Origin of the sequence: Acinetobacter halobius (assembly GCF_044130335.1) — a bacterium.
Lineage (GTDB): Bacteria > Pseudomonadota > Gammaproteobacteria > Pseudomonadales > Moraxellaceae > Acinetobacter.
Genome location: NZ_JBIQOD010000006.1, coordinates 115344 through 173014 on the forward strand (window position 1 = coordinate 115344; position 57671 = coordinate 173014).

Below are 57671 nucleotides of genomic sequence, written 5' to 3' on the forward strand. Positions count from 1 at the left end.
TATAGCTGGAACTCCGCATTGCTCAGTCTAAACTATAATGGCCTACGTCAGTTCGGACAGTTTAATGATATTGCAAGCTTAAACGATGCAACATTTGCAAGCCAGTCCGATCAATTTTATATGGGACTAAATACTAAATTTGGACAATTTGGCAGTAGCTATATTCAGCAGGAATACATAGATCAAGCGAGTAATCGTTTTGTCTTGCTCAACTGGTCTTATATTTTACCGCGACGAATGAACTTGAGTTTGAGTTATAGCCGTGACTTGTTAAATAAAGAGAATAGTTATTATCTATCTTTAAATTTACCATGGGCAAAGCGTAATTCTGCGACACTTACCGCTCAGCGTAGCAATGACCAAAACCAAATGAGTCTGAATGTTTTACATTCTGTGGATCAAGACCAAGGTGGTTTAGGTTGGCAAGCTTTAGCCAACCATACTGAGCAATATTCACAATTTCAGGGGCAGTTGGATTATTTAGGACGTTATGGTTTGGCACAATTTAATGTGCAACATACCGAATCTGATCAACAAAATAATACCAGTGCTTATGCTTCTGTGAGTGGTGGGTTGGTGATTTTAAAAGATACAGTATTAGCTAAACGTCTGGGCAATGGTTCATTTGCAGTTGTTTCAACAGATCAAGTTGCAGATGTACCTGTACGTTTAGAAAATCGTTTAATTGGCAAAACAAATCGGAAAGGTTATTTACTGCTTGATTATTTAAATCCATATCAGCATAACAGTGTGGCTGTAGATACTTTGGATTTACCGATCAATTTAAAAATTGAAACGACCCAGCAGGATGCAGTTCCTCGGCAGTCGAGTGGGGTATTTATTCGGTTCCCGATGTATCAGGTCAAATCAGTACAACTTCAAGTGGTCGATTTGCAAGGAAATAACCTTTCGGTAGGAACTTCTGTCTGGCAAGAAAAACCAAATGAGCAACTTCAACCGACGACTATTGTGGCGCATGATGGTATGGTGTATTTGGATAATGTAAAAAATAATACCCTATATATAGGTGATCAGCTCAAGCAGTGCAGAGTAAAGTTGCCAGATCTTGAAACTTTAAATGGTTATAGTGATTTGGGGCAAATCGTATGTCAGTAAACTACAGTCACTGGTTTAAAATGAACTATTCTAGCCAGTATTTGGCTTGTATTGGCTTGTTGCTCCTTAGTTGTGGGCTGATCTATTCGCCTGCGTATGCAGAAAGCTGCTGGATTGGGGGGGCGACTCTCAGTTTAGGTACTGCAAATGCTCAAGGTTCTTCTACTGCCTCAACGGACGTCACGGTTAGCTGTAACTCTAATTGGAGTCAGCCAGTCACATATAAAATGTGTTTAGCAATTGATAGTACATCTCCTTCGGGGAATGATCCTCGTAGTATGATTAGCTATAATCCTGAAACACTGCTCAATTATCATTTGTACTATGATGCTGCGCGAACGTACAAAATTCCAGGTTCAGACCGTAAAAGTCAGGCGCAGTGCCAGACTTTTCAAGTCGAGGCTGGGCAGGCGAATGCAAGTACTCAAATTAAAATATATGGACAAGTGCTCGCTGGGCAAGTGGTTCCTGCGAGAAGTTACACCACAAATAGTGTAAATCTGAAACTTTATTCTGCTTTTCGTTATGGTTCTGCAATACCTAGCAATGAAGAGGTTTTTGCAAATTCAAATACAGGAAATAATAACCTCATCGTTAACTCCAATTATGAAAATAGTTGTTTAATCCAATCGGCTACGGATATTGACTTTGGAGCTGTTGAACAATTAAACACCCCATTATTTGGTTCAGGACTTATTCGTTTGGCTTGTCCAACAGGAACCAGTATGCAAGTTAGTTTGGATAATGGCGTAAATGCGCAAGGAAGCCAAAGACGAATGAGAAATGCAGTGGGAAGTTATATTCAGTACAATTTATATAAAGATGTTAGTCGTTCACAAATATGGCAGGCGAATGTTTTTTATCCTGTAGATAACCAGAGTGTTCCTGTGTATGCAGCTGTTCCAGCTCAAACAATCACAAGTATTGGACAATACTCCGACACAATCACAGTCACTTTAACTTACTAAGTTGCTCATTATTCCTTGTAAGCTTAATAGGTAATGGTTGCGGTCACTTTGTCACTATATTGTCCTGCAGGAACATTAGCATTGGGGACTTTTCCCCAAATGGTAATATTTTGCGTTTGCCCAGTACCTTGTTGAGACAAACGATTGTCTGCAATATTGCCCCATTCTTTACTCATGGCAGCATCTTGGTATAGCTGATAAGGAATTTGTATAGAAATATCATTACTATGTTTTAAACTGCCGTTGCTGTTTAACGCAATGTTATAGGGTGTTCCATTGGTACAATAAACATTTAAACTTCCTGTCGCTTGCACATTCTGTGCATTACGAGTCACTGTTCCAAAATCAATATCCGAAGTACTGCCTGTTCCAATATCGCAAATTTCTGTAACTTGCATTTTGACTTGAAATTGTGAGGATTGACGATCACTCATGGTATACGCCGAAACAGAAATGACGGCAAGAATTGCGAAAGAATATTTGAAAAGTTTCATGGTGTACTGTCTCCACGAGACTACAATGATTATCAATAGTTATGTGACTAATATAGGGAAATATAGCGTTGATTACTATAATTTATATTACATAATAATGCAGAAACTGAATTATATTTAATCGTTTGGTAAAACCATGTTGGTATAAGTTATAGAAAAACTGTTTAAATATCAAAGTAATGTAAATAATATTAAGAATATTTCACCAGTGTCACGAATTTTAAACGGTGCCCTTGCATGATGGTTGTTTAATAAATAAGCATTGGGGACAACCGTGATTCTTCGAAATAGAGCCATTAAGCTGTTAAGTTTGAGTGGTGGTTTTTTATTGTGTAGCAGCGTACTTGTTGGATGTAATGACGATGATAATAAAAACAATACTGCACCTGACGTGCAGAATAAAGCACTCGAAGTCAATCTTCTTCACATTAATGATAGCCACTCACACTTAGATGAGGAGACTCTCAAATTAATGTTAGAAACTTCGGCAGGAAAGCGAGAGGAAATCCAAGTCTCGAATGGTGGTTTTGCACGAGTCACAGCATTGATGAATGATTTGGCGAGTCGTGAGAAAAATGCAATCAAAATTCACGCAGGAGATGCCATAACGGGGGATCTCTATTTTACCTTGAAAGAAGGTGAGGCCGAGGCAGACCTTATGAATACGGTATGTTTCGATACGATGACCTTGGGCAACCATGAATTTGATAATACAGATGCTGGTCTACAAAAGTTTATGGGTTTTTTAAACGATAAAGGCAGTTGTAAGACTAAAACTCAGATACTCAGTGCCAATGTCGAGTTTGGGCCAAGTTCACCGTTGTATCGAACAGATTTGGTGAAGCCGTATACCATTATGGAAAAAGAAGGGCAAAAAATTGCATTGATTGGCCTTACCATTGCCAATAAGACCAAAAATGCATCACGCCCAAATACAGATACAGTATTTAAAGATGAAGTGACTACTGCACAGAAATATATTGATGAACTAAAACAGCAAGGCATCAATAAAATTATTGTACAGTCGCATTTGGGTTATGGGGCGGAAAAAGAACTGGCTACGCAGTTATCTGGAGTTGATGTGATTGTGGGCGGAGATTCGCATACTTTATTGGCCGATGCAAAGTTGAAGAACTATGGCATCACCCCTGAGGGTGATTATCCAACTTTATTGAAAAATAAAGAGGGTGATCAAGTTTGCGTAGTACAAGCATGGCAATATGCGTATGTGGTGGGGCAGTTAAAAGTCAACTTTGACGCCAATGGTAAAGTTGATGCTTGTACAGGTAAGGCCAATGTATTGATTGGTGATGACTTTAAACGTACCGCAAAAGATGCAGTCCTACTGAATACAACTGAAATCGCGCATATTAGGCAAGATGTTGAAAATAGCAATGCTTTACAAATTGTACAGCCTGATGCGACGGCTTTAAGTATTTTAGAACCGTATAAAGTGGCTAAAAATTTATTAGGCAAAGAAATTGTAGCAAGAGCTGAAAGCAATCTTTGCTTACGTCGTGTTCCAGGCACCACTAGAGATGCCTCACGTTCAAGTCTAGGAGATATTTGCAATAAAGCTGATTTCACCAATCAACATGGTGGAGATGTGCAACAATTGGTGGCAGAAGCCTTTTTACAACAAGGCAAAAAGTATTTTAATGCGGATATTTCGATTCAAAACGGTGGCGGGGTCAGAGTCGATGTACCAGAAGGCGATATCACGGTTGAGAAAATTTATACGGTCTTGCCTTTTAAAAATACATTGGTGCAATTACAAGCCACGGGGCAGGAAATTAAATCAACTTTAGAAGACGCGATTGATGCCGTGGTTTTGAACAACACTGGCAGTTATCCCTATACAGGGGGCTTAACGTGGGATGTCGATTTAACCCAAACCAAAGGCCAACGGGTATCGAATTTACAAGTACGAAATGCTGATGGACAGTATTTGCCTTTAAATGTAAACCAAACCTATCAAGTGATTACCATTAATTTCCTTGCCGATGGTCAAGACTTTTATACCAGTTTAAAAGGTATTACGGGTGATCGTCGGATTGATGTGGGTTTAGATTATGCTGAAGCTTTCTTACAGTATGTCGAAAGCATGCCAGGTGCGAAAGGGCAAAAGGTGTTAACACGCTTACCTGTTGAGCACTACAGTACACAACATTATAAAGAGTAAAGCTGGTTTAATGTCTCAAAGTCAGTCGGTATGTAACTGACTTTGAGGCCATTCAAACATCAGCTTAAATGAGCAATCATCCGTATTCGATTTCATTTAATTTTTGAGACTTCGCTACATAAAAATACGACTTATACGTGCTGATTTAGTGCATAGACATAGGCCTGTTGTATTTTTCCATTTTCTAAAATGACCTCAGTTAAAACACGCTGATATTCACTGCCTTCGAACTCATCCAAGCTGTTCCACAGGCTATCTAATTGTTCTGAACTAAAAATATATCCATCAATAGTTTGCCCATCTGGACTCAGCGTCAGGCCAGGAAAGCCAAGTTCTGCACCCCAACCAGCTTCTTTAAGCCATCCTTTCACAGAGCCTTTGCGCCATGTACCGCCAATCGCTTCTAAAATATGGGCATTGGGTTTATTGGGAGCTAAGGTACCGTAGACAAATAAGTGTTGTTGCATGAGGTCGAAATTCCTAAGGTGTTGGGGTGGATGAATGGAGTGGTTTTATTGAAAAAATAACGATGAGTGCAATTAGGATCAGAAAAATATTTAAGATAACGATGCCATTCCAGCCATAGCTTTGCCAAATATTTCCACCATAGGCGCCTATAATGCTTGAACCTAAATAATAAAAAAGCAGATACAAGGAGGTGGCGTGGCCTTTATTGGATGTTGCGAGTTCGCCTACGCGACTGCTGGCAATGGCATGGGCAATGAAAAAGCCAGTGGTCACACAGCCAATACCAAGAATAATCAGAAATAAAGATGCAGAAAGGGTGAGTAGCACGCCTAAAAGCATGCATGAAAAGCCCAAAATCATCACCTGCTTTTTGCCTACTCGGTCTGCGATATTGCCTGCGATAGATGAGGAGATAATACCCAAACTATAAGATAAAAAGATGAGGCTGATCTGTGTTTGGCTTAAATGATAGGGTGCTGCAAACAGTCTAAAGGTCACATAATTAAACAAAGTGACAAAGATACTGGTGAGCAAAAAACCGATGACATAAATTTTTAATAGCCGTGTATGACTTAAGTGTGCATACCATGCATGTAGATGGAACTTAAAAGAGAGACCTTGCTGGGCAGTGAAATTTCGCGAATTAGGTAAGAGTTTCAAAAAACCTAATGCACAGAACAGACAGATGCCACCGAGAATCGCCATGGAAATACGCCATGAGAAAAACTCGGTCAAAATACCCATGCCAACACGTCCCATCATGCCGCCAAATGCTGTGCCTGCAATATATAGCCCCATGGTTTTAGCTAAATCTTTCGGGCTAATTTCTTCTGCAATCCAAGCCATAGCAACAGCAGGAACTCCACCCAAAACAAAACCTTCTAAGCTTCTTGAAAGCATGAGTACATGCCAACTCGGTGAAACTGCGCACATGACATTAAGTATTGAAGCCAAAAGCATCGAGAAAAACATCAGCCCTTTTCTGCCCAATGTTTGTGAAAAAGCACTGGATAGCACGATCGACATGGCTAAAAAGCCTGTGGTTAAAGACAATGCAAGCGCACTTGCACTGGGCGCAATATGGAAACTTTGACTTAAATTGGGTAGCAAGGGCTGTACGCAATAGATTAGCGAAAAACTGGCAAAGCCTAATAGGAACAACGCCATACCCGCTTTTTTATATTCCCGTGTACCTTTGTTGATGGTTTGTGGAATGGGTTGCTGAAAGGTAGACCAGTCTGCTTCTATCGAAGAGCTCAGTTTCATGACTTAACTGACTTAATATGGAGAAGAGCTTTTATTTTAAGAAGTGCAGATGTATATGTATAATATATATAACTCAATAATGGTATAGCTTTTATATATGGAACTACGCAATATTCAGTACTTCATTGCTATCGCAGAAGAGCAAAGTTTCTCTAAAGCAGCCTTGCGTCTTGGCATAAGTCAGCCACCGTTGAGTATGCAAATTAAAAAGTTGGAAAATGAAATCGGCGTTGAACTTTTTTATCGTTATTCTCATGGTGTTGCACTGACACCAGCAGGGGAAACTTTTCTTAAAATGGTCTTGCCCGTTCAGAATCAACTGAAAAATGCAGTGAAATTGGCCCAAAGTACGGCAAATGGTGAATGGGGAGAACTAACGCTCGGCTTTACAGGCACCTCAATTTTAAATTCTTTAATTCCGACCGCCATCCAAGCATTCCAGCAGCGATATCCGCAGGTGAATTTGGTGTTAAAAGAAGCCAATTCTTTGATTTTAATTGAAAGTTTACTGAATAATGAATTAGACATTGCGATTGTACGGCCACCTGCACAGTACCCGAAAGCTATTACGATTCGTAACTTGATTGATGAAAAGTTGATTGCTGCTTTGCCTTTACATTATCCCGCAGATGAAGAGATGGTGGATTTTGCAGAATTTGCACATGAAAGTTTTATTGTTTCTCCTCCTGAGGTGAGTGCTGGGCTGTATGCTGCGATTCTAAATACTTGCCAACAGCATGGTTTTACCCCAAAAGTTGGACAGCAAGCGCCTCAGATTGTTTCAATTTTATCGTTGGTTGCGGCGAACTTAGGGATTTCTTTAGTGCCTGAGTCCACCCAACAGCTCAAAATTGAAGGGATTAAATATAAATATCTAAAAAATAAAACCGCAACCATTGGACTCGGTATTGCGTTTAAAGCAGATCTGCATAGCCAACCTGCAATCAATTTTTCCAGTTTATTGAATAGTATTGTGAGACAACATCACCTTTTAAATGCTTCAATGGAATAAATGATTTAGGCCATTAACTTACGGTTTCGTTTTAACTGCTGTAACCCTTCTAACATAAGCACACATACTGCGAGCCAAATGGCGATATAGGTTGGCCATTCTGCCAAAGTAATACTTTCTCCTAAGGCGATTGAAACGGCCACTAACAATACGGGTTCGACATAAACCAACAGTCCAAACAGACTTAAGTTTAAATGTGGGGCAGACAAGGACTGAAATGCCAAAGCCAGTGCACTGATTAATCCAAGTCCTGAAATAAGCAACAGTGTATGTGAACTTGCAGATAGGCTTTCTGTGACGATAGAACCGTGCATAATAAAGTATAGACAGACAGGAACACTCAGCATCATGTCAAACCAAAGTCCGCCTATATTATTCGTCTCCGTTTTTTGTCTGAGCCAAAAATAGATCGGATAACCCAAGCAAATCAGCAGAGTGGGCCAAGTCAGGGTTTGAGAAATGGCTAAGAGATTCAATATCCCCAGTACTGCAAAAACACAGGACAGTTGTTGAAAACGAGACATTCGCTCTTTAAACGCAATCCGACCCACAATCACCATGCTAATTGGCATCATAAAATAACCGAGTGAAACATCCAGTCCATAGCCATGACTGGGTGCCCACATAAACAGCCACAACTGAATCCCAATTAAAAACGAAGATAACACGCGTGTTAAAAAGAAAAAGCGCTCTTGGTAGAAACGGCGATAAATCACAATCACCTGAGACCAATTGCCTTTTAGCCATATAAAAAGTGTCAAACAGGGAATGCTCAATACAATGCGCCAGCCGTAAATTTCTGTGCCTGACAAAGAGCCCAATAGTGAAGTATAGGCAAACATTAATGCAAATAGCACTGAGGCCGTGACATTTAAACTAATGCCAAGTGTTGTATTGGGATGCTGAGGCATAAAACGGGTCTTAAAACGCATGAATAAGTGATATTTTATTGCAGTCTTATTGATAAATTGGCTTATATTGTTTAGCTTAAATGAGAAATTTTCTCGTGGAATGCGCTTGATGCAATTGGATAAATTTGACTTCGCTTTATTACAGCATCTGCAAAAAGATTGCCTCACGCCGCTACGCGAATTGGCAGACTTGGTGCATTTATCAACCGCCTCAGTACAGCGTCGCATTCAAAAATTAAGAGACAGTGGTTATATTATTGGTAATAACGCAGTACTGGATCCAGACAAACTGGGGCAGGTGGTTACGATTTTTGTCGAGGTTCGTGTTAACCAAACTCATGTGACAGATCTTGACGTGTTAAAAGCGAGTTTTTCAATACCAGAAGTGCAGCAGTGTTATTACGTAACAGGTGAGGCGGACTTTATGTTGGTACTTTTGGTGCCGAGTATGAGTCGCTTTCAAGCCTTATGTGATCAGCTTTTTCATCAAAATGCGAATGTACAGTGGTTTAAAACCACTGTTGTGTTAGAGCGTATCAAAACAACTTTAACTGTGCCTTTTCAGTATTAAATGAAGGACAACGCTGTATCACACAAAAGCGTCAGTTTTATCTGATTTAAATGTATAGCTTGATCTAGCATTCACCTAATAAAAGCTGATCGCAATTAATAACAAGCCGATTCCTACCCATAGACCTTCTGCTGAACGTTGGTAGGAAACGCAGATCAGACATAGAGTCAATACAATGGCCCCCCACAAATATGATTTGACGTTTGGTGTAAAAATGACAACAAAAACCAGCACGCTAATCAAGATGTTGGCAAGACGAATGAACCGAACTGGGTTCATGTCAAGCAAGCTCTAACTTCATCTCATACCATTGCATTCCTCCATGAGTCGAATCTGATTTTTGCAGGAGTTGAAAACCAAATTTCTCATACAGTTTGAGATACTGTTCTTTACACATCAAATAGATTGCAGCTTTGTTCAGGCTTTTTGCTTTCTCAATAAAAGCGGTCATGAGTTTTGCCGAATAACCTCGTCCTTGAAATACAGGGTCAACAACGACAGACATGATGACAAGGTTCGTGCCAGAGGGTGTATGGCCTTTTAATTCTTTAAAGTGTTCATCAGACATTACGACTTTATCGGCGCAGCCACTATTAATGAAACCGATAACATGATGTTCCACTTCTAGAACAATGAAACCTTGGGGATATTGTTCGGCTCGAATTTGAATTTTTGCTTGGCTTGCCGCCTCATCTGCTGAATATGCTGCAGACTCAATTTCGAAACAACGTGCAACATCAGTGAGTTGAACAGAACGAATAATTTCTTGCATAAGAGAAACTCGGATAATTTTGAAAATATTCTAAAGCATAAATTAAGTGTATATACTGCATTTTATTACATTGAAAAATGAATAATATGCACTCTATACCTCATGCTTTTGATCTCAATTTACTCTTGGTTTTTCGCGCTTTGTATCAGCATAAAAGTGTAGCTAAGGCCGCTGAGTCTATTTATATCAGTGCTTCTGCCTTTAGCCATGCACTGAATAGATTGCGAGATGTGATGGAGGATCCTTTGTTTGTACGCATGAAAGGGGAAATGTTGCCAACCAAAAAAGCAGAGGAAATAGCGCCCTCCATTTTTGAAAGCTTAGCGCTCATCTCTCAGCAATTATTTCAAGTCGAACCATTTGATCCCCTTTCAAGTACGATGGAATTTGTGATGGGCACAACAGACTATACGGCTTTTTGTGTTCTGCCTTCTCTCATGAAAAGACTGAGTGTGATTGCTCCCAATATCAAAATAAGAATTATGTTTGAACAGCAAGAGGCGCTGTTTCAAAGTTTAGTCTTAGGGCATGTGGATGCAGTTATTGGATATTCCGAGCAGGGTGAAATGAATCATTCGGCAATAGTAGAGCAGCTCTGTTTTTCAGATCGTTATGTTGTTGTTGCACCTAAGCAATTGTACAGCACGATGCGACTTGAGGACTATGTGGAGGCAAAGCATATTCGAGTGAGTGCATGGGGGGAACATCATGGAATTGTCGATCGGGTCTTAAAAACCATGGGTATTACACGACAAATTGCGCTGGAACTACCAAATATGATGGTTGCACCTTATATTTTGGAGTCTAGCAATCTCATCATGACCTTACCTAGTAAAGCTGTTGAACAATTCAGAACGATACATGAGATTGATGTTTTTGACTTGCCTATTAAGGTCCCCGATTATACTGTTAATCTTTATACTTTGGCCTCGCATCAAACGACTTCACCCCAAAGTTGGCTGAGTCAGATTTTATTGAATGTTTTTGAGCCTGCAAATATTTGATGCTGTCTCTAAAAAATAGACCACTGATCAAGACATTAATCAGATCAGTGTTTTATACATCCCGCATTTTAGTCAATAAAGAATCGGCGAGCCGATATAAAGCCATGATACTGACCCCATAAGCCGACATAATTAAAGGAATATTGGGCCTGACACCCGCAATGAAGCTATAACGAATGCAATCAACCAGATACGTTATTGGATTGAACGCATGGATCATCTGCCAATGGGGAGACAGCGCATCAATATCATAAAAAATCCCCGATGAGAAAAGTAAAGGTAAGAGGATAAAGTTGGGAATGACTGCCAGTTGGTCAAAGTCATCAATCAGAAAGGTACTGATTAAGCCACACAGTGAAAAGAATACTGCCGTAATGAAAAGGATCATAAATAGGAGTATGGGGTGCATTAGGCTTAGATCTGTAAGTGCCCATGCCATGAGACTACTTATAATTGCGACCATAAAAGCCCGCATTAAACTGCCCATCAAATAACCATGCACAATCAGATGATTAGACATGGGGCTAGTCAGTAGTTCTTCTAAGGTTTTCCTAAATTTAGCACTAAAGAAGCTAAGGCTAACATTGTCATAACTACTGGTGATGACCCCCATCAGGATTAACCCCGGCACAATAAAGTGCAGAGAGTTAGCTTGATCTGTGCTATTGGCGAGTGGTATGGCCAAATTATGAAAAATGAATAAATATAAAGTCAGCGTCAGTGCAGGAGCGAATAAGCTTTGCGGCCATATTCGCAGAAATCGACGAATTTCTTGAGTTGCCAAGGCATGCACGGCTACTAGGCGTTGATATCCATTCATTGTTTAACTCGAAATTGAGTGAAATCGTTTATTTCAAGACTTATCACATAAGCATTTACTCAAGCAGTCAGCAGGGTTGCCAACGACTTGGGTATAGAGCCGTCAGTGCTTATTCAAAATCTTTGTCTGTATAGAGCTTGGTTTTTTTCACCGCTTCAATGTCTTTGGCACCACCGAGCATCATGTTAATGCGGAGTTCTTTATTGAACTGTTCCATCACTGAGTTGACGCCTTCAGCACCTCCCAGTTGTAGACCGTAGAGAATTGGGCGACCAATGGCAACCACATCAGCACCGCTGGCTAAGGCTTTAAATACGTGTGAACCACGACGGACACCACTGTCAAAAACAATCGGTACACGCTTATTGACGACTTTGGCAATGCCCGGCAACACATCAAAAGAGGATGGACCACTATCTAACTGACGACCGCCGTGGTTAGATACCCAAATGGCATCGGCACCCGCACGAATGGCCATGTCAGCATCCTCAGGCGATTGAATCCCTTTGACAATCACAGGCAGACCAGTCAATTTTTTTACATATTGAATGTCCGACGGGGTGAAGGCTTGTTTGGCTTGGGCATAAATTTCGCTAATACCAGCCCCTTTACCTGTCTTCGAGCCATCTTTATTTTGTTGAGCAAACAGTTCTAAATTTGCAAAGCCCAAGGGAAACTGGAAGTTGTTTTTAATGTCATCCTCACGGTAGCCACCGACAGGTGAGTCCACTGTTAAAATGATGGCTTTAGCGCCATGCTCTTTGGCACGCTTCAAGGTAAACTCATTGAACTTGTCATTTTTACTCATGTAAAGCTGAAAGAAGAAAGGGTTTTTTCCTGAAACTTGAGCCACTTCTTCAATGGTTTTATTGCCATAGGTGCTGAGTGAAAAAATAGAACCTGCTTTTGCCATACCTTTGGCAGTTGAAAGCTCACCATCGACATTGGCTAAACCCTGAGCAGCCATAGGAGCTTGAATAATCGGGGTTTTTAAGTCAATGCCCAAGAACTTGGTATTGAGGTTAATATCTTTTAGTTCAATGCCTTGCATAATACGTGGCATGATATATTTTTTGTCAAAAGCAGAAGTGTTACTTCGTAAGTTATTTTCATCTTCTGCACCGCCACGAATATAACCAAAAGCACCTGATTGCATTTGCGCTTTGGCTTGTGCTTCTAAAGACGCGATATTCACGATTTTAATGGGCTGGTTCACGCTGCTGGCTTTATAGCTGGTCTCTGCTGCATTGCTGAAGCTGGTGGCAATGGCGATTGCCAATGTACTGATGGATAAGACAATTTTATGGTGTTTTGATTTCATTTCGATGTTCCTTCCTGATTCAAACATATAGATGATTGGACTAGAATGTGTTGGGAGATGACGTTATTTTTTATTTTTTAGGCGTTCAAAACAATAAGTAGGATAGGAAGAAGTGTCTCATCTATATGACGAATACAGCTTAAATGTACTTTACAGATGGGTATAGTAATCGGGTCGTGTCAGCTCATTTACCACATAGCAGCTTAATTTAAAAAATATATGCTATCTTCTAAATCGCAAATTGCGACGTGATCTAACATGAAATCAATTGTCTGCTATCAACGTTGTAGGGCTATTTAATTTGATGTGTCTGTCTAGATCATTCTTTTCTATTTTTTAGGTTCTAAAATGCAAAAAGTACGTTTCATGTGTGCATCAGTTATTGGTGCAGTATGTTTGCTGATATCCCTGTGTACGCAAGCAAAGCCCAATGCACCGCATATCACACTCATTTCTCAAGTGAATGGGCCTTCTTATAAAACCGATTTAGCAATTCAGTCGCACTTACAAGCAGAGGGTTATCAAGTACAGATTCTTGATCAGAGCCAAGATCCTAAACAAATTAAAAATACAGATTTAGTGATTTTATCTTCAACTGTAGGTTCAAAAAATTTAAAATCTGGCTGGCGGTATCTGTCTATACCCTTGATGACATGGGAAAGTGATTATGTTGATGACCTTGCAATGACTGGGAAGAGAACAGGAACGGATTTTGGTGAGGTAGAAAAAACACGCTATTTATGGTTGGTCAATGCACCACATGAGTTATCTGCTCAACTCCCCGCAGGTACAGCAAATGTATATAGCAAACAAGAAAGCATGAATTGGGGGAAACCTGGTTTAGGTGCAACGATTATTGCAACCGTTTATGGTGAACCTGAAAAAGTTGCTATTTGGGGCTATGAAAAAGGCGCAACCATGGATTATGAATCTTTAGCGCCAGCCAAAAGACTCATGTTTTTCCTGCATAATGATACATTTACTCTGTTGTCTAATGATGGTTTAAAGCTATTTGATCGTTCTGTTGAATGGCTACTCAAGCCTTAATCATCTGCAAGAGCAAGACACTGTAACAGTGTATAACTGCTAAATTTTGGATTCATACGACCAAGCGCCTTGATTTGGATATGCACACACTGTAGTAGACTATATTTAGATAAAAGAGTCGTTAAAATTAAACCGCATCATCAGAGGGATTCTAAACTGAATTGTTTTTATGGTGCGTTTGGAAACTGAAGAATAAAACCAGAAAAAGACATCAATAAAATTCTGTTATAGTTTTTTACCGCCTTACTGTAGCTACTTACTTCCATCAAATCGGATGAAAATTTGTTTCAAGAAAGAATCACAATCTTGATGGTGGCCTAATGTTTGTAACACAGCAACTGAATACAATGTCTGAACTGATTGAAGGACAGGGATTTTCAGAAAAACTACAGCATGTGCTGGCTCAGCAATATCTAAACTTAGAAGCAACATTGCTACGTGCCAAAGTTTTACGTGATTTTGCAAGTTCAAAAGTTCAGTATATTGTGCAGTCCGCTATTCAAGCAGAACAAGCTAGCGCAGCGTTTTTGTTTGCACCTTTTATCTTGGCGAATCTAAATCACCCTGTGATTTATAACAGCCCAGCCACACCATCTGTTCTTAATATCCTCAACCGTTACTATCAAGCTGAGCAAAGACAAAACTTAAAAATAGATGATGTGCTTGAGGCACTGAATCTTTATTTAGATTTAAGTGATACCAGTTTAGACGATGTCGATTTTTTCTATAGTTCATTGATCAAAGCACTCTGTCGAACCGATGTTTCACAGATTTTCTTGGTGACTGCACTGGCACTCAATACGCAAAAAATAGCGGAACTTGAGCAGTTTTTTAAAGTAAAAATTTACTATATTCGCATCCATCCGCAAGATAGTATTATCGACAGTCGTGACTGGAATATGCGTAAATTATTCTTTAAAAACAAAGATGAACAGTATGTTGCTTTATGTGAAAAATTTGCCACGCTGAATGCAGAATTATTGTTGAGCTACGGCAGTTATAGCCTACAGCAAGCGACTCAATTGATCGAAGATATGTTTTATGCCGAGCATATCTATGAAAAATTATCGGTCTATGCCGAGTATATGCAGACCTGTTTACAACATGGTGTGTCACGCAATCAGGCAACTTTTTTAGCCTAATTGATAGTTTTGATACGCCCTCGAACACTGCTCCTTTTCATCTTTATGCATAGACATAGGTCACTCAGATGTTTTTATATACAGACTTTGATCAAAATTTATTAAATGAACGTGTCGCGCAATTTCGTGATCAAACCCAGCGTTATTTAGCGGGGAAACTGACCGAAGAAGAATACCGCCCATTACGGTTACAAAATGGTTTATATGTTCAGCGTTATGCCCCCATGCTACGTTTGGCAGTGCCTTATGGCTTAATGAACTCCGCACAACTGCGGAAGGTGGCCGAGGTTGCACAGAAGTATGATCGTGGCTATGCACATATTTCAACGCGTCAAAATATTCAACTGAATTGGCCGCAGCTTGAAGATGTGCCTGATATTTTGCAGGAACTTGCTACGGTACACATGCATTCTATTCAGACCAGTGGCAACTGTATTCGAAACACCACCACAGACCAATATGCAGGTGTTGTTGATGGAGAGCTCACAGATCCGCGCCCGACCTGCGAATTGATTCGCCAGTGGAGTACTTTCCATCCTGAGTTTTCATTCCTTCCGCGCAAATTTAAAATTGCGGTTTGTGCACACCCTGAGCAAGACCGTGCTGCTACGACCTTTCATGATGTGGGAGTCTATGTGGTGGAAAATGAAGCAGGGGAGTTGGGCTATCAAATTAAAGTCGGTGGCGGGCTTGGGCGTACACCTTTAGCGGGACATGTGATTAAGCCATTTTTAGCCCGTGAAGATTTAATTGCTTATTTAGATGCCATCATGCGTGTCTATAACCTGCATGGCCGCCGTGATAATAAATACAAAGCACGTATTAAAATTTTAGTGAAAGCCCTGACCCCAGCAGGTTTTGCTGAAAAAGTTGAAGCCGAGTTTGCACATACTCAAACACTACTCAAGGTTCAGCCCAGTGTCTTGGCGAAAATGGATGCGGTGTTTCAGCCATTTACCTATGAACCTTTAGAACAATACGATTTTGAGGCTTTGTTCCAGCAGTATCCGAAGTTTAAACACTGGTTCAATATCAATACCCATGCACATAAAGTCGCGGGCTACCGCATTGTTACGATCAGCTTGAAACGGGCAGGTGTGGCGCCAGGGGATATGACTTCCGATGAAATGCGCTTAATTGCAGATTTGGCTGACCAATATACTTTTGGTGAGCTGCGAACCACGCATGAGCAAAATATTGCCTTAACTGACGTACGCCAAAAGGATCTGTTTGAACTGTGGCAAGTCTTGGATCGTGGCAATTTGGCTCGTGCACATATTGGCTTCCTGACCGACATGATTTGCTGTCCGGGTGGCGACTTTTGCTCTTTGGCAAATGCCAAATCTATTCCAGTGTATGAAGCGATTGCTCGCCGTTTTGATGATTTGGATGCTTTATATCATTTAGGTAAAGTTGATTTAAATATTTCAGGCTGTATGAATGCATGTGGGCATCACCATGTTGGCAATATTGGTATTTTGGGTGTCGATAAAAAAGGCGCTGAATATTACCAAATTAGCTTAGGGGGTAACTCAGATCATGATGCATCCATTGGTGATATTTTAGGCCCTTCATTTCCCGCAGAAGATATTCCAGATGTGCTCGAAGAAATTTTAAATACTTATTTGGATTTGCGTTTGGAGCAAGAATCCTTTTTGGAAACTTATAAACGTGTCTCCATTCAGCCATTTAAACAACGGGCTTATGCGGACATCGGATGATGTTGGACGTCCAAACTCAGTTGAAGACGCTAAAAACCGCGAGCTACCAAATCATGGCTATTTTGGCCGTTTGGAGCGGTGCTTATGTCTTGCAAAAGCTGTTGAATCTGCCTGTTGCGTCGGGTGTGTTGGGCTTCTTTCTACTGTTGTTCTTACTCGAAATGAAGTGGCTGAAATTAGCCCACATTGAACGCGGTGCAGATCTATTATTGGCTGAACTATTGCTATTTTTCATTCCACCTGTGGTCGGTGTGATTCAGTATCAGGATTTATTGATCGCTAGTGGTTGGAAAATTCTACTGGTGATTTTGATCAGTACCGCTTTGGTCATGTTGGTTTCGGTATATACCGTCGCTATTTGCTTAAAGCAAGAAGACTCAAAACCAGAACAGACAATGCAGGAAAATCAGGATGACTGAGTTTTGGGGTGTTTTTTACTTGGCTTGGACCGTGCTGTGCTATGTCATGGCAAAGAGGCTCTTTGTACGAACCCAAAAAATCTATTTGTCCCCGATTATTGTTGTGCCCATCTTGAGCATCGTACTGATTCTAATATTTCAGCACCAGTTCCAAGACTATTACCACTATACCCAGTACTTGGTGGCGATGCTTGGTCCAATTACGGTGGCTTTTGCTATTCCTGTTTTTCGTTATCGCCGTATGGTTCAGCAACATTTTAAAGTGTTGCTGTTCAGCTCCAGCCTCGCCATGTTGGTGGGTATTTTCAGCAGTTGGTTTTTGGCGAGTCTATTGGACTTTGATGACATCGTTAAAAATAGCTTGTTGGCGCGTTCCATTTCGATTCCTTTTGCTTTGGTGCTCACCGAAAAAGTGGGGGGATCCATCAGCCTGATTCCACTCTTTACTGTGATTACAGGTTTGGTAGGTATGTTGTTGGGAGATGTGCTGTTGTTATGGATGCGGTGCAAGAACAGAATTGCTTCGGGTTCTGCACTGGGTAATGCTGCACATGCTATGGGTATTGCTCGGGCAAGACAGCGCCATGAATTAGAAGGCGTCATTGCCAGCCTTTCCATGATTATTTCAGGAATAATCATGGTGCTTTTTGCTCCTAGCGTGATCGTACTGACGAGATACATCCTTGGCGCTATAGCGTTTTAAATCAAAATAAGGAACCGTAGATGAATCCGATGTCACAGGCAAAGACAACGTTAAGCTCCCAAAGCTATGTTATGGCTTTTCTCTTTATTTTGCTCATGGTGGTAGCGGCTTATGGACTGAATGATCGTGAAATCATTCTGCCCGAAATGGCAGCGATGGCCGTTGGATTGTGGGTTTATCGAGATAAACAGTGGCTGAATCAGCCAGATAAAATTTTTATTTTACCGAGTCTGACTGCTGTAATCGGGTTCTGTATTAATTTGATGCCGATTTCATATCTGCTCAAACTGGTTTTGGTTCTATGTGCCATGTTGCTGGTGATGCGGATGTTTAACTATATATTACCGCCCGCACTGGCCACGGGTTTCTTGCCGATTGTGACCCAAGCTTATGAACTATCGTTTTTGATTTCGATTTTTGTCACCAGTTTTATGCTGATGTTGGGTGTTGTGCTCTTTAAACTGAATCAGGGCATAGAGCGGAAAGGCAATTTTGATCGACGAAAAATAGGTGTGTATGCCAGTATTACTTTAATCGGTTTTGCACTCGCTGCTATTTTTAAGGTTGAAGCGATGGCACTGATTCCACCGATTACAGTGGTCGTGTATGAATCATTAAATATGATGATGTATTCGTTGAAAATGTATCTTAAGCAGGTTGCTGTGTTGACACTGTCGATTTCAATGGCCGTGCTTATGCAATTGTGGATTCAAGATGGGATAATACTCACCCTCATATACATGCCTTTAATGTTTCTTTTGCTCAAGCTCTTTGATATGCGCATTCCTGCTGTCTATGCCTTTCCATTTTTGGTTTTTGTCTTTCCTCAAGACAGCGTGATGGCTTTACCTGTTGCATCTGGCCTGATGGCGAGTTTTTCATTCGGCTGTGTTTATGTTTATCGTAGCTATTTTCAAAATATGGGTATTGAGAAATCCTATACATAGCTTTATGGTGATGGAGTAGCTGAAGTTTTTTTCATCACTTCTGGTGCAGGTAAATTGGTTTAGTGTTGATTGAAATTGATTAAAACTATAGCGCGGTATTCGTGTTTAAATTGAATGTATTTTACGGTACGGAATAGACTTGCTTCTCAAACATCAAAATGAGTAGTAGATGTACATAAAAATACGTTCAAATCAGCACATGTAGGATTTAAAGAAACGGTTTAATTTGGGATATGCTCATGGATGGTTTATCTGAATTTTCTTGGCAAAATATTAAATACAATTTTTACACGACTGGTGTGCTTCCAGAGATTGTGGAGCGAGATTCACCAATTTTACAAGCATGGGAAAGATCGAAAAAAGCGGGTTTAAGTCCTTTTTCTAAACTGACCTCGTTACATGATTTTCCTGTCGATCATCTGTCTTGTGAGGATGTCAGATTTGCTGCACTTGCTGAAGTCGTTTTAAACGATATTTGGCAGTTATTTGGACAGCAGGATGTTAGTGTTTTTTTAATTAATCAACAGCTTAAAATTATTGCCGAACGCCATAATCCAGACTTAGACGAGCAGTATCACTTTTTACGGACAGGTCGAGTGATTGATCCTTCTATATTTGGAGCAATTGCACCGACATGTAGTGTTTTGTCAAAACAGCCTATGATCATGACGGGACATCAGCATTATTTGGATGAATTTGCCAATTATTCTTGTGCGTCTGTGCCTATTTTTAATGGAGCAGGAGCAGTTTTAGGCGCTTTAGATATCACCTCACCGCAAGGGCTTTTGGCGAGCAATTGGCTTCGACATTTGCTGTATCAAAGTTATATTTTAGAAAATAAACTGATTCTTGCAGAACTCAAACCAAACCAACGTGTACTTTATTTCCAACATTCAAAAGACTTAATTGAAAATGCTTATACAGGCATGATCGTGCTGGATAATTATGGGCAAGTTGTGAAAGCCAATCAAATGGCATTGAAATTACTCAACTGTTCGATTGAACTGTTATTAGGTCGCTGTATTTACGATTTCTTTTTAACAAAGACATTGAGTCAGCTTGAGACAACTGATTCATTTTTTATCCAAAGTCACGATCATGCATTTTTCTATGCAAAGTGGTATGCCTTGCATAGAGCTGAAAAAAGACAGACCAAACAAATCGCTATGCAGCAGGTGCTTGATCAGGCCCTAAGAGCTTTAAAAGCAGATATTCCAGTGCTGATCACAGGAGAAACGGGTACGGGTAAAGACCACTTCGCACAGCAGTTACATCAAAAGCTGGATGCTGACTTACCTTTTATTTCCATTAACTGTGGCGCGATTCCTGACCATTTATTAGAGGCGGAGCTGTTTGGTTATGAAGGCGGTGCTTTTACAGGAGCAAAAAAGCAAGGTGAAAAAGGACTGATTGAACTGGCGGATCAAGGTATTTTGTTTCTCGATGAAATTGGTGATTTGCCCTTACATTTACAAGTCAAAATTTTACGCGTCTTGCAAGACCAACGGTTTTATCGGGTTGGGGGGCGAAAGCCGATTAAATCAGCATTTAAGTTATTATGTGCAACCCATCAAGACTTGAAAATGAAAATTGAACAGCAGACATTCCGTAGCGATTTATATTATCGGATCTGTGGTTTTCAAGTGCATCTGGAACCTTTACGTTTACGACAAGATAAGCGAGCGATTTTCCATCGTATTTTACATCAGTTTGGCATCTCGCAATGGTCAGCTCAAGTCGAGCAGCAGTTTCAGACCTATACATGGGCGGGGAATATCCGTGAGCTTATTCACATTGTAAGGTTATCGGCTGCGTTTAATGAGGGCGATGTTTTGACACAGCTTTATTTGCCTGAGTCCTCGGATGGTGTTCAAACGGCGAATCAGTCTATGCTAGCAGTGGAAAATCCAAACTTAAATGCGATGACCAAACAGATGGTCATGCAGGTATTAGATGAAGAAAATGGCAATATTGCACGCACGGCCAAGCGCTTAAATATTTCAAGAACAACGGTGTATAAATACATCAGCAGTTAGGTGTTATTACATAACTTAGCTTTGAGCTATCTAGCCCATATCTTTAGCTTTTACTGTTATTTAAACGCAATACTGTTTCGCACTTTTGGTCTAAGTTTCGTATACAGAGTACCAATTTACCTCAAGAGATTTTTTTAAATCTTAATTTACAGCAGGACTGTCCAGTAACTGGACAGTCCTTTTTTAGTATGTCTACTTTATGGACATGAGTAATTTTTACAAACACTCAAGTTATTGATATTTATTGATTAAATTTATGGCATGCATTCTGCAATAACTCTACAACTCATACTCGGTCAAGCAAGACGCTTGATGATTTTTGACAAATGATCAATGCATTTAAAGGTCATTAAAACAAGCTCAAGAAAAGAGATGAGCCATTAAGGATAATTTGGATAAAAGGGAACATGTTATGTATTTTGGGAATAAAAATGCGGGATTACTCATACTTGGTGTTTTGTGCGCATCACAGAGTCATGCCATTGATGTGAATGTTGGGGATTATACAACCCTCCCGAGCGGAACCAATCTTGGGGTTTTTTATTATCAACATAGTGAAATGGATGGTTACTACCAAAAGGGTGATAAAACCCATGCTGATTCTCGCTCAGATATTGGTATTGCACGTTTCATTCATTACACCGACATCGCAGGTTTACGTGCAACGCCGCAAGTGGTTATTCCCTTTGGATCGGTGCGAAATACTCAAATTGGTGATGCAGATTTGAATAATGCATCGGGTTTTGCAGATCCGATTATAGCCTCTGCTTTTTGGTTGATTAATCAACCTGAACAAGGGGCTTCGGGTCGCTATTTCGCGGTAACTCCGTTTATTTATTTACCGCTTGGACAATACGATAAAAATGATGCCGTGAACCTAGGTGAAAACCGTTTTAAATATGATGTGCAGTTGGCTTGGGTACAACCGCTTTATGGCAAATGGGGTTTTGAGTTTTATCAAGATGCAATTTGGTATGGAGACAATGATAAAGCAGGCAGTGGCAATCAGACCCTGTCTCAAGACACCAGTTATCAAACACAGGTCAATTTACGTTATGACTTAAATGCCAAGCAGCGATTTGCCTTGGGATATGCAGCCAACTATGGCGGTGAACAATCTTTGGATGGCATTCAGCTCAATCAAAACATGGAAAAGCAACAGGCTCGATTTGAGTTCCAGCACATGATGAATGCCAAAACGCAATTGAGTGCACAGTTGGTTTCAGACACGCAGGTCGAAAGTGGGTTGAAGAAAGAGTTTGGACTAAACTTTCGACTTTTTTACATTTTTTAATTCAAAGCATGTGCGATGACAACACATCCATTGCTTCAGTTCTGCAACGATGAAAATGGATGGATGTGTGGATTGTTTAGGTCAATTTTCAAGAGGTGATTATGTCGATATTAGCAAGAGAGATTTGGGATAAAAAACTATTCAACGGTTCATGGCAACCAGCCCAACAGACGTATAGCGTGGTTGAAGTGGCGACAGGTCAAGAACTGGGCGAAATTGGCTATGCTTCCTCCCAAGATGTAGTAGAGGCAGCGCAACAGGCAAAAACTGCACAGCAGGCATGGTGGGCACTGAGTTATCAAGAACGCCAAGCGGTATTTGAGCGGGCAGCCATTTTACTCACGGAACACCAAGCAGATGTAATTGAATTGTTGGTGAAAGAAAGTGGTTCTTTACCGCTTAAAGCAGGTTTTGAAGTCAGTATTTCTATTCAAGTGCTCAAGCATTGTATCGGTTTACCTGCTGCGGATCAGGGCACAGTCCTGCCAACCCAAAATGGGAAACTCAGCATTGCAAAACGCTTACCGCTTGGTGTGGTTGGAGTCATTTCACCTTTTAATTTTCCACTCTATTTAGCATTACGTGCAGTTGCACCTGCATTAGCACTGGGTAATGCAGTGGTACTTAAACCAGATGAACGCACAGCTGTGTGTAGTGGTTATGCGATTGCACGTATTTTTGAACTTGCTGGACTCCCGAAAGGTCTGTTGCATGTCTTACCGGGTGGAGCTGAAGTCGGAGAAGCACTGACACTGGATAAAAATATTGCCAGTATTCAGTTTACGGGTTCAACAAATGTCGGGCGTATAGTCGGCGCCAATGCTGCAAAAACCTTGAAAAAAGTCTCATTAGAGTTAGGCGGTAAAAACTCGCTGATTATTCTAGATGATGCGGATATCGAGTTGGCTGCTGAAAATATCGCATGGGGTGCATTTTTGCACTCAGGTCAAATCTGTATGACTTCAGGCAAAATTTTGATTCATCAGAAAATTTATGCACAAGTCAAACAGCGTGTAATTGAAAAAGTGAAGAACTTTGTGGTGGGTAACCCGAGTGAAAGTCATGTCACTATTGGCCCTTTGATTAATGCCAAACAAGCGCAACGTGTCGAACAATTGGTCAATGCAGCAGTTGCAGAGGGTGCAACACTGGAAATAGGCGGACGTGCCGATGGCGTATTCTTTGAACCGACTGTGCTTTCAGATGTGACAGCCAATAATTCAATTTTTAGTGAAGAAATTTTTGGCCCTGTTGCGGTTTTGATTCCTTTTAGCACAGATGAACAAGCGATTGAGCTTGCTAACGATGGAGACTACGGGCTTTCAGCCGGTGTGATTAGCTCAAATGTGGGACGTGCTATGCAGCTGGGGGCACAGCTCAAAGTCGGTTTACTACACATCAACGATCAAACAGTGAATGATGAAACAGTCAATCCATTTGGTGGTTTCGGCTCATCAGGAAACGGAACGCGTATCGGTGGTCCTGCCAATGCCGATGAGTTTACCCAATGGCAATGGATGACTGTACAGGCTCAAGCACCACATTATCCTTTTTAATCAGTTGAATCATTTATTACAGGAAGTAATCGTATGAACGAAATGAAAGAAATTATTGCCGCAGTGACGGCATGTAAAGGTGCAGACTTTGAATTGCAAGCACTTAAAATCCGTCAGCCTCAAGGCGATGAAGTATTGGTGAAAGTTGTGGCCACAGGTATGTGCCATACCGACTTAATTGTCCGTGATCAATATTATCCTGTACCACTGCCTGCTGTTCTTGGTCATGAGGGCGCAGGGATTATTGAGGCGATTGGCCCGAATGTCACAGACCTGCAAGTGGGTGATCATGTGGTGTTGAGTTATGGCTATTGTGGTAAATGTACTCAGTGTAATACGGGCAACCCTGCTTATTGCGCAGAGTTCTTTGGTCGCAACTTCAGTGGTGCTGACCTAGGCGGACATAGTGCAATCTGTACCCATGATCATGCCGTCGTACATGATCATTTTTTTGCTCAGTCTTCCTTTGCGACTTATGCGTTAAGCCGTGAAAATAATGCAGTGAAGGTGACCAAAGAGGTTCCACTTGAACTACTTGGGCCTTTAGGCTGTGGTATCCAAACAGGTGCGGGCGCATGTATCAATGCCCTCAAAGTAACACCTGCGAGTAGCTTTGTGACATGGGGCGCCGGTGCAGTAGGTCTAAGTGCTTTGCTTGCAGCAAAAGTCTGTGGTGCTGCAACGATTATTGCTGTCGACATTGTCGAATCACGTTTGGAGCTGGCTAAACAATTGGGTGCAACCCATGTGATTAATAGCAAAACGCAAGATCCTGTGGCGGTGATCAAAGAGATTACAGGCGGTGGAATCAACTTCGCGCTTGAGTCTACTGGGCGACCTGAAATCTTAAAACAGGGCATTGATGCACTCGGGATTTTAGGCAAAATTGCAGTGGTTGGTGCGCCACCTTTAGGCACTACCGCTCAGTTTGATGTGAATGATTTATTGTTGGGTGGAAAAACCATTTTGGGTGTGGTTGAAGGCAGTGGCGCACCGAAGAAATTTATTCCTGAGTTAGTCACGCTGTATCAACAAGGTAAATTTCCGTTTGATCAACTAGTAAAGTTCTATGCCTTTGATGACATCAATCAAGCCGCGATAGACAGTCATAAAGGAGTTACGCTGAAGCCGATTATTAAAATCGGCTGATGTTTAATGACCTGATCATATTGATGTGATCAGGTCATTCCTTTTAAAAAGTTATCAAAAATAAATTCAGGGAACAGAACAATGGCGGATCAACCTTTTGTGCTAAACACCAATACCATGCCATGGGAATTTATTCCCATTCCTTTTTTAAACAGTGAATTACCTGTTAAGACCTGCTTGCAAGATCCAGATACTGGCATGATGATTTGGAAGTTACGTTATCCAGCTGGATTTAGGACAGTGGAGCATTGGCATCATTGTGCGCATGGCATGTATGTATTAGAGGGACATTTGGTTACCAGTCAGGGTGAGTTTGGGCCAGGAAATTTTGTGTGGTTTCCTGAGGGTTCTGTGATGTTTCATGGTGCGCGAAGCGATAATGATGCCTTAATGCTCTTTATCACCAATAAACCCTTTGATATTCACTTCACCGCAGAAGAAGGACTGCCTAACCTTTCGGTTGAAAGTTAATATTTACCAAAGATGAGAAGATTAAGCGGTTTTAAATTCAAACGCTTTGCATTCAACACTCAATATATTTCAGTTTAAAAATAAGTCTGTACTAACGTTGGATGACATGTTCAGAAGTGATCATGTCATATTACTTTTTACAGGGGCTTATGATTCTAATGAATAAAAAATGCTCCCAATGAGTAGCCACTTAAACAATATTATTTGAATCGAAAGCATTTGGATAAATACATTTGATCAACGTATCTAAGGCATTTTGGATACTGTCATTGATTTCAAAGGAACAATTGATGCGAATATGATGCGGCACATGATCAGTTTGATAAAATAAAGAACCCGGTGCAATACTGATATTTTTCTCTAAGAGTTGCTCATAAATTACATTACCATTCACTTGCTCGGGCAGGGTAATCCATAAAAAATAGCCCGATGGATAATAATGAATTTGATAATCTTCAGACAAATGTTCAGATAAATAAGTGTAATACTGATTTTTTAGACGTTTTAAGGTGTTACGTAAGGTTTTTAAGTGTTTTTCATAATGTCGATGCGATAAATAATCGACCAAGGCGTTTTGAATAAATGAGTTGACGGAAAGTGTGCTCATCAATTGTAAATGCTGAATATGCTCTGAAAACTTACCCGCATAGACCCAACCAATTCGAAAACCCGCACCCAAAGTTTTTGAAAAAGAAGAGCAGTGTAGAACCAAATTTTTCTGATCAAAGTATTTCATCGACAGCGGTTTTTTATGATCAAAATAAAGCTCTTCATAAACATCGTCTTCAATCAGATAAATATCACGTTCATGCAACAGTTTTGCCAGTTGATATTTGATTTCATCACTGACCGTAAAACCAATCGGATTATGGCTATTGAGCATGAGCAGGCAGACTTTAATTGGATAGCGCTCAATCGCATCTTTAAAAGCTTCGAGGTCAATACCATGCTCGTCATGTTCAGGAATACTAATAACTTTAAGACCCAAATGTTCCGCAGCTTGCCAAGCACCATAAAATATTGTTTTTTGAAGCAAAATATAATCACCCGGTTGGGTCATAGCCTGCAAAGAAAGATTTAAAGCATCCAACCCGCCTGAGGTAATCACAATATCGGATGGATCCGTCGGAATCCCTTGCATGCAGTAGCGTTGGGCAATCAGTTTCCGTAACTCAAAGTTACCTGGGGGTAAACTCGGCATTTGTTCATAACTAAGACGGTGCTTGGCACGTTGTCCTAAGGTTTGCATTAGCTTGGCTGAGTACAAGAGTTGGCTGTTGGGAAAAGCGATGCCAAAGGGAATCATCTTTTCAGATTGAATGGATTTTAAGTATCTGAAAATTTTAGAGTTTATTTCAATTTTTTCATTGAGGACAACACTATTGGCATTATGCTCTGACTGAGCATCGCCAGTGACAAAGTAACCGAGTTTTTCTTGTGAATAAATCAGCCCCTGCGCTTCGAGTTCCTGATAGGCATTCATCACGGTCATGAGGCTGAAGCCTGATGTTTCCGCTTGCTGGCGCAGAGAAGGTAACTTGTCGTTAGGTTTCCAAAAACCACTCTCAATCAAATGTTTTAGGCTGAGCGCAAGTTTTTCTGATTTATACATATGGCGGTCGCTACAATTAAAAAGCACAGGACCGATATCTAAGGTCCCATGCTCGATTCATAAAAATGATTAATTTAGTATGCAAAACTCAGCATGAGCTTGAAGAAACCCGCAATAAGTGCGAGAGAGATCACGCCAAAGCACCATAATAAAATAAACCATAATTGTGGGCTGAGTCGATCCACAAATTTTTTCATGTTTATCTCCTCTATTAATGATAGCCCTGATCTCCAATACGGACTTTGTCACGGAATACCCAATAAGACAAGAACGTATAGGCTAGGATGATGGGGATTAAAATGGCAGCACCGACCAAAGTGAATTTTAAACTCGACTCAGGCGCAGCCGCTTGCCAAATATTGACCGATGGCGGAATAATATTCGGCCATAAACTAATCACGAAGCCTGTAAAGGCTAAAAACACCAAAGCTAAGGTATAAATAAAGGGCTTGAGGTCATGTTGCTTTTTACATGCAGATAAAATTAATCCAACGAATAACAAGACCAAAATGGGCACGGGGCTAAAATAAAATAAGTTCGGTAAAGAGAACCAGCGCTGTGCAATTTCAGGATGAGTCAGGGGCGTATATAAACTGACCGCACCAAAAATAATGAGCAAAGCTATGATCAAGCGTGGCATTAGATGATACATACGCTGTTGTAAGTCTTTCTCTGTTTTCCAAATAAGCCAGCCACAGCCTAAAGTGGCGTACATCACCACGACCCCAATGCCTGTAAATACGCTAAATGGAGTCAACCAGTCCAATACGCCGCCACTATAAATACCGTTGCTGGTCTGTATACCTTGGATATAGGCGCCTAAGATCACACCTTGGAAAAAGCTCGATAAGATAGAACCCCAAATAAATGCGAGATCCCAAAGGTATTTGGTTCGAGTGGCTTTGAAGCGAAATTCAAAGGCGACACCTCGGAAAATCAAGGCCACTACCATAAAGATAATGGGTAAATACAGTGCCGATAAAACGGTTGAATAGACCAAAGGAAATGCAGCGAATAACCCAGCACCACCCAGTACCATCCATGTTTCATTGCCATCCCAAACAGGCGCGACCGTGTTCATCATCACATCACGCTCTTGACTACCGTGAATGAACGGGAACAGGATGCCAATCCCTAAGTCAAAGCCATCCATAACCACATAGATGAGCACACCGAGTCCGATAATTCCGACCCACACCATAACGAGATCAATCATGCGGTTTCTCCTTGCTATCTGGAGTAGAGCGATTTGTTGAATCAAGTGATTCATCTACAGCGCTTAGCGGACGTAAAGGGGTTTTAAAATGACCTGGACCTACTTCTTGAACAGCATCTAAGGGAGTGGAAAATGAAGGCCCGAGCTTGATTAAGCGCAACATATAGTAAATACCTGCACCAAATACCACGGTATAAACCAAGACAAAGATGATGAGACTTAATCCGACCTGATCTGCTGTAACTGTATGCGACAAGCCCTCTTTGGTACGAATTACCCCATACACTACCCAAGGTTGGCGGCCGACCTCGGTGGTGACCCAACCTGCTAGGAGCGCGATATAACCTGTAGGTCCCATAATAATGGCAAACTTATGAAACCAACTGCTTTCATATAAGGCGCCTTTTTTACGTAGCCACAGTGCTGTGAGCGAGAGTAGAACCATCAACATGCCCAAGCCAACCATGACACGAAAGCTCCAAAATACAATTAAGGCATTTGGACGGTCTTCGGGTGCAAAATCTTTTAAGCCTGTGACTTGACCTTCTAGTGAATGGGTAAGAATCAAACTGCCTACATAAGGAATTCCAATTTCAAGATCATTCGACTCTGTTTCCATATTTGGTAAAGCGAAGAGTAGTAAAGGCATAGCATGGTCACGGTTGGTTTCCCAATGCCCTTCAATGGCTGCCAACTTTGCAGGTTGGTGCTTTAAAGTATTTAAACCGTGATGATCACCAATCACAACTTGCAGACAAGATGTGATCAGTACCATCCATAAGCCCATGGAAAAGGACTTTTTCACCAACTCATCGCGACGGCCTTTGAACAAATGCCATGCTGCGGTGCCCACAACCAGCAAGCCAGACACAAGGAATGCTGCCGTTGCCATATGTGCAAAGCGATAGGGGAAGGAGGGGTTAAATACAATCGCCCACCAGTCTGTCGGGACAATAATACCGTTTTCGATGGCAAAGCCCTGAGGGGTTTGCATCCAACTGTTGGAAGACAAAATCCAGAACATGGAGATACAGGTGCCGATAGCAACCATTAAGGTGGCAAAGAAGTGGGCTTTGGGACCGACACGCCCCCAACCAAAGAGCATAATCCCCAAGAAACCTGCTTCCAAAAAGAATGCACTTAAAACCTCATAGGTAAGGAGAGGGCCGGTGACACTTCCAGCGATGCGAGAGAATTCACTCCAATTGGTACCGAACTGATAGGCCATGACGACCCCAGAAACGACGCCCATGGCGAATGCAACAGCAAAAATCTTAATCCAATATTTAAATAAATCTTTGTAAATTGGATTTTGAGTGCGTAGCCATTTCCATTCCAGCATGGCGAGAAAGCACGCCAAACCAATGGATGTAGCAGGAAAAATAATATGAAAAGAAACAGTAAAGGCAAATTGAATTCTTGCCAACTCAAGTGCAGTTAATCCAAGACTCATAGCATTCTCCATGCTTGGTGAGAGTATCTGCATGGAGATACTTCATCGCTGTCTAGATAAGAGTGATCAAAAAGCATAGATCGTTTCATGAAAAACTACCTACTTAGAATATTCATCCAAATCTTGCATGAGAATGTAATGTAGAAGTAGGTACAAGAATCGTAGATAAAAATATAACAAAATGGATTCATCGCAAGTTCTTGTTATATTTTTTGAACTCTTTTTTGATCAGTTTATTTTTATTCCTTATTTAAAAATATACAGAAAGTTCTGGCAGGCAGTCAGTTAAAAAATGTTATTCAAAGTTTGTATCGCGTGTCTTAGCATTATTTGGCTTGGTGTGAAACGAGTATATTAAGATCCCTATAGAAAAGTCATTTTGTTACGCGACTTTAGCATTGGTTTGAAGTTGTTTTTATCTAATATAAGAATGGTGAGCAGAATAAGGTGCGATCTGAAAAGAGGGAGTCGAAACTCCCTCTCACTTGAGGTGCTTAATGTGCCAGAAAGTTTGCTGCTTCATCAATTAGATCAGATACTTCTTTGGGTTGAGAGGCAAGCGAAGCATGACTTGCATTTAACGAAATAACTTTTTGCGCATTAAGACGTGAAGACATCATCGCTTGGTTTTCAGGGTGGATCATGCGGTCTTCGGTTGAGATTTGATACCACGATGGTTTGATTTTCCATGCTGGATTTGAAATTGTATCGCCAAAAGTACTGGCAACAGGGGCTTTCTGAGTGATTCCCATCACTAAGCCTTCATCATTTGTTAAGTCTTGACAAAAGCTTTCATGATATTTATCTGCTTTTACCCAAAGATAGCCGTCACTATCAGGTTCTAAATTGGGTGCTCCTACGGGCAAATGCAGTTGGGTAATCCCACCTGGACTTTCTCCTGTATCTGGAGCAAATGCTGCAATATACACTAAGCCGACGACATTCGGCTGATTGCCTACTTCAGTTATGACAGCTCCGCCGTAGGAGTGACCGACCAGAAGAACATCACCTTGCACTTGTGCAATCATTTTACGAGTTCGTTCGACATCGTCTGCTAAAGAAGTAAGCGGAAGTTCAACGGCTTTCAATGCGGTATAACCGCGGTGAGATAAATCGGTAATAACTTTAGACCAATGGGCTGCACCACCCCAAAATCCATGTACAAATATAATTGTAGGCTTATTATTCATATTCTATTCCCTAGACTAAATTATCATCTTATCGTGAAAAATTTAAGGAGACTAGTTTGGTTTTATGCTGCTCTGTATTGTTAAATTTAACTGATTGTAAGTTAAAGAGATGAGTGGGCTAAATTTTCGCAGTCATTTTTGAAAACATATTTATTATTTAAATACTTAATTTTTATATTGAATCTAAGGTTTAGTAAAACGTAGGGCATAACCTTTTATCGGTTTATTTTAAGGGATTCTAGTATCTTTTATTAGATTTGAAGGTTGTAGGTTGAGCTGAGCAGCTTATGCCGAGGGGCTGACATTTATCAGACAGAGTATCCATTTCAGCTTTCGGTGCTGTCTAGAAATAAAGGGAAAGTTGTTTCAGGCGAGGACATCACTTTTGCAAAGATGAATGAGAGGTGCCCCTGCCTGAATATTTGCTTTTCTAGAATTGAATGTTTAGAAATCAAATGAGGTTTGTAGATAATACGTTTGTGGCGCGCCTACATACATTCCACCGACTTGATCCGCTGAACGTGTGTAGTATTCACGGTCAAATAGGTTCTTCACACCGAAGCCCACTTTGAGACCATTGAGTTGTGTGTTGGAAAAATCATAGGATGCCCGAACACCCACTAAACCATAACCAGGAATGTTGCCATAGCGTCCAGTAGCATCATGGGTGCCCGATGCGTTTTGACCAGATTGACCGTAGAAATTAGTGTTTAGTGTCCATTGATCAACTTTATAGTCTATTCCAGCATTACCTACCCATTGTGAATAAAAGTCGAGATCTTGTCCTTTGTTTTCCCCAGCAGATGCGGTTGCTTTGGTGTAAGTGGTATTGGCATACAGCGAAATACCGCTGAGTTCGTCACTGATTGCACCGAGATTATATTTAAATCCGAACTCGGCTCCTTTGTGTTCAGTGGCACCTAAATTTGAGTAAGTTTGAGTTGCATCATCTCGTTTTAATTCATCAGAAAAATCAATATAAAACAGGGTGAATTCTAGGGATAGATATGGGTCTAAATAGTGTGTACCAATTTCATAATTATTGGCTTTTTCAGGTTGCAAGCCTTGCATGGTCAGATAGGCACCTGACGCATTGGTATTGGCCATTTGGCTATATTGTAGTGGTGCAAAAGATTTACCGTAGTTTGCAAAAATATTCCACAAATCATTGGCTTTATACATGACTGAAAAGCTTGGTAATACTGCATCATAGGATTTTTCAGCATGTACTCCGTTGAGTACCGATGCATCTTTATTTAATTTGTACATATTTTCGGTGGTTTTGATTTTCTCAAAACGAACACCAGGAATCAGAGACCATGCACCCACATCTGTGCGGTTGTCGATGAACAATGCATGTGCATCTGTTTTCCCGTCTGCTTTGGTCCAAGCATATTCATTTGTAGGGCCTGTGACCGTGTTATAGCTTGCACGATTAACTGCTTCTTCACTGGTTTCATGTAGATAGCGATAGCCCACAGAAACTTCATTTTCAGTAGTCCCAAATTGGTACGCATGCGAATACCGTGGCTCGATTGCCGTCACTTTATAATTACGTGGCGCCGTTTGGTACAGTTTTGATCCACTACGTTCCATTCCTGCATCACGGAAGGTGTCAGTGTGATAGGCCAAAAGCTCAAAGGCATTGTCATCTTTTTTATAGCTGTATTTAACCGAACCGTCAGTACGATGCCCTTTCATATAATCATGATTGCGCAAGGACTGATATGGATTTTCAGCAAATTGAGCAGGGGTTAAACCTCCAGGCATATCTACATCTGCATCGTAGCGGTGTAGATTGGCTTCAATTTTTGCATATTCATCTATTGCATAAGCTGCTTTTAAGCGAATATCGTTGATGTCAGAGTCATCATTTTTATCGCGAAAACCCTCTCCATTAACGCCAGAATATAACAGCGCTAAGCCTAAACCGTTGTCTAAGGTTCCACCCACAAATAAGTTGGGGTTAAATTTTACATGACCGTTTTCTGCAATTTCTGTAGTGAGGTCTACCGTTCCAGCAAAGGTTTCAGGAATTGTACGCGAGTTAAAGTTAATAATCCCGCCTACATTTTGTGGCCCAAAGCGAACAGAGCCCGCGCCACGCACCACGTCGATACTTTCAATATTGCCTAAACTAGTGGGTGCTAAGGAGAGTTGTGATTGACCATAAGGGGCAAACGAAAGTGGAACACCGTCCACGAGTACCTGTGAGCGTGGTGAAAACCGTGACGTTAAACCACGGACACCGATGCTTAACGATGCATCACTCCCAGCTGTTCCTGCATTTTCAGGAGCTTGAATACCAGGCACAGTGCGTAAAGCCTCTTTGACAGAAGTTACGCCTCGGTTAATCAACTCATCACGCTGAATGACTGTACGCGCTCCAGCATGATTTAGTACTTTCTGTGCATTGGCTTCATCTAACCAGTTGCCTTCGGCTTGCACAGTTATCGGGTTAAGCGTCACAGTAGGGTCTGTATCGGCTGCATAAAGTATGGAGGGAAATAAGCAGAGTGTGAGGACTGATTTTTTGAACTGAGGGAGTGACACAAGAGATCCTTAAAATGATGTATAGGTGAAATATGAAGAAAATATGGAGAATTTGTAAGTTTGTGAAATGATAAGCTGACTAGCGAAATCTGTAAATGATAATCGTTTGCTTTTTATTCAAGTGTTATATAAAAATTATTAGAATAAAGGGAATAGTGAAAGCACTTAAAAGTGAGGCGGCAATCTATACAAAATTCTTTTCTGAAAGGGCTCTGCAATATCAAACAGGCTGACAGTTTTCTAGAATATGAATACAAAAAGATAGATAAAAACGGTGGCTAACATTTGAGTAAAAATTGAACTTATTGCTGAGTTTAGCCTAAAAAACCAATGGCTTTCACTGGGAGGCCATTGGTTTTAGTGTATGTTGAATTTTGCTCAATCTGACATTAGTTTAACATTACAGATTGTTGGTCAAGTCCGCCTGAGTGTTGTCAGATTTATCTTGAGCATGCTTTCCCCAGTTAAACTTCTGTGCACAGATGCCTAATCCAACAATAAACAATGCAAGTAAACTGGTATAGGTTACTTCTTTGAAATAAGTGCCTTCAACCAACATGGTAATAAGTGCGCCAATAATAAAGAAGATTGCAAGATACGTGAGCCAAGGGAATAACCACATTTTGAAGTCAATCACTTTTCCTTCAGCTTCTAATTTCTTACGCATACGTAGCTGAGAGAAAGCAATGGTGAGATACACGTATAGTGCTGCTGTACCTGTTGCTAGCATGAAAATATCATAGACATTCATGCTTTCAGTTGCAGTGAGGTAAGTGGCTACTAAAGCGAATATTGATGAGATCAAAACGCCCATCCACGGACTACCATTACGGTTGATTGAACCAAAGCTTTTCGGTGCATCACCACGTTTAGACAGTGAAAACAGCATACGTGAACAGGTATAAAGTGCAGAGTTAAAACAGCTACATACTGAAGTGAGTACCACGAAATTTACAATGTGTTTCGCTTCAGGAATACCAAGTGCTGACAACGTTACGCTATATGTTCCCCAAGTTGGATCTTTTAACAGCGGGTTGTTATGTGGAATCAGGCAAACGGTAATGAACATTGAACCCACATAGAACAGCATAATACGCCATACGACCGAGTTAGATGCTTTACGGATTTCTTGAGCAGGATTTTGTGACTCTGCCGCAGCGACAGTGACAATTTCAGCCCCAATATAGGCAAACATTACCCCAAGCAAGGCAGTAATAACCGCAGAAAAGCCATTTGGCATGAAACCTTCTGCTGTTAAATGCGTCATACCTGCTGCACCACTTTGACTCCAAGGCCATAAATGCATGATTGCTAAGCTACCAATGACCAAGAAAATAACAATCGCTATAACTTTAATCAGTGCAAACCAGAACTCAAATTCACCGTAGTTTTTAACGTTTTGTAAGTTCACTAAGACCAAAGACACAATCACTAAGAGCATGTAGCCCCAGATTGGCATAAAGGGGAACCAACTGTTGAGAATTTTACCTGCGACATAAGCTTCCCAACCCATGAGTAGTGCCCAAGAGCACCAATACAGCCAGCCAATGGTAAAACCAGCCCAACGACCAATTGCACGATCAGCATAAGTAGAAAATGAGCCACTATCTGGATTGAGAACAGCCATTTCACCCAGCATGCGCATGATTAATAGGATGAGTAATCCGCCAAAAGCATAAGCCAAAACTGCAGCAGGGCCTGCCGAGTAAATGACATTACCCGAGCCAATGAAGAGTGAACCACCAATTACACCAGCAATCGAGATCATTGTGAGATGGCGTGACTTAAGTCCATTTTTTAAGCCCTGAGATGCATCCGGCACAGAGGTATGTTGAGGTGCTTCCATATAATTTTCCTTAATTTTAAGGATGTAGTTTCAAAATGGGGCGAAGCCTTTTTCGCACTACTCATCCTGTAAAACTGTAACCGAATTCTCAAAGGCTTTATCAATATTAAGGTAAAAATTGATAAACCTGATGTTTCTAGCAATGCGCGAAAAATCACACTTTGGTTACAAAACGGTTACATGTTGTTTATGTATGCACTTAATTTCTCTTTTTTGTTCTAAGGAAACGAGAGCCATTTTTTAGCATTTGAAAGGAGCCAATTACATAGAATATGTGAAAAGTCGCAGAACCAATCTTTACTCTAGAGGGAAGAATTTATAGAATGAAGCAGCAGAGTTGGGTCTTGTCACTGCTGCTTTAGTCGTAGATGGATTAAGCGACTTGTTAGTTTAACTTTATAATTTATAATAAAAATATTAGTTAAGTGTACGAATGCCTGCATTGCGTAGACACTTGAGTAATACGCCAAAAGCCACCAATATTTCTTGCTCACTGACACAAGCAAAGCCCAATAACAGCCCTTTTTGTCGCGTTGAATAATGCTTGGTATAGTATTGCGATAGTGCGCGAACTTTCACCCCTTGATCAAGCGCATTGCTAGCAATCACCACATCATCTATAGCACTTGGCAGTTTTAAAATCAGATGTAAACCTGCTGCGGTATTATATTCATGTAGGAAATCTGCACCGAGATGGCGTGTAATTAGATCAATGAGAAAAGCATGGCGCTTACTATACAGCAAGCGCATACGGCGAATATGTGCTTCATAATGCCCTTCACGAATAAACTCAGCTAGCACTTTCTGATCAAGCAAATGTCCACCGCGATACAGCTCCGATGCCACAATGCGCAAGGGAGAAAACAGCTTTTTAGGTACGACCAAATAACCAATCCGCAAAGCAGGGTATATGGTTTTGCTGAAGGTTCCCATATAAATCACTGGCGCATCTGGCTCCAAACCTTGCAATGAGGGAAAGGGTTGTCCTGAAAAACGAAACTCACTGTCATAGTCATCTTCCACAATCCAACTTTTATGTTGGCGTGCAATTGAAATCAGTTGTTTACGACGTTCTAAACTTAAGTGTGAACCCAACGGATACTGATGTGATGGGGTCACAAAAATCAGTTTGGGCGGGCGTTTGGGCTCTAGATCAGGAATAATCCCTTCTTGATCGACGGGCAGTGAGCGCAAATTTACCCCATTAATACGCAATATATTTCGTGCCCCCCAATAGGCAGGATCCTCAATCCAGACCTCATCTCCAGGGTCGCTTAACGTGCGTGAAACCAGATCAATGGCTTGATGTGTTCCCTCGGTAATAATGATTTGGTCTGCATCACATTGCACTGAGCGAGCAATTTTGAGGTATTCAGCCAGTTCCTGACGCAGTTCTAAACATCCTCCCGCATTGCTATAAATCAGTCGATTAATTTCAGGTTCACGGCTAAGGCGCATTTGAATTCGACTAAAAATATGATGTGGAAATTCGGTAACGTCAGGTGCGCCGGGTACGAAAGCTCCCCACTGATAAGGCGATGCAGCTGAATAACCAATCAGATAGGAACCCCGTTGTGACAAGCTATAATTTTGCTGGATCTTTTTTTCTTGGGCCTGATTTTGGGTGTTTTCAGCTTTGACTAAGAAAGACTCAGGCAGTTTTTCTGCGACCCATGTGCCTTGACCAGTCCGTGCCTCAACATAACCTTGAGCCTGTAATTGCTCATAGGCACTTAGGACCGTATTGCGCGACACTTTAATTTCTTTGGCCAAATCACGCGATGCAGGTAGGCGGGTTTTAGGTGCGAGTACGCTATCAATAATAGCGTTGCGTAAACAGCGAAATAATCGCAATTGTAGGGTTCCGTCGGTATCTTGCTGTAATCGTTGCAGCAAATAATCTCCAAGCAAGCTACGCAATTGGCTCTCTCCTACAAAATCAAAATGGCTCTCGTGAGAGCAATAACCGCAAGTGCAAAATTATCTCGTCAGGCAGCAGTTGTAAAGCATCTTGCTTGTATACATTTGGCGCAAAAGCCCGCGACTTAGGGGGCTGGAAATATACACAACTCGCGTCCAAATCAAAAGTTTTTTTAGACGATTTCAAAATACAAGCAGGGTTGTTTAAACGTACACATTGAGAAATGCGTACAGGTTTATAGACATTGATTTTGAGCAAGCATGTCGGCGCTTGCATTATAGATAGGATTTAAAAATGAATACCATGGTCAAAGGTCTCACATATTCGGGACAGGGTGAAACCGCTTGGAACAATTATTTAAAACAACTGGACAAAGTAGCGCCTTATTTGGGTGAATTGAGTGAGCGTTTAGATATGCTTCGTCGTCCTAAGCGTAGTCTTATTGTTGATATCCCAGTGATTATGGATGATGGCTCGGTTAAGCACTTTGAGGGATATCGTGTTCAACATAACCTGACTCGTGGGCCTGGGAAAGGTGGCGTGCGCTTCCATCCAGATGTGAACTTAGATGAGGTGATGGCACTATCTGCATGGATGACTATCAAGTGTGCGGCATTGAATTTGCCTTTTGGGGGCGCTAAAGGCGGTGTTCGTGTTGATCCAACTGAACTTTCTCCACGTGAGCTTGAACGCTTAACGCGCCGTTATACCACCGAAATTAATTTAATTATTGGCCCTCAAAAAGATATTCCTGCCCCTGATGTCGGGACTAACCCGCAAACAATGGCATGGATGATGGACACATTTTCCATGAATGCAGGTTCAACAGTGACAGGTGTCGTGACTGGAAAACCTGTGCATTTAGGTGGTTCTTTGGGTCGTGTCAAAGCGACAGGCCGTGGTGTGTATATTTCAGGGCGTGAAGTCGCACAACAAATTGGTCTGGATTTGGCTGGTGCTCGAATCTGTGTTCAAGGCTTTGGTAATGTTGGTAGTGAAGCTGCCCTGCTATTCCAAGAAAATGGTAGCAAAGTGATTTGTGTACAGGACCACTCAGCGACCCTCTATCAAGAGCAGGGGATTGATGTTCAAAAGTTGATGCAATACTCAAAAGCACACGGGAAAATTAAAGGTTTTGCAGAGCAAGATGAAATTCATACCGCGAACTTTTGGCAAATTCAGGCTGAAATTTTTATTCCTGCTGCGCTTGAAGGGGTAATTGATGCTGCTGTGGCACAAAGCATTCAAACCAAAATGATTTTAGAAGGTGCCAATGGCCCGACATTAACGGAAGCGGATGAAATCTTAGCTGAACGTCAAATTACTGTTGTTCCTGACGTGATTTGTAATGCTGGTGGGGTAACCGTGAGCTATTTTGAATGGGTGCAGGATCTTGCAAGTTATTTCTGGACAGAAGAAGAGATTAATCAGCGTATGGATGCGATTATGAAAAATGCTGTATCGGATGTTTGGTTAAAAGCGAGTGTTGCTCAGTGTTCTTTACGTACAGCAGCTTATATTTTGGCGTGTGAGCGAATTTTAATGGCACGTAAAGAGCGCGGCATTTACCCTGGCTAAAATGTGAGAAGGTCAGAGCAATGTTCATCATGTCAATACGAAGTGTTTCTATCGGTTGCTATGTTGAGTTGCAATGGCTCTACACGTAGGTTGATGTTGTAATGGCACCTTTTTAAAAGGTGCCTGTTTTTTATTTTGTAAGCTGTTTATTTTTAATAAATAAAAAAATATTTGGAAAATAATGATGCAGCATACTGGTAAATTGGCTCTCTTCATCTGATAGAAAGTGGCTCTCGTTTAGTACCAATAAAAGCGCAGAATGAAATCAACAACAGGTCCTTTGTATATCAGCAAAAGCATGATATGGACACTGAAATTTTATAAATGTATGAATCAAGAATGAGGATGCAAAATGGACAGTAAACACTCTGCACTGAACGCACGTAAACTACAAGCGACACCTCGTGGCGTTGGTGTCATGTGTCAATGGTATGCGGAGAAAGCAGAAAATTCCACGATTTGGGATGCTGAAGGTAATCAATACATCGACTTCGCTGGTGGTATTGCTGTACTAAATACAGGTCACCGCCATCCTAAAATTATTGCTGCTGTTACTGAACAATTAACTAAATTTACCCATACGGCGTATCAAGTTGTGCCGTATGAAATTTATGTGTCATTGGCTGAGCGTATCAATGCACGTGCGCCGATTGCAGGTGATGCAAAAACAACATTCTTCTCTACAGGTGCTGAAGCTGTAGAAAATGCAGTAAAAATTGCGCGTTCACATACGGGTCGTCACGGTATTGTGACTTTTGGTAATGGCTTCCACGGTCGCTCATTTATGACCATGGCAATGACAGGTAAAACTGCACCGTACAAGCGTGATTTTGGTGTTATGCCAGCAGGTGTTTTCCATGCACGCTATCCAGTAGAGTCAAAAGGCATTACTGTAGATGATGCAATTCAAAGCATTGAAGACATTTTTGCAGAAGATATTGCAGCACATGATGTTGCTGCGATTGTGCTTGAACCAGTTCAAGGTGAAGGTGGTTTCAATGTTGTTCCAGCAGAATTCTTAAAGCGTTTACGTGCTTTGTGTGACCAACATGGTATTTTGATTATTGCAGATGAAGTACAGTCAGGTTTTGCGCGTACTGGTAAATTGTTTGCGATGGACTACTATGAGACTAAAGCAGATTTAATCACAATGGCGAAAAGCCTTGGTGGTGGCTTCCCAATCTCTGGCGTAGTAGGCCGTGCTGAAGTGATGGACGCACCAAACCCAGGTGGTCTAGGTGGTACTTATGCAGGTAACCCTGTCGCAGTTGCTTCTGCACATGCGGTACTTGACGTAATTGAAGAAGAAGGTCTTTGCGAACGTGCAAATGTATTGGGTGCAGAGTTGGTTGAAGTTCTAAACGAACTCAAACAATCTTCTTCTATTGTTCAAGATATTCGTGCTTTAGGCTCAATGGTTGCTGTTGAATTGGAAACTGCTGATCAAGCTAAAGCGATTCAAAACTATGCAATGCAAAATGGCTTGCTTATTTTGACCTGTGGTCGTTATGGTAATGTGATTCGTTTCTTATATCCTTTAACGATTCCTGCAGAGCAATTCCGTGCTGGCTTAAACATTTTAAAACAAGGTTTTGCACTTTCTGCTGCAGCATAATTGAAGAGTAATGACTATGCTTCAAGCGCAATATAAAGATTTATTACAGCATCCAGATATTCGTTTTGATATGCCTGAAAATGGCGGTTACATCGAAGTGAAAGATGCAGCAACACATGACACGTTGGCATGGGTGAAATCCCATGACCGCGCGTCAGTTGAACAAGCGATTGCACGTTCGCAAGTGGCGCAAACCGCGTGGAAAGCACAAACTGCGCTACAACGTGCTGATGTGCTTTGGGCTTGGTTTGACTTGATGCAGGAAAATAAAGAGTCATTGGCTCAGATTTTGACTGCTGAACAAGGTAAACCTTTGGCTGAAGCACGTGGTGAAATTGGCTATGCGGCTTCATTTATTCGCTGGTTTGCAGAGCAAGCTCGTCGTATAGATGGTGATGTTTTAGCACCAACACTACCAAATCAGCGTTTGTTGGTCATCAAACAAGCCATTGGCGTTACTGCTGCAATTACACCGTGGAACTTCCCTGCGGCAATGATCACACGTAAGGCAGCACCTGCAATTGCAGCGGGTTGTTCAATGCTTGTGAAACCAGCAGAGCAAACACCTTTGACAGCTTATGCTTTAGAGGTATTGGCACTGCGCGCGGGTTTACCACAAGATGTGTTATTGCATATCAGTGGTGACGCGATTGAAGTCGGTAAAACATTGTGTGAAAGCGATACGGTGAAGAAGTTAAGCTTCACGGGTTCAACGCAAGTTGGCCGTATCTTAATGCAGCAATGTGCACCAACCATCAAAAAACTGTCTTTAGAGTTAGGCGGTAATGCACCTGTGCTAGTGTTTGACGATGCTAATCTTGAGCAAGCAGTACAAGGCATTATGGCCAGCAAGTTCCGTAATAGCGGACAGACCTGTGTTTGTGCCAATCGTATCTATGTGCAAGACGGTATTTATGATGCATTGGTTGAAAAGTTGACAGTTGCTGTTGCGAATTTAAAAGTCGGTGATGGTCGTATCGAGACTTCAACCCAAGGGCCTTTGATTGATGAAGCAGCGATTGAAAAAGTTCAGTCACATATTGCAGATGCCATCAGTAAAGGTGCACAGGTTAAAACCGGTGGTCAACGTTCAAGCTTAGGTGGTACTTTCTTTGAACCGACACTTTTAACAGAAGTGACACAAGAGATGAAAGTCTCGAAAGAAGAAACCTTTGGCCCATTGGCACCGCTGTTCCGTTTTAAAACGGAAGAAGAAGCGATTCAAATGGCCAATGACACCGAATTTGGTCTGGCAACCTACCTATTTACCCAAAACACAGCACGTCAGTGGCGTGTTGGTGAGGCGCTTGAGTACGGTATGGTGGGCATCAACACGGGTGCGATTTCAAATGAAGTGGCTCCATTTGGTGGTGTGAAGCAGTCTGGCTTAGGGCGTGAAGGCTCTAAATTCGGTATCGACGAATATCTCGAAATGAAATATTTGTGCGTGGATATCTCTGTTTAAGTACGTCTAGCAATCATCAGTTAAAAAATCAGCCTTGCCCATTCAAGGCTGATTTTTTTTATGGGCGTATATTAGGGGAGAGTCGATTTATTTTAAAATAGTACCTAGTGAAGCAACTTCAAAAGCCAAATTAATAAAGTTCACTACACCTTTATATAACGTGTCTTCTTTTCTTTAATCGGTCCAAACATATAAGTGACTTTAAACTTTATAGGTAGACAGTAAAATACTGGTTTCAGTATTGTAAATTCCTGAAATATTTCGGATTCGTTCTAAAATTCGATCAAAATTTTCCAAGCTATCAGACTTCAATTCGACCAATAAATCCCACTTGCCATTGGTACTATGCAAGGTATGCACAGCAGGGTCGATTCTGAGCTCTTTGACCACTGCACTGGTCTTGGTGCCTTCCACCATAATATTCATCCAAGCACGGATACTATTTTTCTCAGCGCCCGGTTTAATCCGTACGGTATAGCCTGTAATCACACCACTGGTTTCCAGATATTCAATACGCTTTTGTACGGTATTTCGAGAGATATGGAGCTTGTTCGCAATCTCGGTAATCGAGATACGGGCATTGTCTTGTAGTAAGCCGAGGATTTGACTGTCCGTATCGTTCATTTTGATTTTTCCTGTTATCAATTTGATGAAATTTATTTCATTTTAATCAAATTTACAACTTTTTGGGCGCAATTTGATTTTTCATACTATGCGTATTGAGAAGCACTCTAGTGAGCGTTACATCGAGCTGAGGCGATGTGTTCTATAGGAGGTGTCTCATATCTATTTAATGGATTTGATTCAGCAAATTTTAAAGGGAAATATCATGTCTTTGTCATATGAAATGGACAATAGTGGCGCTTGGCAGACCTATCTTGCACAGATTAACCGTGTTGCGCCATATCTGGAAGACGACTTAATTCCATTCATCAACACTTTAAAGCGTCCAAAGCGCGCTTTGATTGTTGATGTGCCAATTGTGATGGACGATGGTTCAATTCAGCACTTCGAAGGCTATCGAGTACAGCACAATTTGTCACGTGGACCTGGTAAAGGTGGTATTCGTTACCATCCAGATGTTGAACTCAACGAAGTCATGGCACTCTCAGCGTGGATGACAATTAAAACTGCGGTTTTAAACTTACCGTATGGCGGTGCTAAAGGTGGTATCCGTGTAGACCCTCGCAAGTTGTCTCCACGAGAACTTGAACGTCTGACTCGTCGTTTTACCAGTGAAATTAGCCCAATCATCGGCCCACAAACCGATATTCCTGCTCCAGATGTAGGCACCAATGCAGACATTATGGGTTGGATGATGGACACCTATTCAAGCATTAAAGGTCATACCGTAACAGGTGTAGTAACAGGTAAGCCTGTGCACTTAGGTGGCTCTTTAGGTCGTGTCCGTGCGACGGGCCGTGGTGTGTTTGTGACAGGTTTAGAAGTGGCTAAGAAAATCAATCTTGCACTTGAAGGTAGCCGTGTAGCGATCCAAGGTTTCGGTAACGTGGGTAGTGAAGCTGCATACTTATTCTACAAAGCCAATGCGAAAGTGGTGTGTGTACAAGACCACACAGGTACGATCTTTAACGCAGAAGGCATGAATGTTAAGCAGTTACAGGACTATGTTGCGATTCATAAAGGTGTAGCAGGTTTCCCTGATGCCACTTTAATTGAAGACGAAGCATTCTGGACAGTGGACATGGATATTTTAATTCCTGCTGCTTTAGAAGGTCAGATTACCGCTGAACGTGCGCAACACTTAACTGCAAAATTGGTCTTGGAAGGTGCAAACGGTCCAACCTATCCAGATGCAGAAGACATTCTGTTAGAACGTCAAATCACGATTGTACCTGACGTACTGTGTAACGCAGGCGGTGTAACTGTGAGTTACTTCGAGTGGGTTCAAGACATGGCGAGCTACTTCTGGACAGAAGAAGAAATTAACCAACGTTTAGACAAACTTATGGTGTCAGCAGTTGAAGATGTTTGGTTCACTTCGAGCGAAAAGCAGTGCAGCCTTCGTACAGCGGCATACATCTTGGCATGCCAACGTATCTTAAAAGCACGTAAAGAACGAGGAATTTTCCCAGGTTAAGGGGGAGTTTCGTGCCCTTCGGGGGCACATTCAAGACAGAACAACATCAGATTTATTAAGGAAGAACAAACCATGAACCAGAATAGTCAACCTACTCGCCAAGATTTTAATCAGTATATGGTGCCAGTTTTTGCACCCGCTCAGTTTATTCCTGTGCGTGGCGAAGGTTCTCGTTTGTGGGATCAGCAAGGTAAAGAATATATTGATTTTGCAGGTGGTATTGCGGTCAATGCACTTGGGCATGCTCACCCTGTGGCAGTTAATGCCTTGGTTGAGCAAGGTCAAAAGCTCTGGCACATTGGCAATGGTTATACCAACGAACCTGTACTGGCACTTGCAAAACAATTGGTCGATAATACCTTTGCAGACAAAGTGTTCTTCTGTAACTCTGGTGCAGAAGCCAATGAAGCGGCTTTGAAACTTGCGCGCAAAGTGGGCCTACTTTCAGGCTCGGCGCGCAAAAATAAAATTATTGCATTCAAAAATGCTTTCCACGGTCGTACTTTATTTACGGTTACGGCTGGTGGTCAACCGAAATATTCACAAGACTTTGCACCGCTTCCAGAAGGTATCCAGCACTTACCATTCAATGACTTAGATGCAGTACGTGAAGCAATTGATGCAGATACGTGTGCAGTGATTGTTGAGCCGATTCAAGGTGAAGGTGGTGTAATTACCGCAAATCCTGAATTCTTAAAAGGCTTACGTGAACTGTGTGACCAACATGGTGCTGTACTGATTTTTGATGAAGTGCAAACAGGTGTGGGTCGTACAGGTGCTCTATATGCCTATATGAACACTGATGTGACCCCAGACATTTTAACCACAGCCAAAGCACTCGGCGGTGGTTTCCCAATTGGTGCGATGATCACGACTGACAAATATGCCAACATGTTTGTGGTGGGTGACCATGGTACGACTTATGGCGGTAACCCATTGGCATCTGCCGTAGCCAATGCGGTATTTGGTTTGATCAATACCCCAGAAGTGTTGAATGGTGTACGTACACGTGCGCAAATTTTTGCCGACGGTTTAAACCAGTTAAATGCACGCTATGGCTTATTTGAAGAAGTTCGTGGTCAAGGTTTATTAATCGGCTGTGTACTGAAAGCTGAATATGCAGGCAAAGCTAAAGACATCGTGACTTTGGCGGGCGAAGAAGGCTTATTGGCACTGGTTGCAGGTCCAAATGTTGTTCGTTTTACACCATCATTAATTATTCCAGAAGCAGATATCGAAGCCGGTTTACAACGCTTTGAACGTGCGCTCGCGCGCTTTGTTGGCGCGTGATAGGCCACTGGTTATGATGATTGTTAGACATGCAGAGCATCGAGATTTAGATGATATCTACATTCTGGCGGGGAAGTCTGGCATTGGCCTGACTTCTTTACCCCAAAATAAAGAGATCTTATCGGCTCGTATTGCACGCACGCAAAAGACCTTAGCGGGTCAGGCAACACCGAGTGAACAGGGCTATTTATTTGTTTTAGAAGATACCTTGTTACAGCGTGTGGTTGGCGTCAGTGCAATTGAAGTTTCAGTGGGTTTAACTGAGCCTTTCTATAACTACCATGTGGGCAAGCAAGTCCATGCCTCACAAACTCTGAATGTTTATAAAACTTTAAATACGCTGTTTTTAAGCAATGACCATACCGGTTGTAGCGAACTCTGCACGCTGTTTTTAGACCCAGAGTACCGCAAAGACCAAAATGGAAAACTGCTGTCGAAGATCCGTTTTCTGTTTATCGCTGCTTTTAAACAGGCTTTTCAAAATAAGCTGATTGCGGAAATGCGTGGTTATTCCGATGAAAATGGTCGTTCGCCATTTTGGGATGCTTTAGGCCATCACTTTTTCAATATGGATTTCTCGACTGCGGATTACCTCAGTGGGATAGGGCAAAAAGTCTTTATTGCGGAGTTGATGCCACGTTTTCCTGTGTATATCGACTTGCTGCCGATGGCTGCGCAACAAGTAATTGCACAGGTACATCCTCAGACCGTTCCGGCCTCTCGTGTGTTGGAGTCAGAAGGGCTGTGTTACCAAGGTTATGTCGATATTTTTGATGCAGGCCCGACACTTGAAGCCGAAGTCAGTAGCCTGCGTGCAGTCAAAGACAGTCACACTTGTGCAGTGAAAATCGTCGATAGCGTTCCAGATGATGCAGGGCGTTATTTGGTGGCAAATGATCGCTATCAAGACTATCGCGCGATTTTGATTCAGCACGCGGCTGAGTCGGACAGTTTAAGTTTAACGGTAGAACAAGCGCATGCCCTTGGTGTGCAAGCAGGGCAAAGCATTCGTATGTTGCCTTTAGATAAGATGGAGCAAAAATAATGTCACAAGGGAATCTATATATAAACGGGACATGGTCTCCAGCGCAAGGTACGGCATGGGACAAACTCGATCCTGTTACGCAAGAAACAATTTGGCACGGTGCAGAAGCGACAGCTGAGCAAGTTGAACAAGCTTGTCAGTCTGCACGTGCTGCCTTTGCTGCTTGGGCACGTCGCCCTTTAGCCGAGCGTCTTGAAATTATTCAACGATTTGCCAGCTTGTTAGAACAAAACAAACAACAGCTTGCAACGATTATTAGTCGTGAAACCAGTAAGCCGATTTGGGAAACGTTGACTGAGGTTCAGTCGATGATTGCTAAAGTGGCGATTTCAGTGCGTGCTTATCACGAACGTACAGGTGAAAGTCTGACGGAAATGCCAGATGGTGCAGCGTCTTTACGTCACCGTCCGCATGGTGTGTTGGCTGTATTTGGCCCGTATAACTTCCCAGGTCACTTACCCAATGGCCACATCGTCCCTGCGCTGATTGCAGGCAACACTTTGGTCTTTAAACCAAGTGAATTGACGCCGTGGACTGCGGAAGAAACGGTCAAATTATGGCAAGAAGCGGGTTTACCTGCGGGTGTGTTGAACTTGGTGCAAGGTGGTCGTAGCACAGGTGAGGCACTTGCGCAGTCGCATGAAATTGATGGTTTGTTATTCACAGGCAGTGCCAATACAGGTTATCACCTGCATAAACAATTGGCTGGTGCTCCAGAAAAAATTCTCGCTTTAGAAATGGGCGGTAATAACGCATTAATTATCGACGAGATTACCGATATTGATGCGGTAGTGAATTTAACCGTCCAATCTGCCTTTATTTCAGCAGGTCAGCGTTGTACCTGTGCACGCCGTTTAATTATTAAAAATGGCGCTGTAGGCGATGCCTTCATTCAACGTTTGGTTGAAGTCAGCCGTAACTTGGTGGTGGGTCAGTGGGATGCTCAGCCACAACCGTTTATGGGGGGGGTAATTTCACTGCATGCTGCACAGCAAATTTTACAAGCACAACAACGCCTGATTGATTTAGGAGCGCAAGTTCTGCTCCCTGTTACTCAAGCGGATGCCAACAGCAGCTTGTTAAGTCCAGGTCTTTTAGACGTGACCCATGTTAGCGATGTGCCAGATGAAGAATATTTTGGCCCATTGAGCTGTATCTATCGTTATGACCATTTCGATGAGGCTTTGGCATTAGCGAATGGCACTCGATTCGGTTTGTCGGTGGGTCTAGTTTCACCTGACCGTGAGCTGTTTGATCGTTTATTGATTGAAGCGCGTGCAGGCATTGTGAACTGGAACAAACCGTTAACAGGCGCGTCAAGTGCTGCACCCTTTGGTGGTGTAGGTGCATCAGGAAACCATCGTGCCAGCGCTTTCTATGCCGCAGATTACTGCGCATGGCCAATGGCATCACTGGAAAGTCAGCAGGTAAGTTTACCTGAAAAATTATCGCCAGGCATTGTGCTGTAAGTCGACAAAAAGGGAGTTTAGAAATGTCAGGCTATGAAATTAATTTTGATGGTTTAGTCGGTCCAACACACCATTATGCGGGATTGTCATTCGGAAACGAGGCATCCACCAAAAACCAAAATAATCTTTCCAACCCGAAGTTGGCTGCCAAGCAAGGTCTGTTAAAGATGAAAGCTTTGGCCGATATGGGTTTAAAACAGGGTGTATTTGCACCGCAAGAACGTCCACATGTCCCGACTTTACGCAAATTGGGCTTCCGTGGAGATGATCACAGCGTGATTGAACAAGCGATGCGTACCTCGCCTGCATTGTTATCCGCGTTGAGTTCAGCATCCTGTATGTGGACTGCCAATGCGGCAACCGTTTCACCGTCGGCGGACAGTGCAGATGGTCGTGTGCATTTTACTGCGGCGAATTTAAACAATAAATTCCACCGTTCGATTGAACATGACACCACATCGCGTGTTATGGCAGCGATGTTTAACGATGAACGTCACTTTGCCCATCACGAAGCGCTGCCACCTGTGGCATTGTTTGGTGATGAAGGCGCGGCGAATCATAACCGTTTAGGCGGTGCTTATGATCAGGCCAGCGTGCAAGTGTTCGTTTATGGTCAGCAGTTCCTCGGTGGTGGTATTGGCCCGAAACGCTATCCTGCGCGTCAATCCTTAGAGGCGAGTGAAGCCGTAGCACGTTTACACCAGCTCAAAGCGGAACAAACGGTATTTATACAGCAGCATCCCGATGTGATTGACCAAGGTGTCTTCCACAACGACGTGATTGCGGTGAGTAACCAAAACGTCTTGTTCCACCATCAGCATGCATTTTTGAATCAGTCTGAAGCATTGTCAGAAATTCGCGAAAAAATGGCGCGCTTGGGTCAAGAATTCGTCTCCATTGAAGTGCCTGATCAGCGTGTTTCTGTGAAAGATGCGGTCAATACGTATTTGTTCAATAGCCAATTACTCACCCGTGCCGATGGCGGGATGAGCATTGTGGTGCCTGAAGAATCACGTCAAAACCCAGCAGTGTGGGGTTATTTAAACGACATGATCCAAATGGGTACGCCGATTGACGACATCAAGGTGTTTGACCTACGTGAAAGTATGCGCAATGGCGGTGGCCCTGCATGTTTACGTTTACGTGTGGCGGTGAATGAAGCAGAGCTGAATGCAATCAACCCAAACCTGTTCATGAATGATGCCTTGTTTACCCGTTTAAACACGTGGGTCGACCAGTATTACCGTGACCAGTTGGCGCAACAAGATTTGGCTGACCCGCAATTACTGATTGAAAGCCGTACTGCGTTAGATGAACTGACGCAAATTTTGAACTTAGGTTCGGTGTATCACTTCCAACGTTAAGCAATCGTGCAGGGAAAGCAGATGATAGATTTTCTAGGTGATGTTTTAGCACAACGTGTCCCGACAGTTACGCATGGCGTACAGCATGATTTTCGTTGGGAATGGTTGGCTGAAGGTGTTTTATCTTTTACGCCGCAACAGGCTTATGAAAAAGCAGTCGTGCTTTCCGCGGGTGTGCATGGCAATGAAACTGCGCCAATCGAGTTGTTGGCGCAGCTGAGTCAAGATTTGTTTGCAGGGGCATTAGAGCTCAAGGTTAAGTTATTGCTGATTTTAGGGAATCCTATCGCGATTCGCTCAGGGCAACGCTATGTTGAAAATGATATGAACCGCATGTTCTGCGGAGCCTATCAACAATTTACCGACACATTTGAAGCGCAGCGGGTGGCGGTCTTAGAACAGATCGTCACCGCTTTTTTTAATGATAGTCCAGCTCAAATACGACGCTATCATTACGATTTGCATACCGCGATTCGCCCATCTTTGTTGCCGACTTTTGCCTTATTTCCTTATCAAACCCATGACTATGATGCTGCGATGTTGGACAGCCTAAACGCTGCGGAATTGGATGCCTTAGTGTATCACAATGCCGTAGGTCGTACCTTTACACACTTTAGCAGCTCTCAGTTTCAAGCGGCCAGTTCGACGCTAGAACTTGGTCATGCAAAACCCTTTGGACAAAATGATTTGACAGCATTCGCTGCAATTAATCATGTGCTTCGCGCTGTGGTGAGTGAGCAGTCCTTACCTGTGCGCCAAAAACAAGCAATTCAAACTTTTCGAGTCGTTGATTCGATCATCAAAACTGAAGAAGACTTCCAACTGAATTTGGCAGATGCTGCGCCTAATTTTTCTGCGTTTGAAACTGGTGCTGTTATTGCCTTACAACAGGGCAAACCGTATGTAATTGCACCAGAGCAGGTTCGGATTTTGTTTCCGAATACTCAAGTGAAAAAGGGATTAAGAGCAGGGCTGATCTTAACTGAGGTTTATTCAGGATGATTTTAGTCAATTTATTAAATGTGCTGATGGTGGTTTATCGAACTTAAGTCGTTAAATTAATTTTCAATGGAATTGAATATATGGATATTGTTAAAAATATTAATTCAATATTTTTATCTACTGATTATAAGGTAACTTATGGTTGGTGGATTTTTTTGCGTTTATTGTTTATTAAGTTATTGTTTTTTAATAAAAAATATTTGAATTTGGCATAGGTTTTGCAAGTCGTGTAAACATTATTTAGTGGCTGATAAAGGATTAACTCTCCTGGCTCTGAATAGTAAAAATTAATGTTATTGAAAGATAATATGTAGCTTAATTTGGACTGAAATGAAATAAGAAATTATTTTAAAAAAGTCCCATATTTACACCCGTTGGGCTGTAAATTGGAGTAAAAATATGATGAATGGAAAACAAGCCCATCAACAAAAAGAACCTTTAGAAGGTGATTTATTGGGTGGACATCATTACGAGTCAGTTGAGGAAGAACAACTGCAACGCTCACTAACCAATCGTCACATTCAGATGATTGCGATTGGTGGTGCGATTGGTACAGGTCTCTTTATGGGATCGGGTAAGACGTTGGCTGTGTCAGGTACATCCATTATTCTGACCTATTTAATTATTGGTTTCTTCTTCTTCTTCGTCATGCGTGCGATGGGGGAGTTACTGCTTTCCAATACCAACTATAAATCTTTTGCTGATTTTGCAACGGTATATTTGGGTCCATGGGCAGGCTTCTTTTTAGGGTGGTCGTACTGGCTTAGCTGGATTGTCACTGCAATTGCCGATGTGATTGTTATTGGGGGCTATGCACAGTTTTGGTATCCTGATCTCCCCGCATGGATACCCGCTTTCACCTCAATTGCCATTTTGACTTTGTTGAATTTCGTTGCTGTAAAGTTATTTGGTGAAGTCGAGTTCTGGTTTGCTTTAATCAAGATTATCGCAATTATTTTATTCCTATGTGTTGGTATATATCTCATTACCATTGGATTTGTCTCTCCAGATGGTGTCAAAGCGTCGTTAGCTCATGTGGTTGAGAAAGAGTCTTTGTTCCCATACGGTTTAACTGGCTTTTTAGCAGGGTTCCAAATTGCAGTATTTGCCTTTGTCGGCATTGAATTGGTGGGTACTACTGCGGCAGAAACCAAAGATCCGCATTATGCTTTACCACGTGCGATTAACTCGATTCCATTACGTATTTTATTGTTCTATATCGGTGCTTTGGTTTGTATTATTGCAGTCACTTCTTGGTCACAAATTTCTCCAGATAAAAGTCCATTTGTTGAAATGTTTACCTTAATTGGTTTGCCTGCGGCAGCCAGTATTGTCAACTTTGTGGTGGCAACCTCTGCCATGTCTTCTGCGAATAGTGGTGTGTTTGCGACCAGCCGTATGTTGTTTGGTTTGGCTGTAGAAAAAGATGCACCGAAAAGTTTTGCCAAACTGTCGAAAAGTAAAGTGCCTGTGCTGAGCCTTATATTTTCAATGTTCTGTGTAGTGGTAGGAACGTCGATTCTGTTTATTGTGCCGAATGTCATGACAGCATTCATTATCATTTCAGCCTTTACTTCTATTCTATGTATTTTTACTTTTGCCATGATTATTTTGTCGTATCTGGCTTATCGTAAAAAAGACCCTGAATTACATGAGCAGTCGGCGTATAAAATGCCAGGTGGTCGATTCATGGCATGGTTTACCTTGTTATTCTTGATCTTTGTGGTGGCGATTTTAGCACTAGATCATGACACCATGATTTCATTGGCATTCTCCCCACTTTGGTTTATTGGCTTAGGTATTGCTTATTACTATAAAACGAAAAAATATGCAGAGCGCAGTTGGATTTTGACCCATGGTCGCCGCATTGAGCATGATGATATGCAAGAAAATAATTAGTGAAAAGTGAGAGAGGGTATTTACCCTCTCTTTTGTTATAACGATGAAGAGGGTTTTATTTTGAAAAAGTCGACATTATTGGCTTGTATGTTAGGTGCAGGGCTGTTGAACATCAATAGCAGTTTTGCAGCGCCTTTATTAACCTCGCATATTTCAGCCAGCCAATCAGCCGCGCCTCAGGCCAATGCTTGGGTTGAAATTAATGTGCAGGCCTTTGAGCAAAATATTCAGACTTTGCAGCAGCAATTACAAGACAAAAGTCAAATTTGTGCAGTCATGAAAGCTGATGCGTATGGTCACGGGATTGAACTGTTGATGCCGAGTATTATGAAGCTGAATGTACCTTGTGTGGGGATTACCAGTAATGCCGAAGCGGCAATGGTACGTCAGTCTGGTTATCAGGGACGCCTATTAAGACTACGTGCAGCCACAGACCAAGAGATTCAAAATGCGGCTTCTTTAAATATGGAAGAGTTGTTGGGCAATTATGAGCAAGCACAACGTATGTCGCAGTGGGCAAAACAACAGGGTTTAACCATTAAATACCATTTAGGCTTAAATGCAGGTGGTATGGACCGAAATGGTTTAGAGTTGAATAGTGAAATGGGCAAACAGCAAGCGCTACGTATGACTAAATTAGCCAATCTAAAACTGGTGGGGATTATGACCCACTATGCAGTAGAGGATGAGCAATATGTGCGTGACCATCTGGCGGTGTTTAACCAGCAAACGGACTGGTTGATTAAAAAAGCCAAATTAAAACGTGAAGCGCTGACTTTACATACCGCAAATTCTTTTGCGACCTTAACTGTTCCAGAGTCACATTTAGATATGGTTCGTGCGGGTGGCGTGATTTATGGTGACAGCCTTCCAGATCGGGTCGAATATAAAAAGCTGATGGCCTTTAAAACCCAAGTGGCAACAGTTAATGCCTATTTGAAAGGCACAACAGTCGGCTATGACCAAACCTATACCTTGAAGCGTGATTCGCTGTTGGCGAACTTACCACTTGGCTACTCAGATGGTTATCGACGTGCCTTTAGTAATAAAGCCTATGTGCTGATTCGAGGCCATAAAGTGCCTGTAGTTGGACGAACTTCTATGAATACCACCATGGTAGATGTCACGGACTTTCCTGATATTCGTGCCAATGATGAAGTGGTGCTCTTTGGTCAGCAAGGTGCTGAAAGTGTCAAGCAAAGCGATTTAGAAGAATACAATGGTGCTTTACTAGCAGATGTTTATACCATGTGGGGTAATTCTAACCCTAAGGTTCTGGTACGGCACGATTAATAAACGACCAGCATTCGGTATGCTTGGAGATAACTTAAAAGTACCGATAGTTTGAGTTGAGCAACTATTCATCGCCTTTTTAAAGGGGTGTCTGGTTGTTTATACAGAGTGAATGAGTCAATTGAAGGCAGTACATATTGAATGATGTGCTGTCTTTTTTCATGGCTGTATTTGATGATTTTGGGTTAGAGAAGCTGAAGCCTTGAGGGATGTTGGCCTGCTCTCAATCAATTTTAAAATAGTGTGATCCTTCTGATTTTAAATGCTTTAGATCGTCTGAACGTTGTTGATTTTACATTTACAACACGAATGTAGTGATGAAATCTGCACTGAACGACAAAAAGCAAAAACCGATTTTTTGAACAACCTTCTCCATTCCAAAAATAAAAGCAAATACTATTTGTAAATAATAATCTAATTGATTATTATTCGCATCCACATAGTCTTCCTATCTCAATTATCTTTATAGGTCTCAGGCATTGAGGCTCTGGAAAAATAAATTGAATTAAGAGTAATGATTATCAATATCATTTAATAAGTGGGTTTAACCGCATGAGTATGAATCAATACCAGTCGCAATTTTCGGGCGACGAAGCTAAAATTTTGAACTTACGACCTTGCTATTTATCACTATGTTTAGCTGTTTTAATGACTACAGGCTTCAGCTCAAACAGCTTTGCACAAGAGAATGTCTCTGTTTCAACCTCTCTCCCTAAGATCACCGTATATGCTGAACATGAAGATCAGGCGCCTGTTTCAAAAACTTCAATCAATAGAGACAACCTCGACAAGACGGGGGTAACCGATATGGCAAGTATCGTGAAATACTTGCCTCTCGTTCATGCTCCATTTTCGGTTGCAGGCAGTGGAACTTTTTTTGATGGGTCTGGTACAAGTAGTTATAACATTCGTGGTATTGATGCCAATCGTATTGGTTTAGATATTGATGGTGTAGATATAGCTGAAGCAACGGTTAGCTCTTATATTCCACCTAATAGTATGAGTCAACGTGGCGCTGGTCGTGACTATATTGAACCTGAAATGTTTACATCAGTAGATATCGTTTCAGGAACAACAGATGCATCAACCGACGGTATTGGTGGGCGAGTCTCATTTAAAAATAAGTCTCCAGAAGATTATTTGGTGGATGGTAAAACTATCGCGGGGACTGCCAAAGTAGGGTATAGCTCTGCGGATGAAGCGTGGTTAAGCTCTGTGACGGGCGCGGTAGGTAATGACGAGCTTAAAGCCTTAGTGGCTTATGCACATCGTGATGGGCATGAAACAAAACCTAACTCTAAAACCAAAGCATTTCCGACCGATTGGAAGTCTGATGCTGTATTGGGACGAGTACTGTGGACGTTATCCGATCAGCATCAATTTAATTTGACTGGGGACTTTTACCGCAAAACTGCCGATACTACAGGTATTAGTGCAAGTTTATTTAGCAACTATAAAAGTGATGCCACCCAACAGCAAGATATTGACCGTACCCAATTTAGCTTAGAACACATTTACAAACCTGCAAACTTTGCTTTGTTTGATCAGTTGAAAAGTAAAATGTGGTATCAAGAGTCAAATAATGAAACTGATACATCATTCATGAACAGTGCGACAGTCGCACGTGACTTTTCAACGACATATAAAGAAAAAAATACAGGGATTAAGTTTGATGCACTGAAGCGTTTGAGCAATCAAACTCTAAAATATGGATTGGCGGCAGACCAGAAAGATTATTCGAGTACTAAAGTGGACTTACGTAATGGCTCGAAATTGTCAACACTCTATCAAAACGGTTATTTACTTGATTCTGAGCTCAAACGTTATTCTGCTTACCTCTCTGATGAGATCCGTTTAGACCTCTTAGGGCGTGATTTAACTTTAACACCATCAGTTCGCCTTGAACGACAAGAGTATCGCCCGGACTCTTCTGCATATAGTGATGTGCAAGATCGTGATTTTAGTTATGTTTCACCTGGTTTTTCAGCAGGTTATCAGTTTAATCCAGAAAACTATAGCTATTTTAAATACACCCGCGGTACACGTATTCCTTCGCCAACAGAGATGGGCGGGATTTATCAAACCACGGCAGCTAATCCAAGCTATATCGTGATTGGTAATTCAAACTTAGATAAAGAAACCAGTGATGCGTTTGAAATTGGACTGAGAAATACTTCAATTGACGGTATAAAGTTTGATATCACAGGCTTTTATACGAAGTATAGCGACTTTATTGATTATTATAATTATGGCTATACAGCACAGTATACTAATGGTTATTACCGTGCAGAAAACTTAGCCAATGCCACAATTTGGGGTGGTGAGCTGTCTACGCGCATAGATCTAGGCCAATTTATTTCAAACTCAGATGGATTTAGTTTGGCATTAGTAGCCGGAAAAACGAAGGGAACTGCAAAAAATAAAGATGGTTTGAAAACTGGTGTGAACTCGGTTCAACCTGAAAAGGGAAGTTTAACTTTTGCTTATGATAACCCCAATAAAGTCTTTGGTTTAGGTCTAACTGCAACAGCAGTCGGGGACAAAATTGCGTCCAAAGATGTCACGACTTATCAAGATGATGTTGCGTACCAACGTGTTGCTGGCTACACCATTTTTGACTTATCTGCTTACTGGAATATCAATAAGTTCACCAAAGTGAATGTAGCTTTTAACAACATCTTTGATAAGACCTATTGGGATTACTCCGCAGTTGGCACCATCACAGGAACGAATCAAGCCAGTTTAATAGATCGCGCAGCCGAATCAGGTCGAAATATTGTCGCAAGTGTTGAATTTAAATACTAAATTTCAAAGCTAGATAGAACAGGTATTCCATCCAGCAAACTTAACTTTCAGGAAATGAAATCATCATGAAAATCATGTCTACATGGGTAATGGGTATCACGATGCTCAGCGCTTCAGTGAGTATTTTAGCAGCAGATAAAACAGCGCAAACAGATGTATATCAACAAGCTTATGCTATTCATGCGCTCTATCATCCAGAAAATAAGCAACCCAATGCTTCCGTAGTGACACAACAATATATACAAGATTATGCTGCACTTTTTAGCAATAATAAAAAGGTGACAGCTGAACAGTTTGCCCAATTTGAACAGACACGTTTAGACCCCGTACTCAAGCAACGCCGTGAAATGTCTTTAAAACAGGCACATGTTCGTTACGGTATTTTAGATAAAAGCAAAGATCAAAAGTTAACGTTAAAAGAGTTCCAAGCCTCTGGTGAAAAGACTTTTGATGGCTTTGATCTGAATCAAGACGGTTTGATTAATGCAGAAGATGCTCAGTTGGCAGGAGGAAGTATAGGAACACATGATGGTTTTCGTGCCAAGTTACCTATTTCGATGCCGATGCCAAGCAATGTGGCTGAGTTTATCGCGCAATATGGACAGGGTAAAAATTATGTAACTTTAGGCGACTATCTAACCGCACGCGATAAACAATTTTTTGAGACGGACAGCAATCAAGATTTGATCGTGACTGAACAAGAATATGTCGATGAGTTTATGCAGCGTTTTGACCGTAATTTAGCGACGGGTACGACTCAAATGCAGGAGATTGCTGGACAGCAATTCAAAGCGATTGCAAAAGGTAAAACCACCATTCAAGCAAACGATATTAAACAGTATGCGAAAAAAGTAGGGCAAGCCTCAGCCCAATAAACCAGCCATACCTTTAAGTCATTTATGGGTGGCTTAAAGGTAAAACTAATTAGGTTGACGATGGACAACGATACATCAATGGAATATTCAACAATGAAAAAAATAGGTTTGACTTGCTTACTGAGTATCTTGGTCGTAAATAGTTGGGCACATGCACCTTTTGTTGCGCCAAGCAGTTATGTGGTAGAAGGTGGCAACACTGCAGTTTTGGCAGGATTTGCAGAGCAAGCTTTTGACTCGGAAGTAGCCATTAAAGGCTTTAATTTTAAAGTGCTTACACCAAAGGGTGAAACTCAAGAATTAACATTGAGTCATAGTAAAGTTTTAAGTTTGGCTGATGTGAAAACGGATCAAGCAGGAACTTATACAGTTACAGGGCTCCGAACAGGTGAGCTTAAATATGCAAAAGTTGGCCAACGTTGGTTGCGGGTATTAGATGCAAAAACTGAAGGTTTATCACCACTGACTGAACGTCATTTTGTTACCCCAAGTGAAGTACAAGCGAAAAGCCAGCAGTTTACTGTGCAACGTTTTGATCAGTTGCTGAGTTATTTTTCTAAGCAACAGCAGAGTGAGCTGAAGCAAGAGTATACCCAACAAGGTTTAAGTTTGGTCTTTTCAAGTCATCCAAATCAAATTTCATTAAAAAAACCATTCACAATAAAATTAAACTTGGGAAATAAACCTGC

General features: G+C 41.6%; 47 protein-coding genes (2 of these 47 cut by a window edge). 31 read left to right on the plus strand and 16 right to left on the minus strand.

Annotated elements, in window-relative coordinates; all coding sequences use genetic code 11:
• Positions 1 to 1116: the final stretch of a fimbria/pilus outer membrane usher protein gene (locus ACE01U_RS07620; RefSeq protein WP_395579098.1), read on the plus strand. Its footprint begins 1254 nt before the window's first position; 1116 of the gene's 2370 nt are visible here — the last part of the coding sequence; the start codon falls outside the window, past its left edge; its stop codon occupies positions 1114 to 1116.
• Positions 1107 to 2084 carry a Csu type fimbrial protein gene (locus ACE01U_RS07625; protein WP_395579099.1) on the plus strand — a complete coding sequence of 326 codons (978 nt, stop codon included), beginning with the start codon at positions 1107 to 1109 and terminating at the stop codon, positions 2082 to 2084. The genes ACE01U_RS07620 and ACE01U_RS07625 overlap by 10 nt, the downstream gene beginning before the upstream one ends.
• Before the next feature lie 23 nt (positions 2085 to 2107).
• Here ACE01U_RS07625 and ACE01U_RS07630 read toward each other — a convergent pair whose 3' ends face one another.
• Positions 2108 to 2578: a Csu type fimbrial protein gene (locus ACE01U_RS07630; RefSeq protein ID WP_104488387.1), complete on the minus strand. Its 471-nt coding sequence runs from the start codon at positions 2576 to 2578 to the stop codon at positions 2108 to 2110.
• A gap of 295 nt (positions 2579 to 2873) precedes the next feature.
• On the opposite strand from ACE01U_RS07630, the gene ACE01U_RS07635 reads away from it, so the two are divergent.
• Positions 2874 to 4760, plus strand: a complete 1887-nt coding sequence (locus ACE01U_RS07635; RefSeq protein WP_395579121.1) for a bifunctional metallophosphatase/5'-nucleotidase — start codon at positions 2874 to 2876, stop codon at positions 4758 to 4760.
• 131 nt (positions 4761 to 4891) lie between these two features.
• Here ACE01U_RS07635 and ACE01U_RS07640 read toward each other — a convergent pair whose 3' ends face one another.
• Positions 4892 to 5227: a gamma-glutamylcyclotransferase family protein gene (locus ACE01U_RS07640; RefSeq protein WP_395579100.1), complete on the minus strand. Its 336-nt coding sequence runs from the start codon at positions 5225 to 5227 to the stop codon at positions 4892 to 4894.
• Between the two features lie 13 nt (positions 5228 to 5240).
• On the minus strand, positions 5241 to 6494 hold the full coding sequence (locus tag ACE01U_RS07645) for an MFS transporter (protein ID WP_395579101.1): 1254 nt from the start codon (positions 6492 to 6494) through the stop codon (positions 5241 to 5243).
• Between the two features lie 97 nt (positions 6495 to 6591).
• Here ACE01U_RS07645 and ACE01U_RS07650 point away from each other — a divergent pair, with 97 nt between their 5' ends.
• Positions 6592 to 7506: a LysR family transcriptional regulator gene (locus ACE01U_RS07650; RefSeq protein ID WP_395579102.1), complete on the plus strand. Its 915-nt coding sequence runs from the start codon at positions 6592 to 6594 to the stop codon at positions 7504 to 7506.
• A 5-nt stretch (positions 7507 to 7511) separates the two neighbouring features.
• On the opposite strand, the gene rarD is transcribed toward ACE01U_RS07650, so the two are convergent.
• Positions 7512 to 8417, minus strand: a complete 906-nt coding sequence (gene rarD / locus ACE01U_RS07655) for an EamA family transporter RarD (RefSeq protein WP_395579122.1) — start codon at positions 8415 to 8417, stop codon at positions 7512 to 7514.
• A gap of 109 nt (positions 8418 to 8526) precedes the next feature.
• Here rarD and ACE01U_RS07660 point away from each other — a divergent pair, with 109 nt between their 5' ends.
• Positions 8527 to 8988, plus strand: a complete 462-nt coding sequence (locus tag ACE01U_RS07660; RefSeq protein WP_395579103.1) for an Lrp/AsnC family transcriptional regulator — start codon at positions 8527 to 8529, stop codon at positions 8986 to 8988.
• A gap of 280 nt (positions 8989 to 9268) precedes the next feature.
• On the opposite strand, the gene ACE01U_RS07665 is transcribed toward ACE01U_RS07660, so the two are convergent.
• Positions 9269 to 9760 carry a GNAT family N-acetyltransferase gene (locus tag ACE01U_RS07665; protein ID WP_395579104.1) on the minus strand — a complete coding sequence of 164 codons (492 nt, stop codon included), beginning with the start codon at positions 9758 to 9760 and terminating at the stop codon, positions 9269 to 9271.
• 86 nt (positions 9761 to 9846) lie between these two features.
• On the opposite strand from ACE01U_RS07665, the gene ACE01U_RS07670 reads away from it, so the two are divergent.
• Positions 9847 to 10764, plus strand: a complete 918-nt coding sequence (locus ACE01U_RS07670) for a LysR family transcriptional regulator (RefSeq protein WP_395579105.1) — start codon at positions 9847 to 9849, stop codon at positions 10762 to 10764.
• A 52-nt stretch (positions 10765 to 10816) separates the two neighbouring features.
• On the opposite strand, the gene ACE01U_RS07675 is transcribed toward ACE01U_RS07670, so the two are convergent.
• Positions 10817 to 11584 carry an ABC transporter permease gene (locus ACE01U_RS07675; protein WP_395579106.1) on the minus strand — a complete coding sequence of 256 codons (768 nt, stop codon included), beginning with the start codon at positions 11582 to 11584 and terminating at the stop codon, positions 10817 to 10819.
• A 109-nt stretch (positions 11585 to 11693) separates the two neighbouring features.
• Positions 11694 to 12905, minus strand: coding sequence for a lactate oxidase (locus ACE01U_RS07680; RefSeq protein WP_151706490.1), 1212 nt, complete (start codon positions 12903 to 12905; stop codon positions 11694 to 11696).
• A gap of 348 nt (positions 12906 to 13253) precedes the next feature.
• Here ACE01U_RS07680 and ACE01U_RS07685 point away from each other — a divergent pair, with 348 nt between their 5' ends.
• The 11 genes from ACE01U_RS07685 (at position 13254) to ACE01U_RS07735 (ending at position 25390) form a co-directional block, all read left to right on the plus strand.
• Entirely contained in the window at positions 13254 to 13952 is a 699-nt protein-coding gene (locus ACE01U_RS07685) for a hypothetical protein (protein ID WP_139841347.1), read from the plus strand.
• Between the two features lie 320 nt (positions 13953 to 14272).
• On the plus strand, positions 14273 to 15094 hold the full coding sequence (locus ACE01U_RS07690) for a hypothetical protein (RefSeq protein ID WP_110973792.1): 822 nt from the start codon (positions 14273 to 14275) through the stop codon (positions 15092 to 15094).
• Between the two features lie 68 nt (positions 15095 to 15162).
• Complete coding sequence (locus ACE01U_RS07695) at positions 15163 to 16815, plus strand: nitrite/sulfite reductase (RefSeq protein WP_395579107.1); 1653 nt, start codon at positions 15163 to 15165, stop codon at positions 16813 to 16815.
• Positions 16815 to 17234: a CidA/LrgA family protein gene (locus tag ACE01U_RS07700; protein WP_395579123.1), complete on the plus strand. Its 420-nt coding sequence runs from the start codon at positions 16815 to 16817 to the stop codon at positions 17232 to 17234. Before ACE01U_RS07695 ends, ACE01U_RS07700 begins: the two co-directional genes overlap by 1 nt.
• Complete coding sequence (locus ACE01U_RS07705; RefSeq protein ID WP_395579108.1) at positions 17227 to 17937, plus strand: LrgB family protein; 711 nt, start codon at positions 17227 to 17229, stop codon at positions 17935 to 17937. The genes ACE01U_RS07700 and ACE01U_RS07705 overlap by 8 nt, the downstream gene beginning before the upstream one ends.
• Positions 17938 to 17957: 20 nt before the next feature.
• A complete protein-coding gene (locus ACE01U_RS07710; RefSeq protein ID WP_395579109.1) occupies positions 17958 to 18884 on the plus strand; it encodes an HPP family protein in 927 nt (308 codons plus the stop codon).
• Positions 18885 to 19123: 239 nt separating this feature from the next.
• Positions 19124 to 20920, plus strand: a complete 1797-nt coding sequence (locus ACE01U_RS07715) for a sigma-54-dependent Fis family transcriptional regulator (protein ID WP_395579110.1) — start codon at positions 19124 to 19126, stop codon at positions 20918 to 20920.
• Between the two features lie 412 nt (positions 20921 to 21332).
• Positions 21333 to 22214 (plus strand): transporter, encoded by an 882-nt coding sequence (locus ACE01U_RS07720; protein ID WP_395579111.1) that lies wholly within the window; start codon positions 21333 to 21335, stop codon positions 22212 to 22214.
• Positions 22215 to 22315: 101 nt separating this feature from the next.
• Positions 22316 to 23770 carry a benzaldehyde dehydrogenase gene (locus tag ACE01U_RS07725; protein ID WP_395579112.1) on the plus strand — a complete coding sequence of 485 codons (1455 nt, stop codon included), beginning with the start codon at positions 22316 to 22318 and terminating at the stop codon, positions 23768 to 23770.
• Positions 23771 to 23803: 33 nt separating this feature from the next.
• Positions 23804 to 24919 (plus strand): NAD(P)-dependent alcohol dehydrogenase, encoded by a 1116-nt coding sequence (locus ACE01U_RS07730; RefSeq protein ID WP_395579113.1) that lies wholly within the window; start codon positions 23804 to 23806, stop codon positions 24917 to 24919.
• Between the two features lie 81 nt (positions 24920 to 25000).
• Positions 25001 to 25390 carry a cupin domain-containing protein gene (locus tag ACE01U_RS07735; protein WP_291374522.1) on the plus strand — a complete coding sequence of 130 codons (390 nt, stop codon included), beginning with the start codon at positions 25001 to 25003 and terminating at the stop codon, positions 25388 to 25390.
• A 190-nt stretch (positions 25391 to 25580) separates the two neighbouring features.
• Here the strand turns inward: ACE01U_RS07735 and ACE01U_RS07740 are convergent, their stop codons facing one another.
• The 8 genes from ACE01U_RS07740 to pdxR all read right to left on the minus strand — a co-directional run bounded on the left by ACE01U_RS07740 (position 25581) and on the right by pdxR (position 37180).
• Entirely contained in the window at positions 25581 to 27002 is a 1422-nt protein-coding gene (locus tag ACE01U_RS07740; protein WP_086208671.1) for an aminotransferase-like domain-containing protein, read from the minus strand.
• A 74-nt stretch (positions 27003 to 27076) separates the two neighbouring features.
• Positions 27077 to 27199, minus strand: a complete 123-nt coding sequence (locus tag ACE01U_RS07745) for a DUF2474 family protein (protein ID WP_086208670.1) — start codon at positions 27197 to 27199, stop codon at positions 27077 to 27079.
• Between the two features lie 14 nt (positions 27200 to 27213).
• The gene (gene cydB / locus ACE01U_RS07750) at positions 27214 to 28218 is read right to left on the minus strand and encodes a cytochrome d ubiquinol oxidase subunit II (RefSeq protein WP_086208669.1); all 1005 of its coding nucleotides are present in this window, start codon (positions 28216 to 28218) and stop codon (positions 27214 to 27216) included.
• Entirely contained in the window at positions 28211 to 29671 is a 1461-nt protein-coding gene (locus ACE01U_RS07755) for a cytochrome ubiquinol oxidase subunit I (protein ID WP_119063785.1), read from the minus strand. The genes cydB and ACE01U_RS07755 overlap by 8 nt, the downstream gene beginning before the upstream one ends.
• A gap of 494 nt (positions 29672 to 30165) precedes the next feature.
• Positions 30166 to 30861: an alpha/beta hydrolase gene (locus ACE01U_RS07760; RefSeq protein WP_119063786.1), complete on the minus strand. Its 696-nt coding sequence runs from the start codon at positions 30859 to 30861 to the stop codon at positions 30166 to 30168.
• A gap of 444 nt (positions 30862 to 31305) precedes the next feature.
• Positions 31306 to 33414, minus strand: a complete 2109-nt coding sequence (locus tag ACE01U_RS07765; RefSeq protein ID WP_395579114.1) for a TonB-dependent receptor family protein — start codon at positions 33412 to 33414, stop codon at positions 31306 to 31308.
• Positions 33415 to 33814: 400 nt separating this feature from the next.
• Complete coding sequence (locus tag ACE01U_RS07770; RefSeq protein WP_086208665.1) at positions 33815 to 35260, minus strand: amino acid permease; 1446 nt, start codon at positions 35258 to 35260, stop codon at positions 33815 to 33817.
• A gap of 417 nt (positions 35261 to 35677) precedes the next feature.
• The gene (pdxR, locus tag ACE01U_RS07775) at positions 35678 to 37180 is read right to left on the minus strand and encodes a MocR-like pyridoxine biosynthesis transcription factor PdxR (RefSeq protein ID WP_086208664.1); all 1503 of its coding nucleotides are present in this window, start codon (positions 37178 to 37180) and stop codon (positions 35678 to 35680) included.
• A 295-nt stretch (positions 37181 to 37475) separates the two neighbouring features.
• Here pdxR and ACE01U_RS07780 point away from each other — a divergent pair, with 295 nt between their 5' ends.
• The 3 genes from ACE01U_RS07780 to ACE01U_RS07790 all read left to right on the plus strand — a co-directional run bounded on the left by ACE01U_RS07780 (position 37476) and on the right by ACE01U_RS07790 (position 41839).
• Positions 37476 to 38759 carry a Glu/Leu/Phe/Val family dehydrogenase gene (locus ACE01U_RS07780; RefSeq protein WP_086208663.1) on the plus strand — a complete coding sequence of 428 codons (1284 nt, stop codon included), beginning with the start codon at positions 37476 to 37478 and terminating at the stop codon, positions 38757 to 38759.
• A 352-nt stretch (positions 38760 to 39111) separates the two neighbouring features.
• Positions 39112 to 40374: a 4-aminobutyrate--2-oxoglutarate transaminase gene (gabT, locus tag ACE01U_RS07785; protein ID WP_086208662.1), complete on the plus strand. Its 1263-nt coding sequence runs from the start codon at positions 39112 to 39114 to the stop codon at positions 40372 to 40374.
• Positions 40375 to 40390: 16 nt separating this feature from the next.
• A complete protein-coding gene (locus ACE01U_RS07790; protein ID WP_119063800.1) occupies positions 40391 to 41839 on the plus strand; it encodes an NAD-dependent succinate-semialdehyde dehydrogenase in 1449 nt (482 codons plus the stop codon).
• A gap of 201 nt (positions 41840 to 42040) precedes the next feature.
• Here ACE01U_RS07790 and ACE01U_RS07795 read toward each other — a convergent pair whose 3' ends face one another.
• On the minus strand, positions 42041 to 42463 hold the full coding sequence (locus ACE01U_RS07795) for an Lrp/AsnC family transcriptional regulator (protein WP_086208661.1): 423 nt from the start codon (positions 42461 to 42463) through the stop codon (positions 42041 to 42043).
• A 202-nt stretch (positions 42464 to 42665) separates the two neighbouring features.
• Here ACE01U_RS07795 and ACE01U_RS07800 point away from each other — a divergent pair, with 202 nt between their 5' ends.
• The 11 genes from ACE01U_RS07800 to ACE01U_RS07850 form a co-directional block, all read left to right on the plus strand.
• Positions 42666 to 43940 (plus strand): Glu/Leu/Phe/Val family dehydrogenase, encoded by a 1275-nt coding sequence (locus ACE01U_RS07800; protein ID WP_171248480.1) that lies wholly within the window; start codon positions 42666 to 42668, stop codon positions 43938 to 43940.
• Between the two features lie 72 nt (positions 43941 to 44012).
• Positions 44013 to 45230: an aspartate aminotransferase family protein gene (locus ACE01U_RS07805; RefSeq protein ID WP_086208660.1), complete on the plus strand. Its 1218-nt coding sequence runs from the start codon at positions 44013 to 44015 to the stop codon at positions 45228 to 45230.
• A 13-nt stretch (positions 45231 to 45243) separates the two neighbouring features.
• Positions 45244 to 46275 (plus strand): arginine N-succinyltransferase, encoded by a 1032-nt coding sequence (astA, locus tag ACE01U_RS07810; protein WP_034171394.1) that lies wholly within the window; start codon positions 45244 to 45246, stop codon positions 46273 to 46275.
• Positions 46275 to 47744 (plus strand): succinylglutamate-semialdehyde dehydrogenase, encoded by a 1470-nt coding sequence (gene astD / locus ACE01U_RS07815; protein WP_395579115.1) that lies wholly within the window; start codon positions 46275 to 46277, stop codon positions 47742 to 47744. Before astA ends, astD begins: the two co-directional genes overlap by 1 nt.
• Positions 47745 to 47767: 23 nt before the next feature.
• A complete protein-coding gene (gene astB, locus ACE01U_RS07820; protein ID WP_119063789.1) occupies positions 47768 to 49108 on the plus strand; it encodes an N-succinylarginine dihydrolase in 1341 nt (446 codons plus the stop codon).
• 21 nt (positions 49109 to 49129) lie between these two features.
• Positions 49130 to 50110 (plus strand): succinylglutamate desuccinylase, encoded by a 981-nt coding sequence (astE, locus tag ACE01U_RS07825; protein WP_395579116.1) that lies wholly within the window; start codon positions 49130 to 49132, stop codon positions 50108 to 50110.
• Between the two features lie 399 nt (positions 50111 to 50509).
• Positions 50510 to 52009, plus strand: a complete 1500-nt coding sequence (locus ACE01U_RS07830; RefSeq protein ID WP_395579117.1) for an amino acid permease — start codon at positions 50510 to 50512, stop codon at positions 52007 to 52009.
• A gap of 78 nt (positions 52010 to 52087) precedes the next feature.
• Positions 52088 to 53302 carry an alanine racemase gene (gene alr, locus ACE01U_RS07835; RefSeq protein WP_395579124.1) on the plus strand — a complete coding sequence of 405 codons (1215 nt, stop codon included), beginning with the start codon at positions 52088 to 52090 and terminating at the stop codon, positions 53300 to 53302.
• 558 nt (positions 53303 to 53860) lie between these two features.
• Positions 53861 to 56107 (plus strand): TonB-dependent hemoglobin/transferrin/lactoferrin family receptor, encoded by a 2247-nt coding sequence (locus ACE01U_RS07840; RefSeq protein ID WP_395579125.1) that lies wholly within the window; start codon positions 53861 to 53863, stop codon positions 56105 to 56107.
• 65 nt (positions 56108 to 56172) lie between these two features.
• Positions 56173 to 56982, plus strand: a complete 810-nt coding sequence (locus tag ACE01U_RS07845; RefSeq protein WP_110973772.1) for a hypothetical protein — start codon at positions 56173 to 56175, stop codon at positions 56980 to 56982.
• A gap of 93 nt (positions 56983 to 57075) precedes the next feature.
• Positions 57076 to 57671 carry the 5' portion of a DUF4198 domain-containing protein gene (locus ACE01U_RS07850; protein WP_395579118.1) on the plus strand. It continues 217 nt past the right edge of the window, so the window shows 596 of its 813 coding nt (coding positions 1–596); it begins with the start codon at positions 57076 to 57078; its stop codon lies off the right edge, out of view.

What these genes read in the sequence shown, in the direction of transcription:
- ACE01U_RS07760 (WP_119063786.1), bottom strand. Translation starts at nt 30,861, where the DNA reads ATGAATAATAAGCCTACAATTATATTTGTACATGGATTTTGGGGTGGT.
- ACE01U_RS07795 (WP_086208661.1), bottom strand. Translation starts at nt 42,463, where the DNA reads ATGAACGATACGGACAGTCAAATCCTCGGCTTACTACAAGACAATGCC.
- ACE01U_RS07780 (WP_086208663.1), top strand. Translation starts at nt 37,476, where the DNA reads ATGAATACCATGGTCAAAGGTCTCACATATTCGGGACAGGGTGAAACC.
- ACE01U_RS07680 (WP_151706490.1), bottom strand. Translation starts at nt 12,905, where the DNA reads ATGAAATCAAAACACCATAAAATTGTCTTATCCATCAGTACATTGGCA.
- ACE01U_RS07805 (WP_086208660.1), top strand. Translation starts at nt 44,013, where the DNA reads ATGAACCAGAATAGTCAACCTACTCGCCAAGATTTTAATCAGTATATG.
- ACE01U_RS07710 (WP_395579109.1), top strand. Translation starts at nt 17,958, where the DNA reads ATGAATCCGATGTCACAGGCAAAGACAACGTTAAGCTCCCAAAGCTAT.
- ACE01U_RS07685 (WP_139841347.1), top strand. Translation starts at nt 13,254, where the DNA reads ATGCAAAAAGTACGTTTCATGTGTGCATCAGTTATTGGTGCAGTATGT.
- ACE01U_RS07625 (WP_395579099.1), top strand. Translation starts at nt 1,107, where the DNA reads ATGTCAGTAAACTACAGTCACTGGTTTAAAATGAACTATTCTAGCCAG.
- ACE01U_RS07830 (WP_395579117.1), top strand. Translation starts at nt 50,510, where the DNA reads ATGATGAATGGAAAACAAGCCCATCAACAAAAAGAACCTTTAGAAGGT.
- ACE01U_RS07745 (WP_086208670.1), bottom strand. Translation starts at nt 27,199, where the DNA reads ATGAAAAAATTTGTGGATCGACTCAGCCCACAATTATGGTTTATTTTA.
- gabT (WP_086208662.1), top strand. Translation starts at nt 39,112, where the DNA reads ATGGACAGTAAACACTCTGCACTGAACGCACGTAAACTACAAGCGACA.
- ACE01U_RS07700 (WP_395579123.1), top strand. Translation starts at nt 16,815, where the DNA reads ATGTTGGACGTCCAAACTCAGTTGAAGACGCTAAAAACCGCGAGCTAC.
- astD (WP_395579115.1), top strand. Translation starts at nt 46,275, where the DNA reads ATGTCACAAGGGAATCTATATATAAACGGGACATGGTCTCCAGCGCAA.
- ACE01U_RS07695 (WP_395579107.1), top strand. Translation starts at nt 15,163, where the DNA reads ATGTTTTTATATACAGACTTTGATCAAAATTTATTAAATGAACGTGTC.
- ACE01U_RS07720 (WP_395579111.1), top strand. Translation starts at nt 21,333, where the DNA reads ATGTATTTTGGGAATAAAAATGCGGGATTACTCATACTTGGTGTTTTG.
- ACE01U_RS07790 (WP_119063800.1), top strand. Translation starts at nt 40,391, where the DNA reads ATGCTTCAAGCGCAATATAAAGATTTATTACAGCATCCAGATATTCGT.
- ACE01U_RS07735 (WP_291374522.1), top strand. Translation starts at nt 25,001, where the DNA reads ATGGCGGATCAACCTTTTGTGCTAAACACCAATACCATGCCATGGGAA.
- cydB (WP_086208669.1), bottom strand. Translation starts at nt 28,218, where the DNA reads ATGATTGATCTCGTTATGGTGTGGGTCGGAATTATCGGACTCGGTGTG.
- astA (WP_034171394.1), top strand. Translation starts at nt 45,244, where the DNA reads ATGATGATTGTTAGACATGCAGAGCATCGAGATTTAGATGATATCTAC.
- ACE01U_RS07640 (WP_395579100.1), bottom strand. Translation starts at nt 5,227, where the DNA reads ATGCAACAACACTTATTTGTCTACGGTACCTTAGCTCCCAATAAACCC.
- ACE01U_RS07660 (WP_395579103.1), top strand. Translation starts at nt 8,527, where the DNA reads ATGCAATTGGATAAATTTGACTTCGCTTTATTACAGCATCTGCAAAAA.
- ACE01U_RS07715 (WP_395579110.1), top strand. Translation starts at nt 19,124, where the DNA reads ATGGATGGTTTATCTGAATTTTCTTGGCAAAATATTAAATACAATTTT.
- ACE01U_RS07690 (WP_110973792.1), top strand. Translation starts at nt 14,273, where the DNA reads ATGTTTGTAACACAGCAACTGAATACAATGTCTGAACTGATTGAAGGA.
- astB (WP_119063789.1), top strand. Translation starts at nt 47,768, where the DNA reads ATGTCAGGCTATGAAATTAATTTTGATGGTTTAGTCGGTCCAACACAC.
- ACE01U_RS07645 (WP_395579101.1), bottom strand. Translation starts at nt 6,494, where the DNA reads ATGAAACTGAGCTCTTCGATAGAAGCAGACTGGTCTACCTTTCAGCAA.
- rarD (WP_395579122.1), bottom strand. Translation starts at nt 8,417, where the DNA reads ATGCCTCAGCATCCCAATACAACACTTGGCATTAGTTTAAATGTCACG.
- ACE01U_RS07705 (WP_395579108.1), top strand. Translation starts at nt 17,227, where the DNA reads ATGACTGAGTTTTGGGGTGTTTTTTACTTGGCTTGGACCGTGCTGTGC.
- ACE01U_RS07650 (WP_395579102.1), top strand. Translation starts at nt 6,592, where the DNA reads ATGGAACTACGCAATATTCAGTACTTCATTGCTATCGCAGAAGAGCAA.
- ACE01U_RS07670 (WP_395579105.1), top strand. Translation starts at nt 9,847, where the DNA reads ATGCACTCTATACCTCATGCTTTTGATCTCAATTTACTCTTGGTTTTT.
- ACE01U_RS07755 (WP_119063785.1), bottom strand. Translation starts at nt 29,671, where the DNA reads ATGAGTCTTGGATTAACTGCACTTGAGTTGGCAAGAATTCAATTTGCC.
- astE (WP_395579116.1), top strand. Translation starts at nt 49,130, where the DNA reads ATGATAGATTTTCTAGGTGATGTTTTAGCACAACGTGTCCCGACAGTT.
- ACE01U_RS07770 (WP_086208665.1), bottom strand. Translation starts at nt 35,260, where the DNA reads ATGGAAGCACCTCAACATACCTCTGTGCCGGATGCATCTCAGGGCTTA.
- ACE01U_RS07740 (WP_086208671.1), bottom strand. Translation starts at nt 27,002, where the DNA reads ATGTATAAATCAGAAAAACTTGCGCTCAGCCTAAAACATTTGATTGAG.
- ACE01U_RS07675 (WP_395579106.1), bottom strand. Translation starts at nt 11,584, where the DNA reads ATGAATGGATATCAACGCCTAGTAGCCGTGCATGCCTTGGCAACTCAA.
- ACE01U_RS07630 (WP_104488387.1), bottom strand. Translation starts at nt 2,578, where the DNA reads ATGAAACTTTTCAAATATTCTTTCGCAATTCTTGCCGTCATTTCTGTT.
- ACE01U_RS07725 (WP_395579112.1), top strand. Translation starts at nt 22,316, where the DNA reads ATGTCGATATTAGCAAGAGAGATTTGGGATAAAAAACTATTCAACGGT.
- ACE01U_RS07730 (WP_395579113.1), top strand. Translation starts at nt 23,804, where the DNA reads ATGAACGAAATGAAAGAAATTATTGCCGCAGTGACGGCATGTAAAGGT.
- ACE01U_RS07665 (WP_395579104.1), bottom strand. Translation starts at nt 9,760, where the DNA reads ATGCAAGAAATTATTCGTTCTGTTCAACTCACTGATGTTGCACGTTGT.
- ACE01U_RS07845 (WP_110973772.1), top strand. Translation starts at nt 56,173, where the DNA reads ATGAAAATCATGTCTACATGGGTAATGGGTATCACGATGCTCAGCGCT.
- ACE01U_RS07840 (WP_395579125.1), top strand. Translation starts at nt 53,861, where the DNA reads ATGAATCAATACCAGTCGCAATTTTCGGGCGACGAAGCTAAAATTTTG.